Here is a 41968-nt window from a genome sequence, read left to right as displayed (position 1 = left end):
AAGACGGCATACGAGATGTAGAGAGGTCTCGTGGGCTCGGAGATGTGTATAAGAGACAGCCGCCCAGCCGCGCGGATCGCCGCCCTTCACACCACCCTCATCACCCCCTCTCCACCGCCCCCGGCTACCGGCCACCCACGCCCCTCCACCGCCACCACCTGCCTGGCACCGCCACCACACCGGCCTGGCCCCACCGGCGCCTCGCCACCGCCATCCACCACCGACGCTCCGCCACCCGCCACCCAGCCCGCCACCCAACATCTGCATCCACCACCGACGCTGCCGCCCGCCGCCGCCACCTACCGCCCGCCACCCACCGCCCGCCACCTATCCCCGCCACCGGCCTTGCATCGCCCGCCCTGGACCACCGGCGCTGCATCGCCCGCCCCCTGCACCAGGCCCCAAGTCCCTACCGAACACAACCAGCCCGCCCGTTCTCCTTGTGGACACCTGGACGGCGGGCACCGGAACACCGGCCTCCGCCCCCGTTCGCGCCGACATCGGCGGAGGCCGGCCCACAACCCCTTCACCCCCGGAACGTCCGCCCGCTGGTCGGACCATCGTGATTTGCCACCGTAAGACGCGTCGAGACGCAGAATGTGGAGGTGTCGACTGCTGCCAGGGTGTTGGTGATCGAAGACGCGGAAGCGATTGGCGCCGCGGTGAGTTCCGCCCTGCGGGATGCGGGCTACCAGGTTCAGGTCCGTCCGGACGGCCGTGAACTGGAAGGCGAGTTGGCCCGGTTTCGCCCGGACCTGGTGGTGCTCGACGTGATGCTGCCTGGTCGGGACGGCTTCATGCTGCTGGAGGTCATCCGGCGGACGAGTGGGGCCGGGGTGGTGATGTTGACCGCCCGGGACGGGGTGTCCGATCGGCTGCGCGGGCTCGATCGGGGTGCGGACGACTACGTGGTGAAGCCGTTCGTGCTCGCCGAGTTGGTCGCGCGGGTCAGTGCGGTGCTGCGGCGACTGGGGCGGACGCCGTCCACCCTCCAGATCGGTGACCTGGTGGTGGACGCCGACTCGGCGGTGGTGCTGCGGGGCGACGTGCCGGTCGAGTTGACCGCCACCGAGCTGCGGCTGCTGCGCTACCTGGCCGCCCAGCGCGGGCGGGTGGTGGGGAAGACCCAGATCCTCACCGCGGTGTGGGGTTACGAGGACTACGACCCGAACCTGGTGGAGGTGCACGTCAGTGCCCTGCGCCGGAAGTTGGAGGAGCACGGTCCGCGGTTGCTGCACACCGTGCGTGGGCTCGGTTACGTGCTCAGAGCGGACGAGACGTGACGCTGCGTACCGTCTCGCTGCGCCGGCGGGTCACGCTCTCCGCGATCGGAGTGCTCGGCGTGGTGCTGATCGGCGTCGTGTTGTCGGTGGACGCGCTGTTCGAGGCGCAGTCCAAACGGGACGTCGACACCGCGTTGGTGAAGAAGTCACGGGTCGCGCAGCAGCTGGTCGAACAGCGGGTGCGCGGCATGGACCTGGTGCACCGGTTGGAAGGCCGGGGCGTGGAGGTCCTGCTGGTCATGCCGGACGGGACGGTGTTCGGGAAGGCTCCGAACGAGGAGGTGGCGAACGAGGTCAGCAAGGAGTTGATCGACGGGTCGAGGATCACGGTGTACGCCGAGGCGGCGGTGATCACCGCCGCGCAGGCGCGGTTGCGGCGGTTGTTGCTGGTGGTCGGGTTCGGCGCCTTGGCGGTGACGGCCGTGGCGATGGTGTGGGTGGTCCGGCGCGCGTTGGCGCCGCTGGACACGATGACCACACTCGCCCGCTCGATCGCCCGCGGTGACCGGGGGCACCGGCTCAACCCGTCGCGGGCGGACAACGAACTCGGTCGGACGGCTGCCGCGTTCGACGACATGTTGGACTCGTTGGAGGGATCGGAGGAGCGGACGAAGCGGTTCGTGGCGGATGCGGCGCACGAACTGCGGACGCCCGTCGCGGGCGTGCAGGCGGTGGCCGAAGCGTTGATGCAGACGGCCACGGCCGAGGAGCGGGAGCGGTTGAACCTGCTGTTGGTGCGGGAATCGCGGCGGGCCGGGCGACTGGTGGACGACCTGCTGGCGTTGGCCAGGATCGAGGCCGGTCTCGAACTGCACCGGGAGCGGGTGGACCTGCTCGCGCTGGCCGAGGCCGAGGTGGGGCGGACGCGGTTGCTCGCGCCCGATTTCGGGATCGTCGCCGAAGGTGGGTCGGCGTTCGTCTCCGGTGACCCCCAACGGCTGGCGCAGGTGCTCGCCAACTTGGCCGACAACGCCCGGCAGGCCACCGGCCCGTCCGGGCAGGTGCGGCTGTCGGTGTCGACGGCGGGCAGCTTCGCGCTGCTGGTGGTGTCGGACGACGGGCCGGGTGTCCCACCGGAGGACCGGGAACGGATCTTCGACCGTTTGGTGCGGCTGGACGAGGCCAGGGATCAACGTTCCGGGGGTTCGGGACTAGGGCTGCCCATCGCGCGCGGCGTGGTTCGGGCACACGGCGGCGAACTGTCATGCGTCGCGCCGGCCGACATCGGCGTCGGCACCTGGTACCACAACGGCGCACCGCAAGGCATCGCCTCACCAGACTCCAGTCCCAGCCCGAGCCCGAGGCCGAGCCCGGGACTAGGCACTGGCACTGGAGTGGGCGCCGAAGCGAGGACGGCTGGGCTCACCGACGGCCGCGTGGACAGCAATGCCGGTGTGGATGCCGGTGCGGGCGCGAGTACGAGTGCGGGAAGTGTGGATCGCGGCGCGGCTTTCCTGGTGCGCATCCCGCTCGCGGAGTGAGCCCGCCAGGCAAGACAGCGCACGGCAACCCACTGCCGCCGGGCGCGGATGTCGAACAGCCGACCCGACAGCCAACCTCCGACAGTCAACACCCGACGGCCGACCCGACGGCCGACCCGACAGCTGGCCCCGAGTCACGCTTCCCTTGGCGGTGTCACCTTCTTGACGTAGAGGAGGCGGTCGCCCGCTTCGACGGCGTCCGCCTCCGGCGCGTCCACCCGGTAGAGCTTGCCGTCCCGCACCACTCCCAGCACGATGTCCGGCAAGTGCCGCGGCGACCCGCCGATCTCGGCCGGCTCCACGTCACGTTCCGCGATGGCCAGCCCCGCGTCCGGCGTGAGCAAGTCCTCCACCATGTCCACCACGGACGGCGTCGCGGTCGCCATGCCCAGCAACCTGCCCGCCGTCTCACTGGACACCACGACCGAGTCCGCACCGGACTGGCGCAGCAGGTGCTCGTTCTCCCGCTCCCGCACCGACGCCACGATCTGGGCCTTCGGCGCCAACTCACGGGCCGTGAGCGTCACCAGTACCGCCGTGTCGTCGCGGTTCGCCGCCACGACCACCGCCCGAGCCCGCGGCACGCCGGCAACGCGCAGCACGTCGTTGCTGGTCCCCGACCCGTGCACGGTCACCAACCCGATCGCGGACGCGGCGTCCAGGGCGGCCTGGGTGGTATCGACCACGACGATCGAACCCGGCTCCGCCCCGTCACCCATCAGCGCGCTGACCGCGGACCGGCCCTTCGTGCCGTACCCGACGACGACCACGTGGTCCCGCACCTTGGTCCTCCACTTTTGGATGCGCAGCGCCTGCCGCGAACGCTCGGTGAGCACTTCGAGGGTCGTACCGACCAGGACGATCAGGAAGAGCACCCGCAACGGGGTGATCACCAGGACGTTGATGAGCCTCGCCGACGAACTGATAGGCGTGATGTCACCGTATCCGGTGGTCGACAGCGACACCGTGGCGTAGTACACGGCGTCCAACAAGGACAGTCCGTCATCGTTGACGTCACGGTAACCGTCGCGGTCCAGGTAGACGATCAGGACCGCCGCGATCAACGCGGTGAGGGCCCCGATCACGCGTTTCAGGATCGCCCGGACGGGGCTCTGCACCACGTCCGGCATCCTGATCACGCCGACCAGCGAGTGCCCCGGCCGGCTGGCCAGCGCCTCGCCGGGATGCAATCGGCGGATCATGACAACCTCTCCGGGAGTAGCCGCCACAACCGGGCGGCGGCCTCGGCGCCGCGGAGCAGCAGTGGCACGACGACGCGCTCGTTGGGCGCGTGGATGCGATCATCCGGCAACGTCGCGCCGAGGTACACGACCGGCACGCCGAGCCAGCCGTGCAGCAGGGCCGCCGGACCAGAGCCACCCGTCCGGCTGAACCTCACCGGCTGCTCGAACGCGGCCTGCACCGCGTCGCGCACCGCGCCCACCGCCGGGTGCGACACGTCCACCGCATAGGGCGGCACACCGTCGCCGCGGGCGATCACCTCGGCGTGCAGGCCGTCCGGCGTGTGCTTGACGACGAACTCGCGCAACGCGTCCGCGATCCGCTCCGGCTGCTGGTCGGGCACGAGCCGGAACGACAGCTTCACCGACGCCCGCGCCGGCACGATCGTCTTCAGGCCGGGCCCGGTGTACCCGCCGTGGATCCCGTTGACCTCGGCGGTGGGGCGCACCCACACGCGTTCCAACGCGGACCACCCCGGCTCACCGGCGAACCCCTGCGCTCCGCCCGCCGTCGCCAGCCACACCGCCTCGTCGAACGGCAACGCGGCGTAGTCGGCGCGTTCGGCCTCCGTCGGCTCCGTCACATCGGCGTAGAAGTCCCGCAGCTGCACGCGCCCCGAAGAGTCGTGCAGGGCTGCGACGAGCCGCGCGATGGCGGTCGCCGGGTTGGGCACGCTGCCGCCGATCCGCCCGGAGTGCGCGTCCGACGTCCCACCGGTGAACACGACCTCCGCGCCGTACACGCCGCGCTGGCCGGTGCAGACCGTCGGCGCGTCACGCCCGTACAGCGGTGTGTCGGTGAACACGACCAGGTCGCACGCGAGGTCGTCCCGGTGCTGGTCGAGGAGCCGGGTCAGGTGCGGCGAACCGGACTCCTCCTCACCCTCGACCAACAGCTTCAACGTCACGGCGGGCTGCGCCGAGCCGGTCGCCGCGAGGTGCGCCTTCACCCCGAGCAGGTGCATCGCGACCTGCCCCTTGTCGTCGCTCGCACCCCGCGCGAACAGCTCTTCGCCGACGAGCGCCGGCTCGAACGGCGGGTGGTGCCACTGCTCGACCGGGTCGACCGGCTGCACGTCGTGGTGGCCGTAGACCAGCACGGTCGGCGCTTCGGGGGAAGCGGCGGGCCAGCAGGCGTAGACCGCCGGAAGGGCGGGGCCCTCGTCCCAGACCCGAACCTCGGGCCACCCGTCGCGCCGCAACGCCTCCGCCAGCCAGTGCGCGGAAGCTCTCACGTCGCCGTGGTGCGCCGGGTCGGCGCCGATCGACGGGATGGTCAGCCATTCGCGCAGGTCGACCAGGAAGTCGTCGGCGAACGCGGCCACCGCGGCACGCTCGGGATGTTCCGGATTTTCGGGATCACCGCTCACGATGCGGGAGGATAACCCTGAGAGCGCCTCGCGGTGGTCGACATGACAGGGTGAGCCCATGGAACCCACTCGTTCCCGTTCCTGGTCGGCGCTGGCCCTGGCCGGGTTGCTCGGCGCGGCCGGCGTCACGCACTTCGCGAAGCCGAAGCCGTTCGACGCGATCGTGCCGCGTGCGCTGCCGGGCAAGCCCCGGACCTGGACTTATCTGTCCGGGGCCGCCGAGTTGGCGTTGGCCGCGGCGGTCGCCGTGCCGCGCACGCGCGGTGTCGGCGGGAAGCTGGCGGCGGGCTTCTTCGCGGCGGTGTTCCCGGCCAACGTCAAGATGGCCTACGACTACCGGACGAAATCACCCAAGGTGAAGGCCGTCGCCTACGGCCGGTTGCCGCTCCAGGTGCCGCTCATCCTGTGGGCCTTGCGCGTGGGGCGCTCAACTCCCTGATCACTCTCGGCACTGGGCTCGACACCCAGCGCGCCCGAGGGACTGTCATTGAAACCGCAACAAGTCCTAGGATGCCCGAGTGCAACCGCTCCTCCACCATGCCGCGTCGGCGCTGGGTTGGCGCGGCATCGTCGTTCCCGACGTCGCCGTGCTGGGTCACCAGGTGTCGGCCGTCGTGCGGGTCCGTGCCGACGTGCACGAGTGGCGCAGCGCGAACGGCTGGCCACCCCAGGCCGACCCGTCCTGGTTCCGCTCGTGGTTCGAGCCGGCCGCGCACGACCAGCTGCCGGTGCCCGCGGTCGAGCTGGTGGGGGTCCTGGTGGGTGAGTCCACGGTGGAGCGCGCCTTGCAGTCGTGCGGGACGTTGATGACGCTCGCGCCGTGCTCGGTGGTGCTGCCCGCGCCGCAGGGTCCGCAGTCGTGGCCGTTGATCGAGCTGGACTACTACGGCATCGGCGTGGTCGCGGTGGACGTGTCGGGCACGGCCGAGCTGATGGTGCCGCCGGAGGACCGGTCGACCGAGTTCGGCCCGTCGCTGTTCGGGCGTTGGCTGCTGGAAGTGCTCTACGACCGGGTGCTGAAGGAAGTCCCCGCGCACGCCCGGGTGAACAGCTAGTTCGGGATCGACCGGATCAGCTCGCGCAGGCCGTCGGCGTCCAGCAGGTCGGCGGGGCGCAGCGTGTGGTCCTGGCGGACGTAGTGGAACGCCGCCCGCACCTTCTCGACCGGTGTTCCGGTGAGTGACGCCCACGCCAGCCGGTACGCCGCGAGCTGCACGGACAGCGCGGGCAGGCGGTCGCCTTCCGGCACGGCGCCGGTCTTCCAGTCGACCACCGTCCAGCCGCCGTCGTCGTCCGCGAACACGGCGTCCATCCGGCCGCGCACGGACAGGCCGTCGATCTTCGCCTCGAATGGCACCTCGACGTCGTGCGGGACGCGGTCGGCCCAGCTGCTCGCCAGGAACGCCTCTTGGAGGCGGGTGAGGTCCGCGTCCGGTGCGGCGCCCTCGTCGGCCGCGCCGGGCAGTTCGTCCAGGTCGAAGAGGCGGCTCGCGCCGAACCGCTGTTCCAGCCACGTGTGGAACGCCGTGCCGCGGCGGGCCAGCGGGTTGGGCGGGAACGGCAGGGGGCGGCGCAGGCGTCGGGCGAGGCTGTCCGGGTCGGCGGCCAGTTCGACCAGTTGGCTGACCGAGAGGTGGTCGGGGAGGACGACGCGTTCCCGGCGGTCGGCGGCGGCGGCGCGTTCGGCCAGGAGCACGTCGACGTCACGCGCCCAGCCTTCGAGGTCGCCATCGGGGTCGCCGGCGGGCGCCGGCTCGAACTCATGGCCCTCGAACTCGTGGTCCTGGAATTCGGGGTCCTCGAGCTCGTGGCCGTCGAACTCCGGCGCTGCCTCGAACCCGGTGTCCTCGAACCCGGTGTCCTCGAACTCGGGCTCGGAGCCAGAGCCGGGGTCGAACTCGGGCGCGGGGCCGGAGCCGGGCTCGAACTCGGGCTGGGGCTCGTGCGCAGGGTCGGGGTAGGGCTCGGGCTCGGGGTCGGAGTCCTCGATCGTGGGGCTCGGGGTGCCTGGGTGCCCGACTCGCGATGCTTGAGCGGACGATTTTGCGGACGACTCGCGCGGGTCGTGGTCGTGTGGGTCCGGCGGCGGCTCGAAGTCGGGCGGCTCCGGGGGTTCCGGCGGTAGGTCGTCGGACGGAGCGACCGGAGCGGCCGGAGCGGGTGGGGTGGCCAGGTGGCGGTCGAGGGCGGCCAGGACCAGTTCGGCGCCCTCGGCGACGGCCGCGCGGCGCTTGCCCAGCGGGTCGGTGGGCCACTGGGCGGTCTTCGTCTGCGAAGCCAACGGGTTCGGCTCGTCGTCGGCCGGGCGCGGCGCCCAGTGGGCGATGTCGGCCGGCGGGTGGTCGGCGGCCAGCACCGACTCCCGGATCTCCGTCAGGAACGCCGACGGCCCCTTGGGCTTGTCCCCCGTCTCGCCCCACCAGTGCCCCGACACCAGCAAACTGTGCTCGGACCTGGTCAGCGCGACGTAGAGGAGCCGCCGCTCCTCCACCAGCCGCCGGGCGTCGAAGTCGTCCTCGTGCCCGATCAGCGACTCCTCCACCTCCTTGCGGTTGGCACCGGGGGCGATGCGGAGCTTCGGCAGGTCCTCGGCGTCACCACGCAGGTCTGCGGGCAGTTCGGCCACCGCTCGCAACCAGCTGGACGACTTCTTCCGCCCCGGGAACACGTCCTTCACCACGTGCGGCACCGCGACGATGTGCCACTCCAGGCCTTTAGCCGAGTGCATCGTCAGCACCTGCACCCGGTTCTCGGCCACCTCCACCTCACCGGGTTCGAGGCCGTCCTCGGCCTGCTCGGCCGTGTACAGGTAGTCGAGCAGCGCGGGCAGGGTGGCAGACGGGCTGGCCGCGGCGAAGTCGTTCACCACGTCGGAGAACGCGTCCAGGTGCGCCCGTCCCACGCCGCCCGGTCGGGCCATCGCCTCGATGTCCAGCAGCAGGGTGCGTTCCACGTCGGCGACCAGTTCGGGCAACGGCTGGTCCAGGCGTCGCCGCAGCGCGGACAGCTCGGCACCCAGCCGCCGGATCCGGCGGTACCCCTCGGCGGAGTACGTGGTCGGGTCGCCCGGGTCGTCCAGCGCGTCGGCGAGACCGGCCAGTTCGGCGTGTTCACCGGGCAGCGCGTCGGCCAGCACGGCCAGCGGGTCGTCCACCACGGCCTGACGGCTCGGCGCGCCGGCCAGGTCACGGGCGCGCGTCCACAGCGCCGCCAGGTCGTACGCGGCGACCCGCCAGCGTGAGCCGGTGAGGAGGCGGGCGGCGGCGGTGCCGGCCAGGGGGTCGACCAGGACGCGCAGGGCGCTGGTCAGGTCGCGCACTTCCGGCTCGTCCAGCAGACCGCCGAGACCGACGACTTCGACCGGCAGTCCGCGTTTCCGCAGCGCCGCCGCGATGTTCGCCATGTCCGACCGCCGGCGCACCAGCACGGCGGCGGTCGGCGGCTCGTCGCTGGTGTCGAGGTGGTCTTCCCACTGTGCGGCGACGGTGTCGGCCACCCAGTCCAGTTCCTCGCGCACGTCGTTGAACAGGCCGACCCGCACGTCACCCGGTCCGGCGCCGTCACGGGCGCGCAGTTCGTCCACGTCCAGGCCCATGGCGCGCAACGGCGCGGAGACGGCGTTGGCCAGGGCCAGCACCTCCGGCGGGTTGCGGAAGCTGGTCAGCAGCCCGAACTTCCTCGCCGGCGGGAAGTCGTGCACGAACCTCGGCAGGTTCGCCGCCGACGCGCCGCGCCAGCCGTAGATCGCCTGCGCCGGGTCGCCCACCGAGGTCACGGCCATCGGCTCGGCGCGCCCGAACAGGGACCGCAGCAGCACGCGCTGCGCGTGACCGGTGTCCTGGTACTCGTCCAGCAGCACCGCGCCGTAGCGCTCGCGTTCGCCGCGCACGACCTCCGGGTGCTCGGACGCCAGCCGTGCGGCGAGGGACATCTGGTCGGCGAAGTCCATCGCCGCTTCCCGCCGCTTGCGCGCCTGGTACGCGGCCAGCAGCGGCAGCAGGTTGACGCGCAGGCGTTGGGCGTTGATCACGGCCTGCAACGACTGCGGCAGGCCGTCGCCCTGCCGCTTCGTCTTCGGCGCGGACTCGATCACGTTGCACAGCCACTCCGCGTGCTCCCGCAGCGCGGTCGGCTCGACCAGGTGCTCCCCCAGCTCACCAGCCAGCGCGAGCAGGTAGCCGGTGACGGTGGCGGGCACCTTGTCGGTGTCGATGTCCTCCGCCCACGTCGACACCACGCGGTGCGCGAGCTGCCACGCCGCCGTCTCGGTGAGCAGTCGCACGCCCGGTTCCACGGGCAGCCGAAGGCCGTGTTCGCCGACGAGCCTGCCCGCGTACGCGTGGTAGGTGAGGATCACCGGTTCGGTGGTCAGCACCGCGGCACGCCGTTCACCGCTCGGGTCGAGCCGGTCGAGCAGCGGCGAGCCGCCAAGCCGGCGCAGCCTCAGCCGGACCCGGTCGGACAGCTGGCGCGCGGCCTTGCGGGTGAACGTCAGGCCGAGGACCCGCTCGGGCGTGACGAAGCCGTTCGCCACCAGGTACACGACGCGGGCGGCCATCGTCTCGGTCTTGCCCGCACCGGCACCGGCCACGACGAGCGCCGGCGCGGTGGGCGCGGAAACGACCGCGGCCTGCTCCGGCGTGGGTTTGGGCAGGCCCAGCGCTTCGGCGACCTCGAACGGACCGGCGAGCGCCATCGGCTCACCCGCACGTTCGATCCCGCTCGGCACGACCACGTCCCGCATTCTCCGTTGTCGGGCCGCGGCAGCTTCGGCGACCCGCAGGCCGCCACAGTAATCCCTGGTCAGACCTCCCTAGTGGCTCACCTGCCGACCGGACGAGTGCACCGGGCAGGACGTGCGGGCCGGGCAGCGATCACAGTCCGCGTTCTCCGCCGCCCGGTACTCGGGGCCGACGCTGGACCCCGCGGCCAGCTGCACGGCCTCCAGCCAGACCCGGACGCCCTGCTCGTCCAGCGGCGCCTGCTCCAGCTCGGTCGCGCCCGTCTTCTTGTTCTCCTTGGCGACGTACAGCAGTCGCGCGCCGCCCGGATCGGTGCCGAGCCCGAGGTGGGTGAAGCCGCCCAGCGCCGACGCCAGCTGGTAGACGGCCAGCTGCGGGTGCTGCCGGGCCTCCTCCTTGGTCACCGGGTTCTTGCCGGTCTTCACGTCCACCACGACCGGCCGCCCGTCCCGGTCGGTCTCCAGCCGGTCGACCCGGCCGCGCACCCTCAGCGACGGCCCGCCCTCCTGCTTGGGCACCTCGACCGAGATCTCCTCCTCCACCGCGACCTGCGTCAGCTGCGCGCGGCTCGACGCCAGCCACGCCAGGAACGTGTCGAGCATCCGCTCCACCCGGATGCGCTCGCGCCGGGAGAACCAGGGCGCGCCCGCGTCCACCGCGGCCCACGCCTCGTCCAGCTTGACCCGCAGCTCCTTCTCGTCCGCGCCGGTCGCGGCGGCCTGCGCCAGCGCGTGCACGAGGGTTCCGGTGATCGACGCCAGCTCAGCCGGGTCCTGCCCGCCGTGCCGCTCCACGACCCACCGCAGCGGGCACTTCGCCAGGACCTCCACCGTGGACGGCGACACGCTCACCGTGTGCTCCTCGGTCCACAGAGGACTGTCCGTGGTGACGTCCGCCAAGCCGTACCAGGAATCCGGGTGCGCCCCCGGCACGCCCTCGGCCGCCAACCGCGCCAACTGGACGGCCGCGCGTTCACGCCGCTCCGCCGGCTCGTCGTCCGAGCACACCACCCGCCGCAGCTCGCCGACCAGCTCGGCCAGCACCAGCCCGCGCTCGGGCGTGAACGTCGGCCGCTCCGGCTCGTCGGTGGACAGCTCCTCGATCTCGTCCAGGAACCGGGACGGCTGCTCGTCCTCCCCGCGCACCGCGCTGACCAGCAGCGTCCGCCGGGCCCGACTCGCCGCGACGAGCAGCAGCCGCCGTTCCTCGGCCAGGACCGGCGCGACCGCGGACACCGTTTCCGCCGACACGCCCGCCACCACGTCGACCATCCGCTCGACGCCGAGCAGCGACCCGCGCAGCCGCAGGTCGGGCCAGCTGCCCTCCTGCACGCCCGGCACGGCCACGACCGTCCACTCCCGACCGGCGGCGGCGTGCGCGGTGAGCACCGAGACCGCCTCGCCGGTGGGCGCGGACGCCGCCAGCGTGTCGCCCACGATCTCCTGCGCGGCCAGGTAGTCCGCGAAACCCTCGGCGCCCGAACCCGGCAGCCGGTCGACGTACTTCGCCGCCGCCTCGAACAGCGCCACGATCCCGTCCAGGTCCCGGTCCGCCTGCATGCCGACCGTGCCGCGGCGCGCGGACTGCGCCACCCACCGCAGCTCCAGGCCGGTGGTCTGCCACAGCTCCCACAGCACCTGCTCGACGGTCAGCCCGTCCGCGATCCCCTTGCGCGCCTTGCGCAGCAGCCCGCCGATCCTGCGCGCGGGCAGCGCCTCGGCGTCCTCCAGCGCGGCCAGCCGGTCGTCCGACTCGATCACCTCGACCAGCAGCTCACCGCTCGGCCGGTCACGGCCCGCGGCCAGCTCCAGCCGGCGCAGCCCCCGTCGCAAACGCCGCAGCGCCAACGGGTCCGCGCCGCCCAGCGGTGACGACAGCAGCATCGCCGCGGTGTCCTCGTCGAGGGTGCCGGGCACGGCCGCGCACCGCAGCAGCGCCAGGAACGGCATCACCGCGGGCTGCCTGGCCAACGGCAGTTCGTCCCGCGGCACGGCCACCGGCACGCCCGCCGCCAACAACGCGCGTTGCAGCACCGGCAACGACCTCGTCGCCGACCGCGCCACCACCGCCATGTGCGACCACGGCACCTCGTCGATCAGGTGCGCGCGCCGGAGCTGGTCCGCCACCCAGCCCGCCTCCTGAGCGGCGGACGCGAACAGCCTGACCTGCACGTTCCCCTCGCCGTCCACGGGCGACACCGCCCGGGTCGGTGACGCGCCGGGCAGCCGGGCAGCCAGCCGGCCCACCGCCGCCCGGATCTCCGGCGCCATCCGGTAGCCCGTGGTGAGCACGACGGCCGGGCCGTCCGCCTCGGCCAGCAGCGTCGGATCGGCACCGCGGAACGAGAACACCGCCTGATCAGGATCACCCGCCAGGATGAATTCCTGCGCGGCCTCGCCCAGCACCCGGATGAACTCGAACTGCAACGGGTCGAGGTGCTGCGCGTCGTCCACCAGCAGGTGCCGGACCCGCCGGCGTTCGCCCGCCAGCACGTCCGGCTCGGTCTGGAACGCCAGCAGCGCGCTGCCGACCAGTTCCGCCGCGTCGAACGACGGCGCGTGCCCCTGACCGCTGCCCGCCAGCAGGTTCACCTGCTCGTACTGGGTGGCGAACAGGCCGGCCGCGACCCATTCCTCGCGGGAGTGCTTGCGGCCCAGCTCGGTCAGGTCCTCCGGGGCCAGGCCGCGTTCGGTGGCGCGCAGCATCAGGTCGCGCAGCTCGTGGGCGAAGCCGGGCAGCGTCAACGCGGGCCGCAGCCGCTCCGGCCACTTCGGAGCGCCCATGCTCGCGTCACCGGCGAGGAGTTCGCGCACCACGGCGTCCTGCTCCGGCCCGGACAGCAGCCGGGGTGCGGGCTCGCCGTTCCGCACGGTCTGCGCCCGCAGCACCGCGAACGCGTAGGAGTGCACCGTTCTGACCAGCGGTTCCTGCGTGGTCGGCAACGCGCCGTCGTCCGCGGCGCGGGTCAGCAGCCGGGTGATGTCCGCCCGCATCGCCTCGGCTGCGCGCCGGTTCGAGGTCAGCACCAGCACGTTCTCCGGGTGCACGCCGCCATGCAGCACCCGGTGCGCGACCACCTCGGCGAGCAGCGTGGTCTTGCCCGTGCCGGGGCCGCCCAGCACCCGCAACGGCCCGCCGGAGTGGTCGAAGACGGTGCGTCCGGGCGCGTCCCAGTCACGCCGGGGCTCCTCCTGCCGCACCCGGCGCACCAACAGCGGCGCCCTCTTCACTGCCACGGGTGCATGGAACCACGAACCCCCGACAGAGTCGGATGGCCGCTGCTCCGCAGACGGCGGCTCGGTCGCCTGGAAGTCGACCTCGCGGCGTGGGGCGTCGCCGGTCGGCGTGGAAAGCTGTGCGTGTGGACGAAGAGTTGCACGAGATGGTCCGCGAGGTCGTGCGCAAGATCCCACGCGGCAAGGTGGCGACCTACGGTGACGTCGCCGACATCGCCCGCGCGCCGTCACCACGGCTGGTCGGCGCCGTCCTCAACCAGGACGGGCACGACCTGCCGTGGCACCGGGTGCTGCGCGCCAACGGCACGTGCGCGCCCCACATCGCCGACCGGCAGCTGCAACTGCTGCGCGAAGAAGGCGTGGTGGCCGACGGTGGCAAGGTCGACCTGCGCACGTACCGCTGGGAGGACGCGGTCAAGGAGAAGGCGGAGGAGCCTCCCGGTCTCTGGTGATCCGCGCCGCCACCCTGGCCACCTCGCCTTCGACCTCCGGGTCGCGGGTCAGCGCGGCGGCCAGGCGCAGCTGGGTCAGCGCCTCGTCGTTCCTGCTCTGCCGGCTGAGCGTGCGGCCGAGCAGCAGCCGGGTGTAGCCGTCAGACGGGTCGAGGTCGACGAGGGTGTTCAGCACGCCTTCGGCCTTGCCCAGGGCGGCGGACTGGAAGTGCGCCAACGCCAGCTCCGTCAGCACGGTCCGGTCGCGCGGCGCTTCCTCCGCGGCCTGGACCAGGTAGCGGGCAGCGCTGCTCGGGTCGCCCGCCGCACGGAACTCACGCCCCTTGCGCAGCAGTTCCACGACGTCGGTCATGTCAGCTCCTCGTCCGCCGTGGTGACGTGCGGGACGTGCGTGCGGCCCAGTCGCCCGGCTTGGAAGTCCTCGATGGCTTGCAGGATCTCGGCGCGCGTGTTCATCACGAACGGCCCGTAGCGCGCGACGGGCTCGTCCAGCGGCAGGCCGCCCAGGACCAGGACGTCCCACGTCGTGTCCGCCTTCATGGTGAGCGCGGCGCCCGTCGTGCTCGAACACGGCCAGTTGTCCTTCTTCGAGCGGTCGGTGCTCCGCGCCGGTCGTGCCGCGGCCGGACAGCACGTAGACCATCGCGTTGAAGTCCGTCGGCCACGGCAGGGTCAGGCGGGCGTGCGGGCTGAGCGTGGCGTGCAGGTAGGTGATCGGCGTGTGCGTCATGCCCGGCCCGCGGTGGCCCGCCACCTCACCGGCGATGACGCGGACCAGCGCGCCACCGTCGTCGCTGGACAGCAGCCCGGTGTCCTGCGCGCTGATGTCCTGGTAGCGCGGCGGCGTCCACTTGGCGGCCTTCGGCAGGTTGACCCACAGCTGCACGCCGTGGAGCAGGCCGCCCTTGGCCACCAGGTCCTGCGAGGGCAGCTCGGAGTGCAGCACGCCCGCGCCGGCCGTCATCCACTGCGTGCCGCCGTCGGTGATCAGCCCACCGCCGCCGGTCGAGTCCTCGTGCACGAACGCGCCGTCGATCATGTAGGTGACGGTCTCGAAGCCGCGGTGCGGGTGCCAGGGCGCGCCCTTCGCCTCACCGGGGCCGTACTCGACGGCGCCCATGTGGTCGAGGAGGAGGAACGGGTCCGCGAGCGCGAGGTCGACGCCCGGGAACGGACGGCGGACCTGGAAGCCCTCGCCTTCGAGGAACCGGCGCGCCTGCACGACCTTCCGCACCATGCGCCACGCCGTGGCGGCTTCGGGCAGCTCGGGGAGACGCGGCAGGGTCAGGGTGTCGGCGGTGACGGCGGGCATGGCTGCCTCCTTGGGCCTGACCGCCTCGGTCCGGCGGTCGTACCCCCGTCAACCTAGTTGAAGCCTCAACTATTCCGGCGGCTCGGCGACACCCTGAGCGTTGAATTCGGGGGTTCCGAACGTAGGAGACGGGTGTCCGGAAGGGACGACTCACGGGGCGCGAACGTAGGACTCACGCTACGTCTTGGAAGCAGCGGGCCTCGTAGTAGCGGAGGAGGACGGCTTCGACGACGCGCAGGTGGGCGCCGATGGGTGCGGCGACGACCGCCGCGCCGGAGGCGACCACGGCCCGGTGGAAGAGGCCGGGGGCCAGCAGCCAGGAGGCGACGGCCACGCGGCCGGACGCGGAGGCGACGACGTCCGCGATGCGCGGGGTGGCGGTGGCGGCGTAGCCGATGGTCACCGGGCCGACGCGGTGGGACAGCGCCGTGGCGACCGCGCGGACGTCGGCCAGCGCGCGCGGGTCGGACGAACCGGCGGCGGCCAGGACGACCGAGTCGCCCGGGGTCCAGCCGGCTTCCGCCAGCCGGCCGAGGAGGGCTGGCAGCAGCGCGGGGCCGATGGGATCGGTGATCACCGCGTCCCGGTGGCCCGACGCCTCGACCTGCGCCGGGATGTCCACCCGGACGTGGTACCCGGCGGCCAGGAACGCCGGCACGATGACGGCCGGGCCGGAGATCGAGGACAACACCGTGGTGACGTCCGGTTGGCGCACGTCGGCGTAGGCCACGCGCACCGGCACGCCACCGAGCCGGGCGCTCACCAGGGAAGCGATCTCCTCCACCACCACGGCCCCGGCGGGGTCACGGGTGCCGTGCGCGACGAGAACCAGCGTCATACAGCCACTCCGGCGGGGTCCATGGCCAGTCGGTATCCGCGCTTCACGACCGTCGCCACCATGCGGGGCTCGCCGAGCGCGGTCCGGAGCCGGCCGATCGCGGTTTCCACGGCGTGCTCCTCGCCGCCGCTGGGCAGGGCGGCCAGCAGCTCGCGCCGGGACACCACCCGGCCACGGGCGGCGGCCAGGACGCGCAGCACGGCCATCGGCGCGGGCGGGACGGGCCGGAGCTCGCCGTCCACCACCACGGCCTGACCGCGCAGTTCGACGTCACGGCCGGCGATCCGCAGCCTGGTCGCCCGCGCCGGGAGTTCGAGGGTCAGCTCACGCGCCAACGCGCCGATGCGCGCCCGAGCGGGCTGCACCACCGGGATGCCGACGGCCACCAGCGGCCCGGCGGTGATCGCGCCGACGCCGACCACCAGGACTTCCCGCCGCAGCAGCGAAACCAGCTCCGGCAGCTTCCCCGACGCGCCCGCGACCCGCAGCACGGACGCCGCGGCGGGGGCGCTGGTGAACGTCAGCGCGTCCACCTGACCCGCCAGCACGGCCTCCAGCAAACGTTCCAGCGGCGCGGGGTCGGACGGCCCGGTCCACCGGTACACCGGCACCTCCACGACCGTGGCACCGGCCGCGCGCAGCGTCGACGCGAACTCCGGCAGCGGCTCGCCGTGCAGCTGGACGGCGATGCGCTTGCCGGACACGCCGGCCCGCAGCAGGTAGTCCAGCAGCTCGGCGTTGCTCTCGCTCTCCGGCGACCACGCGTCCACCAGACCGGCGGCGCGCACCGCGCCCCGAGCCTTCGGCCCGCGTGCCAGCACCTGCGCCCCGGACAGCCGGGACAGCAGCCGCGCGCCCAGGCCCCAGCCCTCGGCCGCCTCGACCCACCCGCGGAAGCCGATGCCGGTGGTCGCCACGGCGACGTCCACGGGCTCCTCCACCACGGCCCGCGTCGCGGCCAGCAGCTCCGCGTCGTCGGGCAGCGGCACGATCCGGATGGCGGGGCCCTGGAGCACGGTCGCGCCCTTGCGCTCCAGCAGGGCCGAGAGCTCGTCGGCCCGCCGGGCGGCGGTCACACCGACCGTGTACCCGGCCAGCGGGGCGGCGTTCACGGTGACCCGACCTGGATGACGCCGTCGCGCACGACCACCGGGTGCACCGGCACCCCGGTCGAGGGGTCGTCCAGGCACTTGCCGGTGGTCAGCTCGAAGGCCTGCTTGTAGACCGGCGACACGACCACCGGCACGCCGCCCCGGTCGCCGACGATCCCGCGCGACAGCACCGCGGCCCCGCTGAACGGGTCGATGTTGCCCAACGCGTGCACGGTCCCCGCCGAGGTCAGGAACACCGCCACCTGGGAACCGTCGGGGAGCAGGGCCGCCACCCCCTGGTCGGGGCGCAGGGCGCTCAACTCGCACACAGGTGTCATCGGGAAACCTCCGGACTCTCCGCCGCGCCGAAAGCGGGCACACCCAACAGGACCGGCACCTTCTGGCCGCGCTCTTCGCGGAACGAGATCGTCGGGTCCGGCGTGTCGGGCGCGTTGACGAACGACGTGAAGCGGGACAGCTTCTCCGGGTCCTCCAGCACACCGCGCCACTCGTCGGCGTAGTTGTCCACGTGCTTCTCCATCGCGGCCTCCAGGTCGGCGCAGATGCCGAGGCTGTCGTCCACGATGACGTCGCGCAGGTGGTCCAGCCCGCCTTCCAGCGACTCGATCCAGGTCGAGGTGCGCTGCAACCGGTCCGCCGTGCGGATGTAGAACATCAGGAACCGGTCGATCAGCTTGACCAGCGTATCGGTGTCCACATCGGACGCGATGAGGTCGGCGTGCCGGGGCGTGAACCCGCCGTTGCCGCCGACGTACAGGTTCCAGCCGTTCTCGGTCGCGATGATGCCGAAGTCCTTGCCCCGCGCCTCGGCGCACTCGCGCGCGCAGCCGGACACGGCGGACTTGAGCTTGTGCGGCGACCGCAGGCCGCGGTAGCGCAGCTCCAGTGCGATGGCCAGCGACACCGAGTCCTGCACGCCGAACCGGCACCACGTGGTGCCGACGCACGACTTCACCGTGCGCAGCGCCTTGCCGTAGGCGTGCCCGGACTCGAAACCGGCGTCCACCAAGCGCTTCCAGATCCCCGGCAGCTGGTCGACGGTCGCGCCGAACAGGTCGATCCGCTGCCCGCCGGTGATCTTGGTGTAGAGCCCGTAGTCGCGGGCGACCTCGCCGATGACGATCAGCTTCTCCGGCGTGATCTCGCCGCCGGGGATGCGCGGCACGACCGAGTAGGTGCCGTTGCGCTGCATGTTGGCCAGGAAGCGGTCGTTGGTGTCCTGGAGGGTGGCCTGCTCGCCCTCCAGCACGTGCCCGTTGTCCAGCGACGCGAGGATCGAGGCGACGGCGGGCTTGCAGATGTCGCAGCCCAGGCCGCGGCCGTGCCGGGAGATCAGCTCGGTGAACGTGGTGGTGCCGGTGGAGCGGACCACCTCGAACAGCTCGGCGCGGGACTGGTCGAAGTGCTCGCACAGCGCCTTGGACTGCTCGACACCGCACTCGGACAGCAGCTTCTTCAGCATCGGCACGCACGAGCCGCAGCCCGTGCCCGCCTTGGTGCACGCCTTGATGCCGGGGACGTCGACCGCGTCGCCGGAGTTCACCACGTCCACGATGTGCTGCTTGGTGACCGCGTGGCACGAGCACACCTGCGCGTCGTGCGGCAGCGTCAGCTCGACGCCGCCTTCCGGCCCGATCAGCGCCACCGGGTCACCGGGCACGGCACGGCCGACGAGGGGCCGCAGCGACCCGTACTTGGACGCGTCGCCGACGAGGATGCCGCCGAGCAGGGTCTTGGCGTCGTCGGACACCACGAGCTTGGCGTAGGTGCCGGCGACGGCGTCGTTGACGACGACCTCCAGCGCGCCCTCTTCCTTCGCGTGGGCGTCGCCGAACGAGGCCACGTCCACGCCGAGCAGCTTCAGCTTGGTGGACATGTCGGCGCCGGGGAACGCCGCGTCGCCGCCGAGCAGGCGGTCGGCCACCACTTCGGCCATGGAGTACCCGGGAGCGACCAGGCCGTACACCATGCCGTCGAGGTTGGCGCACTCGCCGATGGCGTAGATGTCCTGATCGGACGTGCGGCAGGCCTTGTCCACCACGATGCCGCCGCGCGGCCCGACCTCCAGGCCGAACGAGCGGGCCAGCTCGTCGCGCGGGCGGATGCCGGCGGAGAACACCACCACGTCCAGGTCCAGCTCGACGCCGTTGGACAGCTTGGCGATGAGCCGGCCGCGGTCCTCCTCGATGGACGACGCGGACGTGCCGGTGTGCACGGTCAGGTCCAGCTTCTCGACCAGTCGCTTGAGCAGCCCGGCGCCGCCCTCGTCCACCTGGAGCGGCATCAGGCGCGGGCCCAGCTCGACCACGTGCGGCGAGATGCCCATGCCGCGCAACGCGTTCGCGGCTTCCAGCCCGAGCAGGCCGCCGCCGAGCACCATGCCCGCGTGCCGGCCGCTGCTGCGCGCCGACTCGACCGTGGCGCGGATGCCGTCCAGGTCGTCGATGGTGCGGTACACGTGGCACCCGGGCAGGTCACGGCCCGGCACCGGCGGGACGAACGGCACCGAGCCGGTGGCCAGCACCAGCGCGTCGTAGGGCTGCACGCGCCCGCTCGCCGTGCGCACGGTCTTGGCGTCCCGGTCGATGTGCACGACCTGGTCGCCCAGGCGCAGTTCCACGGTGTCGTCGTGCGGCGGCATGGCCAGCGATCCCGCGTCCCAGCTGTCCACATAGGACGACAGGGCGACGCGGTCGTACGCGGGACGGGACTCCTCGGCGAACACGACGATCCGCCACTGACCGGTGACGTCCTTCTCGCGGAGGGCCTCCACGAGCCGGTGCCCGACCATGCCGTGACCGGCGACTACCAGCGTTCGCGTCATGGGACCAATCCCTCCTTCTGCCCGGGTCAATGCTCACCGGGCACCGTGTCGTGCCAAGGTCGCGAATGTTGCGCAGGTGTTAAAGCAGCCTCACGCCGCACTTCAGAGCGTTGTGTGCGTCACACCCCGGCGTAGGCGAGGCTCGGACGCCGCGCGAAGACCCTGCGACGCATGTAGAACCACCAGGTGGTGGCCATGCAGAGGCCGTAGAACACGAGGAACGCCGTCAGCGCCGGTGCGAGCGTCTTGCTGCCCTCCAGCGAGAACTTGAAGACCAGGTTCACCAGCACGCCGCCGAACGCGCCGATCGCGCCCGCGATGCCGACCACCGCTGCGGCCTGCCGCTTCGCCGAGCGCACGTCGTCGGTCTGGGCGGCGAAGATGGCCGGGATCATCCGGTAGGTCGAGCCGTTGCCGACGCCCGCCAGCACGAACAGCGCGATGAACGCGCTGAAGAACAGCGCGAAGCTCCGGACCTCGATGCTGACCAGCAGGCCGACCGTGCCGACCGCCAGGCCGAGGAACACCGCCATGGTGATCCGCGCGCCGCCGAACCGGTCCGACAGCCACCCGCCGAACGGCCGGCTCACCGAGCCGATGAGCGCGCCGAGGAACGCCAGCGCGACGAAGCCCTTGTACTCCACGAAGCTCAGCTTGATCAGCGACGGGAACGCGAACGAGAAGCCGATGAACGAGCCGAACGTGCCGATGTAGAGGAACGACATCACCCACGTGTGCTTGTTCGACATCGCCTTCTTGTACGACGAGCCGTCCGGCTTGGCCTGCGTGAGGCTGTCCATGAGGAACCACGCGCACGCCGCCGCGACCACGACGAACGGCATCCAGAACAGCGCCGCGTAGGCCAGGTTGATCCCCGTGCCCAGCGAGATCACGATCGGCACGACCAGCTGCACCATCGCCACGCCGAGGTTGCCGCCCGCCGCGTTGAGGCCGAGCGCCAGGCCCTTCTTGCCCTCCGGGTAGAAGAACGAGATGTTCGCCATCGAGGACGAGAAGTTGCCGCCGCCGAAGCCCATCGCGGCCGACGTGAGCAGGAAGAACCAGTACGGCGTGCCGGGGTCGGCCACCGCGATCGCCAGCATCGTGCAGGGGATCAGCAGCAGCCCGGCGCTGATCGTGGTCCACGCCCGGCCGCCGAACTTCGGCACCGCGAACGTGTAGGGGATGCGCAGCACCGCGCCGACCAGGTTCGGCACGATCAGCAGCCAGAACGTCTGGCCGACGGTGAAGCCGAAGCCGACGGAGCCGAGGCTCACGACGACGATGCTCATCAGGCTCCACACCGTGAAGCCCAGGTTCTCCGCGAGGATGGAGAAGACCAGGTTCTTGCGCGCGATCCTCTTGCCGGTCGTCTCCCAGAACGACGGGTCTTCCGGCTCCCAGTTGTCGATCCACCGACCGCGCCGCTTCGCCACCGACGTCGCGCCCTCGGTCTCCACCACTGTGCTCATTGGACCCTCCCGGACACCGATTTCCCGTTGCCGGAACCGTAGGAACGGCCCGTTACCCCGACGTTCGGACAGGTGTCGCCGACGGCAACTCCACCGCACATCACGCCGACAGGGGCTGTGAGGCGGCGAGCCAGTCGACGATCCCGCAGACGGCGTCCTTGCAGCCGCCGCAACCCGTGCTCGCGCGGGTGACCTCCGCGATCGCGGACACGGTCGTCGCGCCGCCGCGCCAGGCGCTGACCAACTGGCCCTTGCTGACCGTGTTGCACCGGCACACCACCGCGGACGCGGGCAGGTCGGCCGGGCTGGCCTCGTTCTCCGCGGGCAGCGCGCGGCCCAGCAGCAGCGCGAGCCGGTCGGTCGGCGCGGGCAGGCCGCGGTCGAACAGCTGGGTGATGGCCGCTGCCGCGTCCGGCGCGCCGAGCACGATCGCGCCCGTCACCTTGTCACCGCGCAGCACGAGCTTCGCGTAACGGCCGCGCGCCGGGTCCTGGAAGCACAGCACCTCGTCGTCCACCGAGTCGACGTCCGCGTGCACGTCGCCCAACGCGGCCAGGTCGACGTCACGGGCCTTGAGCCTGGTCACGACGGTGGTACCGGCGTAGCGGGCGGCCGGTGCCGCGCCGGTGAGCCGGTCCGCGAGCACGGCGGCCTGCTCCCACGCGGGCTGGACCAGGCCGGACACCGTGCCGACGTGCTGGGCGCAGTCGCCGATGGCGTGCACCCTCGGGTCGCTGCTGCGCAGCGCGTCGTCCACCAGCACGCCCCGGTCGACGTCGATGCCCGCCTGCTCGGCGAGCCCGGTCTCCGCGCGCACCCCCGCCGACACGACGACGAGGTCGGCGGGCACGTGCGTGCCGTCGTTCAGCTCCAGCCCCTCGCCGGGCGTGTACCCGGTGGCCAGGACGCCGAGCCGGAACTCGATGCCGAGGCCCTGCAACGTGGTGGCCAGCACCCGGCCCGCGCCCGGGTCGAGCTGCCGTTCCATCAGGTGCCCCACCGGGTGCACGACGGTCACCAGGCAGCCCCGACCGGCCAGGCCGCGCGCGGCCTCCAGCCCGAGCAGCCCGCCGCCGAGCACCGCGACCGGCGTACCCGGCGAGGCCTTGGCCACGATCCGGGCGCAGTCGTCCAGCGAGCGGAACGCCACGACGCCGGACGCCAGGTCGCCGTTGCCGTCCAGCAGCCCGTCGGTCGGCGGCACCCACGACCGCGCGCCGGTGGCCAGCACGAGCGAGTCGTACGGCACCTCGTCGTCGTCCACGTGCACGACCCGCCGGGTCCGGTCGATCTTGGTGACCGACCCGCCCAGCCGCAGGTCGACGTGGTGCCTGGCGGCCCAGTCCGGTTCGTGCAGCCGCACGGCCTCCGGCGTGAGCGACCCGGCGACCACGCTGGACAGCAGCACCCGGTTGTACGCGGGGTGCGACTCGTCGCCCAGCACGGTCACCGCGACCCGTTCCGCCTTCGGGTCGCGGCGGCGGATCTCGTCGGCCAGCCGGGCCCCGGCCATGCCGTAGCCCACGATGACAACGTTCCTCATACCGACTCCAATCGGACCGCGCACACCTTGAACTCGGGCATCCGGCTCGTCGGGTCCAGCGCCGGGTTGGTCAGCAGGTTCGCCCGGCCCTCACCCGCGTAGTGGAAGGGCAGGAACACCACGTCGATCCGCATCGACGGCACGCAGCGCACCCGCGCCACCGTCCGGCCGCGCCGCGACACCACCGCGGCGAGCCGGCCGTCGCCGAGCCCGGCGCGGACCGCGGTGTCCGGGTGGACCTCCACGTACGCCTCGGGCTCGGCCTGGTTCAGCTCGCGCACCAGCCGGGTCTGCGCGCCGGACTGGTAGTGCTGGAGCACCCGGCCCGTGGTGGCCTGCAACGGGTAGTCGGCGTCCGGCGCCTCCGCCGGACCGCGGTGCTCGACCGGGACGAACCGCGCGAGGCCGTCCGGGTGGGCGAAGCGGTCCAGGAACGTGCGCGGGGTGCTCTCCTCGACCACCGGCCAGTGCAGCGCCTCCCCCTGGCGCAGGCGCTCGTACGTGACGCCGGAGTAGTCGGCCAGACCGCCCGCGGACGCCCGGCGCAGCTCCTCGAACACCACCTCGGGCTCGGTCGGGAACCGCTCGGCGGGCTGCCCGAGCCGGGTGGCGAGGCCCTGCATCACGTCGAGGTCGCTGCGCACGCCCTCGGGCGGCTCGACGGCCACCTGCCGGAGCAGGACGCGGCCTTCGAGGTTGGTCATGGTGCCGCTCTCCTCGGCCCACTGCGTGATCGGCAGCACGACGTCGGCGACCGCGGCCGTCTCGGACAGCACGAGGTCGGCCACGACCAGCAGGTCCAGCGCCTTGAGGCGGTCGGCCACGTGGTTCGAGCGCGGCGCGGAGACGATCACGTTGCTGCCGAAGACCAGCAGGGCCTTCGGGCCGCCCGGCTGACCGAGGGCGTCGAGCAGTTCGTAGGCCGAGCGTCCCGGTCCGGGCAGGTCGTCCACGCCCCAGACGTCCATGATGTGCCCGCGGGCCGCCGGGTCGTCGATCTTGCGGTAGCCGGGGAGCTGGTCGGCCTTCTGGCCGTGCTCGCGCCCGCCCTGGCCGTTGCCCTGGCCGGTGAGGCAGCCGTAGCCGGAGCCCTTCGTGCCGGGCAGGCCCAGCGCCAGCGCCAGGTTGATCCAGGCGGAGACGGTGTCCGCGCCGCTGGCGTGCTGCTCGGTGCCGCGGCCGGTGAGGATGTAGGCGTTGCGGGCCTCGGCCAGGATGCGCACCGCCGCCCGCTGGTCGGCGACCGGCACGCCGGTGACCCGCTCGACCCGTTCCGGCCACCACGTCGCGGCGATGCGCCACGCGTCGTCGAAGCCCGTGGTCCGGTCCGCCAGGTACTGCTTGTCCAGGTAGCCGTCCGCCACGGCGGTGTGCAGCAGGCCGAGGGCCAGCGCCAGGTCCGTGCCGGGAGCGGGCTGGAGGTGCAGCGTCGCCAGCTCCGCGGTGGGCGTGCGGCGGGGGTCGATGACGATCAGCTCGGCGTTGCGCAGGTGCTGGACGAACGGCGGCATGGTCTCCGCCGGGTTGCCGCCGACCAGCAGGATCGCGCCCGCGTCGTCCAGGTCGGTGACCGGGAACGGCATGCCCCGGTCCAGCCCGAACGCCTTCATGCCCGCCGCCGCCGCGCTCGACATGCAGAACCGGCCGTTGTAGTCGATCTGCGAGGTGCCGAGCGCGACCCGGGCGAACTTGCCCAGCAGGTAAGACTTCTCGTTGGTCAGCCCGCCGCCGCCGAACACGCCGACCGAGTCCGGACCGTGGACCTCCCGCAGCTCGCGCAGCTTGTCCGCGACGAGGTCCAGCGCCTCGTCCCACGACGCCGGGCGCAGCTCACCGTCCCGGCGGACCAGCGGTGTGGTCAGCCGGGCGGGCGACGTCAGCAGCTCCGCCGACGTCCAGCCCTTCTGGCACAGACCGCCGCGGTTGGTCGGGAACTCCCGCGGCGACACCCTGCCGTTGTCGATCGTCATCGCGCACTGGAGCGCGCAGTACGGGCAGTGCGTGTCGATTCTGGGGGAGTCGGTCACGCGTCTGACGGTAAGAACACCCTGTTAACGGCAAAACGCAGGATGTTTCGTCCGCGCGAACTTGACTGCTCAGCACGCCCGCGCTGAGGGTGAGGTCACAGCGATTCGACGACGCGGGCGGCCACCCGCTCCAGCCCGACGAGAGATTGTCTGCTCGAACGGGGGTGCAGGGCGTGGACCGCGAGGCGGAACAGGGTCGCCCGCAGGAGGATCTGCGGCCACTCCTCCAGGTGCGCCCAGCGCTGGAGGATGCCGTGATCCGCGCCACCCCAGGCCATCGCGTCGACCACGACGACCGCCGCGCCGTACGGGCCGGGGCGCCAGTAGGCGACGAAGTCGATGATCGCGGGGGCCGCGTCGCCGGCGAACAGCACGTTGCCGAACAGGTCGCCGTGCACGACCTGGGGCTTGAGCGTGACGGGCTTGCGGTAGGCCGCGCACAACTCGAACAGCCGGCCACCGAGGTCCGGGTCGAGGTCGGCCCGCTCCTCGTCCCACGCGCAGCGGTCGGCGGTGGCGAACAGGTCGGTGCGCGCGTCGAGGAACCGCGGCCTGGTCAGCTCGGCGGTCGCCCGGTGGAGCTTCACGGCGAGGTCCACGACCTCGTCGTGCCGCGGCTCGGCCCGGCCGGACAGGTACTTGGTCGCCGCCCAGCCGCCGACGACGTACCGGCCGTCGGTCGACCTCAGGGGGCGGGCGACGCGCAGGTTCTCGACGTCGAGCGTGTCGAGCGTCTTGGCGACCCAGGTGGCCTCGGCCGGCTTGCCCGCCGGGCGGATGGCCGCGTCACCGCACCGCCACACCGGACCGCCGTCGATCAACTCCGGCTCGGCGTCCCGCGCGCCGAAAGCGGCGCGCACGTGCGACGGTGGCGGCTCCGGAGATGGGGTCACGCCGGCACGCTACCTGCACGAGGCCTTCCGTTGGTGGACCTCCGGCGCCGAAACGCGTGGTGTCCACGCGTTCGGCCTAACCGCAATAATGCGGTCTCGCACGGGGAGTCATTTGTGACCGACGCCACGCACGCCGCGTTCGCGCTAGCCCTGCACCGCAAGCTGCCCACCGGCAACCGGTGCTGGTCGCCGTTCCCGGTCGCCGCCGCGCTGTGCGGCGCCACCGGCGTGGCGGGCGAGGACACGGGAGTCGCCGTGGCCAGGGTGCTGGGCTCCGACGTCGAGCGGACGGCGAAACTGCTCGCCATCGCGGCCGGCGAAGACGCCGTGACGTCGACAGGCGGCTCGTGCTGGACGAGAACGCGCACGTCGAGATCATGGCCGTCCACCACCGCGCCACCGGCCTGCTGCTGTTCCTGGCCGAGGTGAGCGAGCCGTGACAGCACGACGCCGGGGCGGCCTCGGAAGGCAGCCCCGGCGTCGGTCGTGGATCAGTACGTCGGCAGCGAGGGGTCGACCTCGCGGGCCCAGGCGAGCACGCCGCCGCCCACGTGCACGGCGTCCTTGAACCCGGCCTTGTGCAGCGCGGCCAGCGCCTCCGCCGAGCGGGCGCCGGACTTGCAGTGCAGCACGAGCGGCTTGTCCTGCGGCAGCTCGGCGAACGCCTCACCCGACAGGATGCGGTCCTTCGGGATGAGCACCGAGCCCGGGATCTTCACGATCTCGTACTCGTGCGGCTCGCGGACGTCGACCAGGAGGAAGTCCTCCCCGCCGTCCTGCTTCTGCTTCAGCTCGAGCGGCGTGATCGTGTTGCCCGCCGCGGCCTGCTGGGCGTCGTCCGACACCACACCGCAGAACGCGTCGTAGTCGATCAACTCGGTGATCTTGATGCTCTCCGGGTCCTTGCGGATCTTGATGGTCCGGTAGGACATCTCCAGGGCGTCGTACACCATGAGCCGGCCCAGCAGCGGGTCTCCGATGCCGGTCAGCAGCTTGATCGCCTCGGTCACCATGATCGAGCCGATCGACGCGCACAGCACGCCCAGCACGCCGCCCTCGGCGCACGACGGCACCATGCCGGGCGGCGGCGGCTCGGGGTAGAGGTCGCGGTAGTTCAGGCCCTGGCCGTTCGGCGCGTCCTCCCAGAACACGCTGACCTGGCCCTCGAACCGGAAGATCGAGCCCCACACGTACGGCTTGCCGAGCAGCACGGCCGCGTCGTTGACCAGGTACCTGGTGGCGAAGTTGTCCGTGCCGTCCAGGATCAGGTCGTAGTCCCGGAAGATGTCGAGCGCGTTCTCCGAGTTCAGGTGGGTCTGGTGCAGCACCACCTTCACGAACGGGTTGATCTCGGCCACCGAGTCCCGCGCCGACTCGGCCTTCGGCTTGCCGATGTCGGACTGACCGTGGATGACCTGCCGCTGGAGGTTCGACTCGTCGACGATGTCGAAGTCGACCACGCCCAGCGTGCCGACACCCGCCGCGGCCAGGTACAGCAGGGCCGGGCTGCCCAGCCCGCCCGCGCCGACGACCAGGACCTTCGCGTTCTTCAGCCGCTTCTGCCCGTCGACCCCGACATCCGGGATGATCAGGTGGCGGCTGTACCGCGCGACTTCCTCCTTGGTCAGCTCCGCTGCGGGCTCCACGAGCGGCGGAAGCGCCATCTGAGTCCTCCTCGACGAAACATGTCCTGTACAGACGGACAACGCCAGCCTGCCCGTCCGTCTTCCCCGATGGGAAGTCGTCCCAAGGCGCGGGACGCGGCTGTCCCACCCGCGCTTGCTGCGGCTACTGCGGCTACTGGGGTGCGACGGGGAACGGGTTCGGCTTGCACACCTTGCCGTCGGCCGCCACGGCCGTGCGGTCGCCACCGGGGACGGAGTTGAGCTGCGCGACGTAGTCGTTGGCCACGCCGAACGACTGCTGCATCATCACCGGGGCGAACCCACCCTCGACCGCGCAGCCCACGTGCGGGTTGCCCAGGGCGTGCCCGACCTCGTGGTTGATGGCGTACGTCCGGTAGCCGCTGATGTCGTTGCCGTAGGCCTTCGCACCGCGCACCCAGCGGGCCGTGTTGATGATCACCCGACCGCTCGGCCGGTGCCAGCACGACGCCTCGAACTGGATGGAGAACCCGCACAGCGCGTGCGAGGTGTTCGTGGTGGTCAGGGCGACGGTGAAGTCGACGTCGTCACCCTCGGCCGCGACCCGCTGCAGGGCGGCCGTGCCGGTGCCGACCCAGCTGCGCGGGTCGGCCAGGAAGCCGTCGACCGTCCGGGCGAACGCCTCGCGGTCACCGCCGTAGTCGCCGGGCTCGACGCCGTCCTCGATGGCGACGGCGTACCGGTACAGCCTCCCGTTGCCCGTCTGCGGCGTCGTGCCCGGGATGACCGCGAACGTGCCCGCGCCCTGCTCGGAGAACTTCGGGCCGTCCGGCAGCTGCGCCGTCGGGAAGTTCTTCAAGTCGATCTCGGGCGGCGGCTTCTCGGTGGCCTCGGGCGGACCGGAGGCGCTCGTCGGCGCGGGTGCGCCCGTGCCGGCATCGGTCGGGGCGCCGGCCAGCTCGTCGCCGTTCGTCGGCGCGGCGGTGTCCAGCACGACCAGTGCCGTCAGCACGAGGAGCACGGGCACGGCGTAGATCCGCCAGCCGTAGCTCGTGATCAACCCGCGCACGCCCTTGCGGCGCTTGCGGTGCCTGGGGCCGGCCGGTTCCCAGGACGCGGCCAGCGGCTCGGCGCCGGTCCTGCGCGCACCGCGGCGATAGCGGTCTTCGGCCGGGGGCGGCCGGTCATCAGCGGACGGCGGCGCGTCACGCTCGCCCTGCGACGTCCGGTTCACGGCAACCAGGGTGCCACAACCACACCCCCATGTCGGATTCCACGTGACCAGCGCGTCACCGGCGGGCCGACCGGCCGACGTCACCGGTCGTCACCACTCCTGCCGCTCGACCGCTTCCCACATGCCCACCACGGCACGGGCCACCGACACCGGCCGCTCCATCTGCGCCACGTGCCCCGTGCGCGGCAGCACGAGCAGCCTCCCGCGCGGGATCAGCCTGGCCACCCTGGGCGCTTTCCGCACGCTGACCAGCCGGTCCTCGGTCCCCCACACCACCAGCGTCGGCGCGGCGATCTTCGGCGGCAGCAGCCACATCGACTTCGACCTCGGCACCAGCCACGTGCGGATCAGGTCGATCGTGCTGCGGCTCAGCGCGTTGCCCGCCCACGCCTGCGCGGACCGCTCGGTGTACTCGTGGTCACTCTGCGCGATGCGGTGCGGTGGTACGGAATGGGGCTCCGCGAAGCACAGCCGGAGCATTTGGTGAGTGCGCTCACGCGGCGTCACGGCGGCCAACTGCTCCCGCACCCGCGACCCGACGACCGGCAGGAACGCCAGCGGCAGCCGCCGGTCCGACACCCGGCGCAGGCTCGGCCGCAGGTCCGGCACGGCGGGCGAGACCAGGGTCAGGGTGCGCACCAGGTCGGGGCGGGCGGTGGCGGCCATCAACGTGATCGCGCCGCCCATGGAGTTCCCGAACAGGTGCACCGGCCCACGACCGAGCGACTCGATGTACTCGACCACCACCCGCGCGTGGGTGGCCATCCGGAAGTCGTAGCCGTCGATCGGCTCGGACCGGCCGAACCCCGGCAGGTCGAGCGCGTGGCCGTCGACGTGCCCGCGCAACTGCGCGGCGAGGTCGGTCCAGTTCGTCGACGAGCCACCCAGTCCGTGCACGTAGACGGCGGTGGACCCGGTCGGTCCGGGCGTGCGCCGGACGTGCACCCGGTGACCGCTGATCTCGACGTAGTCACCGGGCCACGGCTCGATCGTTGTGTCCAGCGGAGGTAGTGGCGCGGTGGACAGGGGCACGTGGGTGATGGCGGTTCGGCGCGCCTCCAGGGTCTCGGTCACCACCCCAGGATGCCTGCTCGAACGTCCTACGAAACGGGAAGCTTTCCCGCAACACTGCTACCAGCGAGTAAGGTTGCCGACGAGCCGTGAGGGGCAACCCCTTTCCGGTTCCGCGATGAGTTGGTTGGCTGGAGGCACCATGACGGAGACGGCCCAGACTGCGGTCGGGCACCACGGCGGCGCGGCGGGGCGGGGTGTACGGCTCCCACGCACCGCTCGACGTGCCCAGTTGCTGGCCGCGGCGCAGGACGTGTTCGTGACCAACGGCTACCACGCCGCCGCGATGGACGAGATCGCCGAACGCGCGGGAGTCAGCAAGCCGGTGCTCTACCAGCACTTCCCCGGCAAGCTCGAGCTCTACATGGCGCTGCTGGAGTCCCACGTGGACGAGCTGGTGAACCGCGTGCGCGGCGCGCTGGCGTCCACGACGGACAACAAGCAGCGGGTGAAGGCCGCGGTCGCCGCGTTCTACGACTTCGTGGACGGCGAGGGCCAGGCGTTCCGGATGGTGTTCGAGTCGGACCTGCGCAGCGAGCCCGCGGTGGCGCGCGCGGTCGAGCGGGCGACGACGGACAGCGTCGAGGCCATCACCGACACCATCACCGCCGACGCGGGCCTCGACGAGCACCGGGCCCGGCTGCTCGCGGTCGGCTTGGTCGGCTTGTCGCAGGTCACGGCACGTGCGTGGCTCGCGGACGACCGCCAGCTCGCCAAGGAGGACGCGGTCGCCCTGATCTCGAACCTCGCCTGGCGGGGCATCGGCGGCGGCTTCCCCCTGCAGCACTGAATTGCCGCTGCTCCGCAGACGGCGGGCGGGGCCGCCTGGGAGGCGGCCCCGCGTGGTGGTCCGGTGCAGCGCAGCTCCTTCAGCGCAGGTTCAGCGCAACAGGGCGCGGACGTGGCCGGTGATTTCGGCGGTTCGCTCGAACGGCAGCATGTGGCCGGCGCCCAGGTAGATCACCAGCTCGGCGTGCGGCAGTTCCTCGGCGAGCACCCTGGCGTGCGACAACGGCGTGAGCCGGTCCTCCGTCCCCACCAGCACCACCGCCGGGACGTCGGCGAACGCGGCCAGCGCCGCGCGCCGGTCGTGCCCGTTCAGCGAGTCGCGGAACCCGACCATGCTCACCGGGTGGCACCGGCCGACCATGTCCGCCGTCGACGCGACGTGCCGCCACGACGGCCGCTTGCCGAACAGCAGCCACCGCAGCCCCGGCCGGGCGATCTCCGTGCGGCGCAGCAGCTCGGCCCGGCGCAACCGGGCGATCCGCCGGTTGACGGCCTTCTCCCCTGCCGCGACGGCCCGGCCCACCGCGTCGGGCAGGCCGAGCGTCGACCCGGCAAGTTCACCCGAAGAGGTGGCGACCAGGACGACGCCTGCGACGCGTCCGAGCAGCGAGGGGTGCTGCTCGGCCAACGCCATGATCGTCATGCCGCCCATCGAGTGCCCGACCAGCACGATCCGGCCGGTCGGCACGCGTGCCGCGATCAGCTCGGCCAGGTCGTCCGCGCACCGCGCCACGGTGGCCGACCCGTTCGCCGCGGGCCCCGACCCGCCGTGACCCCGGTGGTCGTACCGCAGCACCCGGCCCGGCAGCCCTTCGGCCACCAGGTCCCACGACGTGTGGTCCAACGTCCAGCCGTGCAGCAGCACGGTCGTCAGCTCCGCGTCCCGCGGCCCGGTGTCCACGACGTGCAGCGCCGTGCCGTCCGACGTCACGAACCGGTGGTCCACCGCCCACGGCGGTGCCGCCCGGCCGCTCACCCGAGCAGGAACGACCGGCGCCATGCCCGCATCCCCGGCTTGCCGATCAGGTCGACCTCGTCCAGGAACTTCATGATCCGCTCACCCGACCAGCGGATCGTCTCCTGCCAGTTCGGGTTCGTCACCGCGGCCTTGTAGGCCTCGTCCTTGTCCAGCCCGACGGCCGCGTAGACCTCCGGGTTGACGATCGACCGGGTGATGAACATCGACGTCGTCGCGATGAGCCACCGCTGGTACGCCATCTCCTTCTTGGTCAGCTTCGCCATGCCCCGGACGACCTCTTCCCGGGCGAACCGCACGTGCCGTGCCTCTTCGAGCACGTGGATGCGGTTGACCATGCGCACCAGCGGCTGCACGGTCTCGTCGACCATCGCCTCGCGCTGCAACCGGTCCAGGACCTCTTCCGCGACCAGGATCGACCCGTACAGGGCGGGCCCGTAGCCGATCACCGGCAGCAGTTTGCCCAGGTGGTAGACGCGCCGGCTCGGACCGTACGGCGGGCAGCCGATCCGTTCGACCATCCGCGCGAACATGGTGGAGTGCCGGCACTCGTCGGCGATCTCGGTCAGCGCGTACTGCGCGTGCTTGGTCGTCGGGTCCGAGCGGTAGACCTCCTTGAGCAGCATCTGCATCAGGAGGATCTCGAACCACAGGCCGACGCTGGCGATGCTGGCGACCTCGTGCCGCGACAGGTCGATCCGCTGCTCCGGGCTCATCCGGTCCCACAGCTCGGTGCCGTAGAGCGAGCACCGGTGCTCGGGGGTGTACCGCAGGCCGTCGACCAGGGGCGCGGACCAGTCGATGTCCACTTCCGGGTCGTAGAACTTGTCGGCCGAGGAGTTGAGCAGACGCTCGGCGGTCTTCTCGCGATCCGCGACCTTCAAGGTCCGGGTCATCGGGTCCCTCCCCGTTCGAGTATGTGTAACTTGAGGTAACGGTTACTTCTGGTAGCGTGCGTGACATGGCTCGAACTGTCAAGGGCGGGACGGACGCGCGCCGCGAGCGGTGGAAGGGGCACCGCGAGGCGCGGCGCGCCGAATTCGTGGAGGCGACCGTCCGCGCCATCGCCGAGCACGGCCCGGACGTGGGCATGGACGAGATCGCCGCCGAGGCGGGCGTCAGCAAGCCGGTGCTGTACCGGCACTTCGCGGACAAGTCCGACCTGTACCTCGCGGTCGGCCAGCGCGGCACCGAGATGCTGATGGACCGGCTCGGCCCCGCGATCGGCCAGGACGGCCCGCTCCGCGTCCGGATCAAGGGCATCGTGGACGCGTACCTGTCGGTGATCGAGGAGCACCCGAACCTGTACCGGTTCGTGGTGCGCAAGTCGTTCACCGACCGGCCGGTCGAGCAGGACGTGGTCGACCAGGACAAGCAGCTGATCGCGGCGGCCCTGGCCCGGCTGCTCGGCGACTACCTGCGCGGGTTCGGGATGGACTCCGGCGGCGCCGAGCCGTGGGCGCACGCGCTGGTCGGCATGGTGCAGAACGCGGGCGACTGGTGGCTGGACCGGCAGTCGATGACGCGGGCCAGCCTGAGCGGCTACCTGACCACGATCATCTGGCACGCCATCGACGGCCTGCTCCGCTCCGCGGGCGTGGAACTCGACCCGGACGCGCCGCTGACCATGGACTTCCCGGGAGCGGATCCCTTCGACGAGCCCCACCTGCGGCTCGTCGCCCCCGATGCAGACGCCGAGGAGGCCTGATGTCCGAGGAGCACCACGAGGACGGGTACACGGGCACCGCCGTGCTGGTGTTCGACGAGCGGGAGGTGCCGGTGGACGTCGAGCTGCGCGGCTACTTCCAGCCCATCGACGGCCGTTACCACTGGTACGGCCGGGTCGGCGCCAACGAGCAGGTCACCGAGCTGGTGGAGGGCGGTGCGCGGACCGCGCTGCTGCGCACGCCCGACGGCACGGCGACCGGCTCGCTGACCGACCCCGACCCCTGGTCGCGCTACCGGGTGGCGGGGATCTCGACCCCGCCGTTCACGGTCGGCTGACCTCGGCGGGAAATGCGGAAGGGGCACCCGATCGGGTGCCCCTTCTCGTGTTCCGGAGCCGCTCGCCCGGTCGCCCGGGACCGCCGGACTCAGCCGCCGGAGACGAAGCCGACCCGACGGGCGTCGCTCGGACCGATCTCCACGTACGCGATGCGCGCGGCGGGCACCACGTAGCGGGCACCCTTCTGGTCGACCAGCACGAGCTGGCCCGTCCCCGCCTTCAGCGCGTCCGCGACCTGCGACTCGACCTCTTCGGGGGTGAGCCCGCTGGACACCACGAGCTCCCGGGGGCTGTCCGCGATCCCGACCCTGACCTCCACGCTGACCTCCGTGCGGCGTTGGATGCTTTCGAACCAACCCTAGCCGAGCCCGAGCACCGTCATGCGCCTCGTGTGGCTCTGCTGCAGCCGGCGGAACAGCGCCGCGATGCCCGCCAGGTCGCCCGAGCCGCGCACGATCAGCTCGGCCAGCCCGTCCCGCTCCGCGACCACGTACTGGGCCTGCGTCAACGCTTCGCCGAGCAGCCGGCGACCCCACAACGTGAGCCGGTCGCGCAACGTCGGGTCGGCGTCGCAGGCGGCCCGGACTTCGCGCTCGGCGAACGCGGAGTGCCCCGTGTCGGCCAGCACCGCGAGCACCAGCTGCTTGGTCGGCTCGTCCAGCCACTCCGCGACCTCGCGGTAGAAGTCGGCCGCCAGCGCGTCCCCGACGTACGCCTTGACCAGCGATTCCGACCACGACCGCGGCGCGGTGGAGGCGTGGAACGCGTCGAACCCCGAGGCGAACGGCCGCATGGCCTCCTCCAGCGAGTGACCGCGGTCGGCCAGGTACTGCTCCAGCAGCGCGTAGTGCCCGATCTCGGCCGCCGCCATCTGCGCCAACGCGGCCCGCCCGGCCAGCGTGGGAGCGCTGCGCGCGTCCTCCGCCATCCGGTCGAACGCCGACAGCTCGCCGTACGCGAGCGCGCCCAGCAGGTCGACGATGCCCTCGGCCAACGGGCCTTCCCCACCCACCGCAACCGCCTGACCCGCCGCTCGATCCACTCCTGGGTCGCTCATGCCCACGAGCCTAGTCGCGTGTCGTGCGCAACACCCCAGGCACGCGGAACCGCACTCGACCTCGCGTTCCAGCACGATCGGACCAAGCGGCGGGTAGACTCGGTAGTCGACGCCCGGCGCGGCGCGGCCCAGTGGGGGCTCGCCGCGGTGCCGAAGGCTGAACTGCGGCGGCACCGTGCCGCCAGGAGAGGGTGCGCGCATACCTCGCTGGCCCTCCCGCGACACCCGCCCGGCCCCTTGCGACGGCCGAGTGGCGGTGGACGCGGTCGAGCGGCCCGTACAGGCCGTGCGCGCTGGTACGAGAGAGGCGATCACCCTGACCGCGACGAACGAAGAGACCCATATCGACCCGGTGGCCTTGGAGCACAGCGAGGCGGGTGTGCCCGCCGAGGACACCTCGCACCCGCTAGTGGCCGACGCCCCGGTCAAGAACGAATCCCCCACGTTCGCCGAGCTGGGGGTGCGCGAGGAGATCGTGCGCTCCCTGGCCGAAGCGGGCATCCACCGCACGTTCGCCATCCAGGAGCTGACCCTCCCGCTGGCGCTGGCCGGCGACGACGTCATCGGCCAGGCGCGCACCGGCACGGGCAAGACCCTGGGCTTCGGCGTCCCGCTGCTCCAGCGGATCGTCACCCCCGGTGACGGCACGCCGCAGGCGCTCGTCGTCGTCCCGACGCGCGAGCTGTGCCTCCAGGTCACCCACGACCTGACCGACGCGGCGAAGCACCTCAACGTGCGCGTGCTGGCCATCTACGGCGGCCGGCCGTACGAGCCGCAGATCGCGGCGCTGCGCAAGGGCGTCGACGTGGTCGTCGGCACGCCGGGCCGGCTGCTCGACCTTGCCGAGCAGCGCCACCTGGTGCTCGGCAAGGTGCGCAACCTGGTGCTGGACGAGGCCGACGAGATGCTGGACCTCGGCTTCCTGCCGGACATCGAGCGGATCCTGCGCATGGTGCCCGACGAGCGGCAGACCATGCTGTTCTCGGCGACCATGCCGGGGCCGATCATCACGCTGGCGCGGACGTTCCTCAACCAGCCCACGCACGTGCGGGCCGAGGAGAACGACGCGGGCGCGATCCACGAGCGCACCGAGCAGTTCGTCTACCGGGCGCACGCGCTCGACAAGCTGGAGCTGCTGGCACGCGCGCTGCAGTCCCGCGAGCGCGGCCTGTCGATGGTCTTCACCCGCACCAAGCGCACCGCGCAGAAGGTGGCGGACGACCTGGTCGAGCGCGGTTTCGCGGCGGCGGCGGTGCACGGCGACCTCGGGCAGGGCGCGCGTGAGCAGGCGTTGCGGGCGTTCCGCTCGGGCAAGATCGACGTGCTGGTGGCCACCGACGTGGCGGCCCGCGGCATCGACGTCGAGGGCGTCACGCACGTGATCAACTACCAGTGCCCCGAGGACGAGAAGACCTACGTGCACCGCATCGGCCGCACGGGTCGCGCCGGGCGCACGGGTGTCGCGGTCACGCTGGTGGACTGGGACGAGACGCCGCGCTGGAAGCTGATCAGCGACACGCTCGCCCTGGGCAAGCCTGAGCCGGTGGAGACGTACTCGACGTCGGACCACCTGTTCGCGGACCTGGACATCCCGTCCGGTTCGACCGGTCGGCTGCCGATGGGCCAGCGCACGCGCGCGGGCCTCGACGCCGAACCGGAGGAGAACCTCAAGGGCGACCGGAAGACCCGCAAGCGCAAGCGCACCGGTCGGGCCGGCGGCGACGCGGCCCCCGAGGCGGACACCGGTGCGGGCAGTGGCAGCGGTAGCGGCACCACGGGCTCGGGTTCGGGCGACGAAGGCGGCACCCGTCCGCGCCGTCGCCGCCGCAGCCGTGGCGGCGTGACGCCGGGCAACGACGGTCAGCCGTCCGAGGCGTCGGCCGACGTGACCGCCGGCGCGCCGGCCCCCACCGAGTCGGCGTCCACCGAGCCGTCGGCGGCCGAGGGCGACCGTCCGCGCCGACGTCGGCGCAGGCGCCCGACGGGCACCGGCGAGTCGGGCGAAGCCGCTCCGGCCGAGTAGGGCACGACCGCCGGGTGCGGGCGAGCACGGAACACCCGTGCGGAACGATCGTGGTGGGCAGCGCGGGTCCGAGCGCTGCCCTGCCCGATGCCCGGCTTCCCCCTGCCACGGGTAGGACGAGGTGCCGCCGCCTCACACCGACCTCTTCCCCGTGGTGGCAGCATGTCGCCAGACGAACGCGATAGATCACCGACCATCGGGAGCCGGGCAGTGGGCCAGCCGGAGCAGGCGGAGTCGAACGGGCAGGTCGTGCTGGACGAGGACGTCCTGGCGGAGCCCGCGGACCCGCAGGACGACCACACCCCGGAACCGCTGCCGGCCCGGTCGTGGCGCACCAGGGGCGACTTCATCGGCCTGGCCGTGGTCGTGGTCGGCGTGCTGGTGGCGAGCCTCGTCCTGTGGTTCACCGGCGACGCCCGCAACACCGTCAGCCAGACCGGCCCGACCGAGGTCACCCCGCTGGTACCGGTCACCGCGATGCCGCCCTCGCTGTCCGAGAGCTGGCGCGCGCCCAGCGGCGCGACGCCCGCCCCGGTCCACCTTGACTCGGTCGTGGTCACCGGTGACGGCGGAGAGGTCGTCGGCCGCGACGCGCTGAGCGGCGAGGTCCGCTGGCGCTACGCCCGCGACTGGCCCCTGTGCACCGTCACCACGGCCTGGGGCCGGGTGTTCGCGGTGCACAGCAAGGGGACCAACTGCTCCGAGGTCACCACCCTCGAAGTCGGCTCCGGCAAGCGCGGCCCGCAGCGCAACGGCGATGCCGAACCCGGCACCCGCCTGCTGGACGAGGGTTCGCACGTGCTCACCACCGGCGGCGACTTCGTCGAGGTCTACCGCCGCGACGACCTGGTCCGCTCGCTGGAGTACGGCACGCTGCGCGCCATCGTGAACCCCAACAAGCAGCCGCGCACCGGCTGCACGTACGGCTCGTTCGCGGTCACCGGCGGCAAGATCGCGCTGATCGAGCGCTGCCCCGCGCTGGACCCGTCCGACCGCATCACCGTGCTCAAGCCGAACCCCGAGAAGTCCGACGAACCGCAGGTCATCAGCACGACGGTCACCGGCGAGAAGAACAGCCGGGTGATCGCGGTGACGGCGACCCGCGTCGCGGTGGCCGTGCCGGGCCGGATCGTGGTGTTCGACGCCGACACCGCCGCCCTGGTGGCGTCGTACCCGGTGGACGTCAGCGCCGACGAGCTCGCGGGCGACCCGCCGGGCCGGGTCGCGTCGACCTTCACCAGCACCGCGAACATCTACTGGTTCACCGGGTCGAGGACGATCGCGCTGTCGCCGGTCGACCTGAACCCGCTGTGGACCGTGGAAGGCACCCTCGGTCCGGGCACCACGCTCGCCGGCCACCTGCTGCTGCCGGTCGCGACCGGGCTGAAGGTGCTCGACCAGGTCACCGGCCAGGAAGCCGGCGCGATCCCGGTCGACCGCGACGGCTACACCGGGCCGATCGAGATGGCCACCGAGGGTCCGATCGTGCTGGAGCAGCGCGGCGACACGCTCGTCGCACTCCGATAGCCCGAAAGACGGGCGGCGTGTCGGCGCGGAAGTGGTGAACACCGCGCGGGCACTGCGGAAAGGCGTCAGCGCCCGCGCGGCCGGTGGGGCAGACTGCGAGACGTGCACTCGCAGTTCAGCCCGCACCGCGCGGAACGCGTGGACCTGCCCGGCCGGCACGGCCCGATCGCGGCCCTCCGCGCGCCCGCCGCCGGGCATGACCTCGGCGCCACCGCGCTGCTCGTGCCCGGCTACACCGGGTCCAAAGAGGACTTCGCGCCGCTGCTCGACCCGATCGCCGACGCCGGTCTCGAGGTCGTCGCCGTCGACCTGCCCGGCCAGTACGAATCGGTCGGCCCCGTGGCGGAACCCGACTACCGGCCCGCCGCCCTCGGCACGGTGATCGCCGACCTGGTCGCGAAGCTGACCACCGAGGGCAGACGCGTGCTCCTGCTCGGCCACTCGTTCGGTGGACTCGTCGCCCGCGGCGCGGTGCTGGCGGGCGCCCCCGTGTCGGGGTTGACGCTCCTCGCGTCCGGGCCGTCCGAACTGCCGCCCGGTGAACGCCGCACCGCCCTCGACTACGGCGAGAACGTGCTCCGCGAGCAGGGCGTCGAGGCGTCGCAGCAGGTGCACGAGGCCCGCCAGGCGCTGAACCCGCGCTGGCAGCTCATCCCGCAGGAGCTCAAGGACTTCTACCGCGAGCGGTTCGTCCGCTCGTCCCCCGTCGGCCTGCTCGGCATGGGCGAGGCGCTGCGCTCGGAACCGGACCTGGTCGCCAAGCTGGCCCGCGTCGCACGCACGTCCTGCATCCCGTGCCTGGTGGTGTGCGGCGAGTTCGACGACGCCTGGTCCGCGGCGAGCCAGCGGGACATGGCCGAGCGCCTGGACGCCGACTTCGCCGTGCTGCCCGGCGTCATGCACTCACCGAACACCGAGGCGCCGGACGCCCTGCTGGCCACCCTGCTGCCGACCTGGCGCGCCTGGCTGGACTAGGGACGCGGGGTCACGCCCACCAGAACACCCACAGCGTCACCGCGACCAGCAGCACGACCACCAGGCCGCACACCGTCACCGGCCAGCCCTTCCGCCGGTCGGCGACCACCTGGGCCACCACCGCCGCGACGGCCGCCACCACGTGCCCGACCACCACGCCGAACCCGGGGCCCGGCAGGTCGTGGGCGCCGGCGTAGACCTGCACGCCGATCATCGCCAACGCCAACAGCACCAAGCCGACGGCCAAGGCGCCGCTGACGCCTCGCCACAGCCTCGCCAGGCGCGGTTCGGGTCTGCTGTCCACGATCGTCACCCGGCCAACTCTACGGCGCGAGCAACGCCCACGGGTCGATCGCCGGCGATGCCCGCTGACCCTCCGGGCAGGAACGGCGGAAGTCGCACCACGTGCACTGGTTGCCGGTGCGCGGCGGGAAGAGGATCTCCGGGTCACCGCCGGCGGCGAGGGTGTCGGTGGCCAGCGCCAACTCGTCCGCCGCCTCCTCGGCCCGCGTCACGTGCCGCGCCAGGCTCTCCTCGGTGTGCTCCCACACCGCCACCGAGCCCGACGGCAGGTGGTGCAGCTCCACCCGGTGGCACGGCTTGCGCAACGTCCGCCGCGCGGCCAGCGCGTACAGGGCCAACGCCTGCGAGCCCCGCGCGTCGTCCACCGTCAGCGCGTGCCGCCCGGTCTTGTAGTCGACGATCACCAGCTCGCCGTCGCGCAGGTCGATCCGGTCGACTCGGCCCTCCGCGACGATCTTCGACGTCGGCGTGGACACCCACCGCTCGATGCCGACCGGTTCGATGGACGTGTCGATGCCGGTGACGTAGTCGCGCACCCACCCGACCGCGCGGTCCCGGTAGACGCCCGCCTGCTCGGCGTCCCGGAAGCCCTCGTTCTTCCACTGCCGGTGCAGCAACGCGACCGCCTGCTCCGGGGTGCGCCGCTGGACGGGCAGGTCGAACAGCGCCTTCAACGCGTTGTGCACCACCGCGCCGAGGGTGTTGTGCGCCCACGCCCCACCACGCGGCGGCGACGGCCGGTCGAGGTAGGCCATGCGAAACCGACGCGGGCAGTCGGCCCACGTCGCGAGCTTCGCCGGTGTCACCCGCACGAGCTTCTTCGGCATCGCGCCGAAGTCGAACCCCAGCTGTTCCTGCACGAGGGCAACGCTACTCAAGGGGTCCGACGGTGTTGGATTGCGGCGTTGGATGGCGCCGCCTTCGGCGTCGCGGGCTCGGTCGCCTGGAAGTCGACCGCTCGCGACTGGTTTCCGGCGATCGAAGGGCGTGATCGCCGGAAACCAGTCGCGAACGATCGACGCGACCTCGCGTCGGTGGTTGGCGGAGGCCGCACGCCCCGGGCGGCGTGGCCGGGCGTCGGCGGGGACCTCGCTCGCCGGATGGCGGTGCCGCGCACCGGCAGAGACCAGGCTCGCCAGGCAGCGTGGCCGCGCACCGGCAGAGACCTCGCTTCCCAGGCGGGCTGGCAGCGTGTCGGTGCAGGCCGCGCTCACCCGACGGTGTGGCCGCGCACCGGCAGAGGGCCGCACATCCCGGGCGGCGTTGCCGCGCACCGGCAGAGGCCAGGCTCGCCGGGCGGGGTGGCAGCGCACCGGTGGAAACCGCGCTTCCTGGGCGGGGTGGCGGCGCGCCGGTGAAGGCCGCTCCCCGAACCGCGTGGGTGTGCGTTGGTGGAGGCCGCGCCCCCGGGCGGCGGGTCGGGTCAGCCGACGATGATCTTGCAGCCGGTGGCCCGGTCGGCCAGGGCGTCCAGCACCTCCGGCGACGTGGTCTCCGCGCCGAGCCGCACCGTCTTGTTCGTGCCGTGGTAGTCGCTGGACCCGGTGGTCAGCAGCCCCAACTCCCCCGCCAGCCCGCGCAGCCGCACCCTGGTCGGCAGGTCGTGGTCCGGGTGGTCCACCTCGACACCGGCCAGCCCGAGCCCCGCGAGGTCGGCCACCACCTCGTCGGTGACGATCGGCCCCCGGGACAGCGCGAACGGGTGCGCGAGCACCGTCACCCCACCCGCCTCGGTGATCATCTCGATGGCCCGCGCCACGGGCGTGTCGGTCCGCGGCACGTAGTACCGGCCGCCGGTCAGGTACCGGGCGAACGCCTCGTCCACGGTCGCCACCACGCCGGCCCTGATCAACGCCATGGCGAGGTGCGGACGGCCGGCGGGCGCGTCGGTCGGCATGGCCGCCATCAGCTCGTCCGGGTCGATCGGGAAGCCGTCCTCGACCATCCGCTCCGCCATCCGGCGCAGTCGGTGCCGTCGTTCGAGGCGCAGCCGCAACTGCTCCTCCACCAACGCGGGCGAGGTCGGGTCGTACAGGTAGGCGAGCAGGTGGACGGTGATGACCCTGCCCCGGCCGTCGTCGGACGCACACGACAGCTCCGCGCCGCGTACCAGCTTCAAGCCGGGTGGCAGCGCGTCGGCCGCCTCCGCCCAGCCGGCAGCGGTGTCGTGGTCGGTGAGCGCGACCGCGCCCAAGCCGGCGGCGGCAGCAGCCGCCACCAACTCCGCGGGCGTGTCGGTGCCGTCGGACTCGGTCGAGTGGGTGTGCAGGTCGATGCGCACCGCGCCAGTCTCTACTACGGCATTCCGCCGGCGCCGGCGCCCGCCGCCTGGCTCACGGCACCATCTTCTTGCCGCGCGCCGCCCGTTGCGCCTTGATCATCGAGAACCGCTCCGCCTGGGCCTTCTTGTCACCGAAGGTCAACTCCGAGATGGCGTCGTAGACCTCCTCGGGGTTCGGCAGGTACTCGATCCGGTTCAACGCCTGGATCTGACCGGCCGACTCGACGACCAGGGTGCCGAAGCCGAACATGCGCCCGAGCACCGAGCGCTCGTAGGTCAGGTCGGTGACCTTGCTGA

Annotated in this window: 36 protein-coding genes (1 of these 36 running past the window's edge); 12 read left to right on the top strand and 24 right to left on the bottom strand. The window is 72.4% G+C overall.

What is annotated here, in order from left to right; genetic code table 11:
* Positions 1 to 605 precede the first annotated feature (605 nt).
* Positions 606 to 1283 carry a response regulator transcription factor gene (locus OQ02_RS20770; RefSeq protein ID WP_081915803.1) on the top strand — a complete coding sequence of 226 codons (678 nt, stop codon included), beginning with the start codon at positions 606 to 608 and terminating at the stop codon, positions 1281 to 1283.
* Positions 1280 to 2764, top strand: coding sequence for a sensor histidine kinase (locus OQ02_RS46740; protein ID WP_269321630.1), 1485 nt, complete (start codon positions 1280 to 1282; stop codon positions 2762 to 2764). The genes OQ02_RS20770 and OQ02_RS46740 overlap by 4 nt, the downstream gene beginning before the upstream one ends.
* A 134-nt stretch (positions 2765 to 2898) precedes the next feature.
* On the opposite strand, the gene OQ02_RS20760 is transcribed toward OQ02_RS46740, so the two are convergent.
* Together OQ02_RS20760 and OQ02_RS20755 are read right to left on the bottom strand one after the other, a co-directional pair.
* On the bottom strand, positions 2899 to 3966 hold the full coding sequence (locus tag OQ02_RS20760; RefSeq protein ID WP_033440153.1) for a potassium channel family protein: 1068 nt from the start codon (positions 3964 to 3966) through the stop codon (positions 2899 to 2901).
* Positions 3963 to 5375 carry a M20/M25/M40 family metallo-hydrolase gene (locus OQ02_RS20755; RefSeq protein WP_051772578.1) on the bottom strand — a complete coding sequence of 471 codons (1413 nt, stop codon included), beginning with the start codon at positions 5373 to 5375 and terminating at the stop codon, positions 3963 to 3965. The genes OQ02_RS20760 and OQ02_RS20755 overlap by 4 nt, the downstream gene beginning before the upstream one ends.
* A 58-nt stretch (positions 5376 to 5433) precedes the next feature.
* Here OQ02_RS20755 and OQ02_RS20750 point away from each other — a divergent pair, with 58 nt between their 5' ends.
* Positions 5434 to 5814, top strand: coding sequence for a DoxX family protein (locus tag OQ02_RS20750; protein ID WP_051772577.1), 381 nt, complete (start codon positions 5434 to 5436; stop codon positions 5812 to 5814).
* Between the two features lie 79 nt (positions 5815 to 5893).
* Positions 5894 to 6430 carry a hypothetical protein gene (locus tag OQ02_RS20745; RefSeq protein WP_033440151.1) on the top strand — a complete coding sequence of 179 codons (537 nt, stop codon included), beginning with the start codon at positions 5894 to 5896 and terminating at the stop codon, positions 6428 to 6430.
* On the opposite strand, the gene OQ02_RS20740 is transcribed toward OQ02_RS20745, so the two are convergent.
* Entirely contained in the window at positions 6427 to 10071 is a 3645-nt protein-coding gene (locus OQ02_RS20740) for an ATP-dependent helicase (RefSeq protein WP_033440185.1), read from the bottom strand. The two genes, OQ02_RS20745 and OQ02_RS20740, sit on opposite strands and share 4 nt — an antisense overlap.
* 117 nt (positions 10072 to 10188) lie before the next feature.
* Positions 10189 to 13347, bottom strand: a complete 3159-nt coding sequence (locus OQ02_RS20735) for an ATP-dependent helicase (RefSeq protein WP_081915794.1) — start codon at positions 13345 to 13347, stop codon at positions 10189 to 10191.
* 131 nt (positions 13348 to 13478) lie between these two features.
* Between OQ02_RS20735 and OQ02_RS20730 the strand changes: the two genes are divergently transcribed.
* Entirely contained in the window at positions 13479 to 13805 is a 327-nt protein-coding gene (locus OQ02_RS20730) for an MGMT family protein (protein ID WP_033440149.1), read from the top strand.
* On the opposite strand, the gene OQ02_RS47175 is transcribed toward OQ02_RS20730, so the two are convergent.
* The 9 genes from OQ02_RS47175 to OQ02_RS20680 form a co-directional block, all read right to left on the bottom strand.
* A complete protein-coding gene (locus OQ02_RS47175) occupies positions 13768 to 15117 on the bottom strand; it encodes a pirin family protein (protein ID WP_442973663.1) in 1350 nt (449 codons plus the stop codon). The two genes, OQ02_RS20730 and OQ02_RS47175, sit on opposite strands and share 38 nt — an antisense overlap.
* Positions 15118 to 15289: 172 nt before the next feature.
* Entirely contained in the window at positions 15290 to 15955 is a 666-nt protein-coding gene (locus OQ02_RS20715) for a sirohydrochlorin chelatase (protein WP_033440147.1), read from the bottom strand.
* Entirely contained in the window at positions 15952 to 17067 is a 1116-nt protein-coding gene (locus tag OQ02_RS20710; RefSeq protein ID WP_033440146.1) for a uroporphyrinogen-III synthase, read from the bottom strand. Before OQ02_RS20710 ends, OQ02_RS20715 begins: the two co-directional genes overlap by 4 nt.
* Positions 17064 to 17384, bottom strand: coding sequence for a nitrite reductase small subunit NirD (nirD, locus tag OQ02_RS20705; RefSeq protein ID WP_033440145.1), 321 nt, complete (start codon positions 17382 to 17384; stop codon positions 17064 to 17066). Before nirD ends, OQ02_RS20710 begins: the two co-directional genes overlap by 4 nt.
* Positions 17381 to 19891 (bottom strand): nitrite reductase large subunit NirB, encoded by a 2511-nt coding sequence (gene nirB / locus OQ02_RS20700; RefSeq protein ID WP_033440144.1) that lies wholly within the window; start codon positions 19889 to 19891, stop codon positions 17381 to 17383. The genes nirD and nirB overlap by 4 nt, the downstream gene beginning before the upstream one ends.
* Before the next feature lie 119 nt (positions 19892 to 20010).
* Positions 20011 to 21363, bottom strand: a complete 1353-nt coding sequence (locus tag OQ02_RS20695; protein ID WP_033440143.1) for an MFS transporter — start codon at positions 21361 to 21363, stop codon at positions 20011 to 20013.
* Positions 21364 to 21463: 100 nt separating this feature from the next.
* Positions 21464 to 22906: an FAD-dependent oxidoreductase gene (locus OQ02_RS20690; RefSeq protein WP_033440142.1), complete on the bottom strand. Its 1443-nt coding sequence runs from the start codon at positions 22904 to 22906 to the stop codon at positions 21464 to 21466.
* Positions 22903 to 24876, bottom strand: a complete 1974-nt coding sequence (locus OQ02_RS20685; RefSeq protein WP_051772576.1) for a molybdopterin oxidoreductase family protein — start codon at positions 24874 to 24876, stop codon at positions 22903 to 22905. Before OQ02_RS20685 ends, OQ02_RS20690 begins: the two co-directional genes overlap by 4 nt.
* Before the next feature lie 152 nt (positions 24877 to 25028).
* Positions 25029 to 25826 (bottom strand): TIGR02569 family protein, encoded by a 798-nt coding sequence (locus OQ02_RS20680; RefSeq protein WP_081915793.1) that lies wholly within the window; start codon positions 25824 to 25826, stop codon positions 25029 to 25031.
* Positions 25827 to 25940: 114 nt separating this feature from the next.
* Between OQ02_RS20680 and OQ02_RS43900 the strand changes: the two genes are divergently transcribed.
* A complete protein-coding gene (locus tag OQ02_RS43900) occupies positions 25941 to 26255 on the top strand; it encodes a hypothetical protein (protein ID WP_156077170.1) in 315 nt (104 codons plus the stop codon).
* 62 nt (positions 26256 to 26317) lie between these two features.
* Here OQ02_RS43900 and moeZ read toward each other — a convergent pair whose 3' ends face one another.
* From moeZ to OQ02_RS20665, 3 genes are all read right to left on the bottom strand, one after another.
* Positions 26318 to 27490: an adenylyltransferase/sulfurtransferase MoeZ gene (moeZ, locus tag OQ02_RS20675; RefSeq protein ID WP_033440139.1), complete on the bottom strand. Its 1173-nt coding sequence runs from the start codon at positions 27488 to 27490 to the stop codon at positions 26318 to 26320.
* 133 nt (positions 27491 to 27623) lie between these two features.
* On the bottom strand, positions 27624 to 28664 hold the full coding sequence (locus OQ02_RS20670) for a DUF3152 domain-containing protein (RefSeq protein ID WP_033440138.1): 1041 nt from the start codon (positions 28662 to 28664) through the stop codon (positions 27624 to 27626).
* Between the two features lie 90 nt (positions 28665 to 28754).
* The gene (locus OQ02_RS20665; protein WP_033440184.1) at positions 28755 to 29738 is read right to left on the bottom strand and encodes an alpha/beta fold hydrolase; all 984 of its coding nucleotides are present in this window, start codon (positions 29736 to 29738) and stop codon (positions 28755 to 28757) included.
* 139 nt (positions 29739 to 29877) lie between these two features.
* Here OQ02_RS20665 and OQ02_RS20660 point away from each other — a divergent pair, with 139 nt between their 5' ends.
* A complete protein-coding gene (locus tag OQ02_RS20660) occupies positions 29878 to 30525 on the top strand; it encodes a TetR/AcrR family transcriptional regulator (RefSeq protein WP_033440137.1) in 648 nt (215 codons plus the stop codon).
* A 90-nt stretch (positions 30526 to 30615) separates the two neighbouring features.
* On the opposite strand, the gene OQ02_RS20655 is transcribed toward OQ02_RS20660, so the two are convergent.
* Together OQ02_RS20655 and OQ02_RS20650 are read right to left on the bottom strand one after the other, a co-directional pair.
* The gene (locus OQ02_RS20655) at positions 30616 to 31524 is read right to left on the bottom strand and encodes an alpha/beta fold hydrolase (RefSeq protein WP_051772575.1); all 909 of its coding nucleotides are present in this window, start codon (positions 31522 to 31524) and stop codon (positions 30616 to 30618) included.
* Positions 31497 to 32396, bottom strand: coding sequence for an AurF N-oxygenase family protein (locus tag OQ02_RS20650; protein WP_033440135.1), 900 nt, complete (start codon positions 32394 to 32396; stop codon positions 31497 to 31499). Before OQ02_RS20650 ends, OQ02_RS20655 begins: the two co-directional genes overlap by 28 nt.
* A gap of 65 nt (positions 32397 to 32461) precedes the next feature.
* Here OQ02_RS20650 and OQ02_RS20645 point away from each other — a divergent pair, with 65 nt between their 5' ends.
* Both OQ02_RS20645 and OQ02_RS20640 read left to right on the top strand, forming a co-directional pair.
* Positions 32462 to 33208 (top strand): TetR/AcrR family transcriptional regulator, encoded by a 747-nt coding sequence (locus tag OQ02_RS20645; protein WP_081915792.1) that lies wholly within the window; start codon positions 32462 to 32464, stop codon positions 33206 to 33208.
* Positions 33208 to 33504: a DUF4873 domain-containing protein gene (locus OQ02_RS20640; RefSeq protein ID WP_033440134.1), complete on the top strand. Its 297-nt coding sequence runs from the start codon at positions 33208 to 33210 to the stop codon at positions 33502 to 33504. Before OQ02_RS20645 ends, OQ02_RS20640 begins: the two co-directional genes overlap by 1 nt.
* Positions 33505 to 33593: 89 nt before the next feature.
* On the opposite strand, the gene OQ02_RS20635 is transcribed toward OQ02_RS20640, so the two are convergent.
* Complete coding sequence (locus OQ02_RS20635) at positions 33594 to 33824, bottom strand: DUF3107 domain-containing protein (protein WP_033440133.1); 231 nt, start codon at positions 33822 to 33824, stop codon at positions 33594 to 33596.
* A 39-nt stretch (positions 33825 to 33863) separates the two neighbouring features.
* Complete coding sequence (locus tag OQ02_RS20630; protein ID WP_081915791.1) at positions 33864 to 34562, bottom strand: ferritin-like fold-containing protein; 699 nt, start codon at positions 34560 to 34562, stop codon at positions 33864 to 33866.
* 352 nt (positions 34563 to 34914) lie between these two features.
* Between OQ02_RS20630 and OQ02_RS20625 the strand changes: the two genes are divergently transcribed.
* The 3 genes from OQ02_RS20625 (at position 34915) to OQ02_RS20615 (ending at position 39087) form a co-directional block, all read left to right on the top strand.
* Positions 34915 to 36585, top strand: a complete 1671-nt coding sequence (locus OQ02_RS20625; protein ID WP_033440182.1) for a DEAD/DEAH box helicase — start codon at positions 34915 to 34917, stop codon at positions 36583 to 36585.
* A 210-nt stretch (positions 36586 to 36795) separates the two neighbouring features.
* Positions 36796 to 38112 carry an Rv3212 family protein gene (locus tag OQ02_RS20620; protein WP_231500131.1) on the top strand — a complete coding sequence of 439 codons (1317 nt, stop codon included), beginning with the start codon at positions 36796 to 36798 and terminating at the stop codon, positions 38110 to 38112.
* A 102-nt stretch (positions 38113 to 38214) separates the two neighbouring features.
* Complete coding sequence (locus OQ02_RS20615) at positions 38215 to 39087, top strand: alpha/beta fold hydrolase (RefSeq protein WP_033440131.1); 873 nt, start codon at positions 38215 to 38217, stop codon at positions 39085 to 39087.
* A 10-nt stretch (positions 39088 to 39097) separates the two neighbouring features.
* Here the strand turns inward: OQ02_RS20615 and OQ02_RS20610 are convergent, their stop codons facing one another.
* The 4 genes from OQ02_RS20610 to OQ02_RS20595 all read right to left on the bottom strand — a co-directional run.
* Positions 39098 to 39400 carry a hypothetical protein gene (locus OQ02_RS20610; protein ID WP_033440130.1) on the bottom strand — a complete coding sequence of 101 codons (303 nt, stop codon included), beginning with the start codon at positions 39398 to 39400 and terminating at the stop codon, positions 39098 to 39100.
* Between the two features lie 10 nt (positions 39401 to 39410).
* Positions 39411 to 40250 carry a RecB family exonuclease gene (locus OQ02_RS20605; RefSeq protein WP_033440129.1) on the bottom strand — a complete coding sequence of 280 codons (840 nt, stop codon included), beginning with the start codon at positions 40248 to 40250 and terminating at the stop codon, positions 39411 to 39413.
* A 563-nt stretch (positions 40251 to 40813) separates the two neighbouring features.
* Positions 40814 to 41671, bottom strand: coding sequence for a PHP domain-containing protein (locus OQ02_RS20600; RefSeq protein ID WP_033440128.1), 858 nt, complete (start codon positions 41669 to 41671; stop codon positions 40814 to 40816).
* A gap of 52 nt (positions 41672 to 41723) precedes the next feature.
* Positions 41724 to 41968, bottom strand: the 3' end of a protein-coding gene (locus tag OQ02_RS20595; protein ID WP_033440127.1) for a PH domain-containing protein. Its footprint extends 322 nt past the window's final position; only the last 245 of its 567 coding nucleotides appear in the window; its start codon lies off the right edge, out of view; the stop codon is at positions 41724 to 41726.

The organism is Saccharothrix sp. NRRL B-16314, from assembly GCF_000716595.1.
Taxonomy (GTDB): domain Bacteria; phylum Actinomycetota; class Actinomycetes; order Mycobacteriales; family Pseudonocardiaceae; genus Actinosynnema.
Note: the sequence above shows the minus strand (reverse complement) of the source record. Positions and strands in the feature narration are given on the sequence as shown.

What these genes read in the sequence shown, in the direction of transcription:
- OQ02_RS20760 (WP_033440153.1), bottom strand. Translation starts at nt 3,966, where the DNA reads ATGATCCGCCGATTGCATCCCGGCGAGGCGCTGGCCAGCCGGCCGGGG.
- OQ02_RS20750 (WP_051772577.1), top strand. Translation starts at nt 5,434, where the DNA reads ATGGAACCCACTCGTTCCCGTTCCTGGTCGGCGCTGGCCCTGGCCGGG.
- OQ02_RS20740 (WP_033440185.1), bottom strand. Translation starts at nt 10,071, where the DNA reads ATGGCGCTCGCCGGTCCGTTCGAGGTCGCCGAAGCGCTGGGCCTGCCC.
- OQ02_RS47175 (WP_442973663.1), bottom strand. Translation starts at nt 15,117, where the DNA reads ATGCCCGCCGTCACCGCCGACACCCTGACCCTGCCGCGTCTCCCCGAG.
- OQ02_RS20715 (WP_033440147.1), bottom strand. Translation starts at nt 15,955, where the DNA reads ATGACGCTGGTTCTCGTCGCGCACGGCACCCGTGACCCCGCCGGGGCC.
- nirD (WP_033440145.1), bottom strand. Translation starts at nt 17,384, where the DNA reads ATGACACCTGTGTGCGAGTTGAGCGCCCTGCGCCCCGACCAGGGGGTG.
- nirB (WP_033440144.1), bottom strand. Translation starts at nt 19,891, where the DNA reads ATGACGCGAACGCTGGTAGTCGCCGGTCACGGCATGGTCGGGCACCGG.
- OQ02_RS20695 (WP_033440143.1), bottom strand. Translation starts at nt 21,363, where the DNA reads ATGAGCACAGTGGTGGAGACCGAGGGCGCGACGTCGGTGGCGAAGCGG.
- OQ02_RS20690 (WP_033440142.1), bottom strand. Translation starts at nt 22,906, where the DNA reads ATGAGGAACGTTGTCATCGTGGGCTACGGCATGGCCGGGGCCCGGCTG.
- OQ02_RS20685 (WP_051772576.1), bottom strand. Translation starts at nt 24,876, where the DNA reads ATGACGATCGACAACGGCAGGGTGTCGCCGCGGGAGTTCCCGACCAAC.
- moeZ (WP_033440139.1), bottom strand. Translation starts at nt 27,490, where the DNA reads ATGGCGCTTCCGCCGCTCGTGGAGCCCGCAGCGGAGCTGACCAAGGAG.
- OQ02_RS20660 (WP_033440137.1), top strand. Translation starts at nt 29,878, where the DNA reads ATGACGGAGACGGCCCAGACTGCGGTCGGGCACCACGGCGGCGCGGCG.
- OQ02_RS20655 (WP_051772575.1), bottom strand. Translation starts at nt 31,524, where the DNA reads ATGGCGCCGGTCGTTCCTGCTCGGGTGAGCGGCCGGGCGGCACCGCCG.
- OQ02_RS20650 (WP_033440135.1), bottom strand. Translation starts at nt 32,396, where the DNA reads ATGACCCGGACCTTGAAGGTCGCGGATCGCGAGAAGACCGCCGAGCGT.
- OQ02_RS20645 (WP_081915792.1), top strand. Translation starts at nt 32,462, where the DNA reads ATGGCTCGAACTGTCAAGGGCGGGACGGACGCGCGCCGCGAGCGGTGG.
- OQ02_RS20640 (WP_033440134.1), top strand. Translation starts at nt 33,208, where the DNA reads ATGTCCGAGGAGCACCACGAGGACGGGTACACGGGCACCGCCGTGCTG.
- OQ02_RS20630 (WP_081915791.1), bottom strand. Translation starts at nt 34,562, where the DNA reads ATGAGCGACCCAGGAGTGGATCGAGCGGCGGGTCAGGCGGTTGCGGTG.